Here is a 54191-nt window from a genome sequence, read left to right as displayed (position 1 = left end):
GGCCCCAAGCTGACCTACATGAAGCTCGTGCGCGACGAAATCGCGGCCAACATCAAGTAGCTCCCCCGCGACGCCGGGAGGCTCAAAAACGAAGGCGGCCCGGGAGTGATCCCGGGCCGCCTCGATTTTTCCAGGCCCCGGCGCACGGCACACCGGCGCGCCAAACGCACCAGATATGCCAAGCGCGGCGCGTGCCGGTCAACGCGTCTTCCGCCCGCCCCGCTGCCGCGCGGCGGGCAAGGTCCGTCTGCGCGCCGCTTGGGGCACGGGATGGGAGCCTCCCCTCGCGCAGCGGTGCTGCCTTTTCAGGCTCGGGGGCCTCTAACGCGCCTCGGGGCGCGAGCCGCGCCCGCGGCCCCGGCGGCGGTCGTCGCCAGGGCGACCGACGCCCTCGCCGCCCCGTCCTTCACGCGGGGCGCGGTTGCCGCGCGCGTCGTCGTCGCGGCCACGGCCCGTGGCCGCCTTGGCCGGGTGCTGGCCCCGGGCGTCGGGGCGGCCGTTGCCGTCCTTGGCGCGCCCGGTCCGTCCATCGCGGCCGTCGCGGCCCCCGTATCCGTCGCGGGAATCGGGACGGCCCGCAGTCCGCGCGGCGCGGTTGCCCTCCGTCTCGCGCACGGGCATCCGATTGCCCCGGGCGTCGTCGCGGTGGTCGCGCGCATCGATGCGGTTGCCGCGCGCGTCGTCGTCGCGGCGTCCGGCCGGGGCCGCCGCGCGGTTGCCCCGGGCCTCGCCCCGGGCGCCGCCCTGGCTCTTGCCCAGGGCCGGGAACACGCCGTCGCCGCCCCGGGTGCCCCGGGACGCGCCCTGGGCATTGCCCGCGGCCTTGCCCCGGCCGCCGCGTCCGTCGCGGCCCTTGGGCCGGGCATCGTCGCGGCGCGGATTCTCGCCCCGGGCGCGGCGCGAGGCCCCGGCGTCGGGGTCGTGATAGGTGTCGTCGCGCTCGCTGGCCGCGCCCCAGGCCGGGGCGGCCTGGGCCGCCTTGGGCGCCCGGGCGGGCCGCTGCCCGCCGCGCTGGCCGCCGCGCCGTCCGCGCTCCTGGCCCTCGCGCTCGTCCACGGGGCTGGGCGCACCCTGGGTTTCGCGGTCGTAGTCGAAGCCGTCCAGAGTCACGCGGCGGATCTTGCGGCCCAGCAGGCCCTCCACGCAGCGGACCATGAGCCCGTCCTCGGCGGTGACCAGGCTCAGGGCCTCGCCGCTGCGTTCGGCCCGGCCCGTGCGGCCGATGCGGTGGGTGTAGGTCTCGGCGGTGTCGGGCATGTCGAAGTTGACCACGTGGGTCACCCGCGAGCAGTCGATGCCGCGCGCGGCGATGTCCGTGGCGACCATGATGCGGTAGTCGCCGCTGCGAAAGCCTTCCAGGGCCTTCTGGCGCCGGTTCTGGGACAGGTTGCCCTGCAGGAAGGTCGCCGCCCAGCCCTTGCGTTCGAGCTGCTGGGCCAGGGTCTTGGCGCGGTGCTTGGTGCGCGTGAACACGAGCACGCAGTCGTGCTCCGTGCCGCGCAGGATGGCTTCGAGCAGCGCGGCCTTGAGGTGCTTGCGCACGGGGTAGAGCGCATGGCCGACGCTGGCCGCCGGGGCGGTGTTGGCCACCTCCACGCGCACCGGGTCGCGCAGGATGCCCCGGCACAGGGTGGCGATCTCCTCGGGCATGGTGGCCGAGAAGAGCAGGGTCTGGCGCCGCGTGGGCAGTTTGGCCAGGATGCGCTTGATGTCGGGCAGGAAGCCCATGTCCAGCATGCGGTCGGCCTCGTCCAGGACGAGCACGTCCACCCCGGAAAGATCGGCGTCGCCGCGTTTCATGAGGTCGATGAGCCGCCCGGGGCAGGCAACGGCCACGGTGGACTGGCGCAGGGCCTTGACCTGGGGCACGATGCCCACCCCGCCGAACACGGCGGCGCAGCGGATGCCCGTCTGGGCGCCCAGGGTCACGAAAGTCTCCTGGATCTGCACGGCCAGTTCGCGGGTCGGCGCAAGGACCAGCACGCGCAGCGGCCCGCGTCCGGAAACGCCCGCGTCCAGCAGGCGCTGGAGGATGGGCAGGGCGAAGGCGGCGGTCTTGCCGGTGCCGGTCTGGGCCAGGCCCATGACATCGCGGCCCTGGAGCACGACGGGAATGGCCTGGGTCTGGATGGGCGTGGGCACGGCGTACCCGGCGGCGCGAATGCCCGAGGCGATCCGCGCATCAAAGGCGAAGGAATCGAAAGTCACAAAAATATCCTATGGTTGATGGGAAAAAGGCGATCCTGCGTGACGAGGGTCGCGCGGCCCGTGGGCCGGGGGTACTGGTGGGGCTCCGGGACTCTCAGGGGCGCCCGCCGATGGCTGGGCGCAGGGGCCGCGCGCGGGGAGGCGGGCGGCGGAAGGCTGGTGTCCGGTCACGCTGAGGTGCGTCTTATCTACGCACTTTCCCCGGAATGTAAAGGGGGCATCCTCTCCGGCACGGCGCCGCCGCTCCGGGCCGGGCGGGCCGTCCAAAACGCCCAGGCCCCGCGCCGGGCGGGCACGGGGCCTGGAAAATACGGGCAAAACCAGCGCGCGGCTAGTGCAGCTTGCCGCCGAACATGCTGTTCACGAATTGGTTCTTGTAGAAATCGTTGACCCTTCCGGCCAGTTGCATGCGCGCGGACTCGGCCTCCTCCTCGCTGGGGTAGAAGGCGGCCAGATCGCGGGCCACGCCGTCGCCGGTGTCGCCCAGGGGCTGGTCCAGGTGCACGCGGAAGTACCACTGGTCGCCCTCGTAGGGCTCGTCGGGCAGGGGGAAGGTCTTCTCCACCCAGCCGATGGCCTTGATGTGCGCAATGGGCACCAGGAAGCCCTCGATGGAGGCCAGATACTCGAACTCGGGATATTCGTCGAATTCCTGCATGCGTGTCGTCCTGTTTCCTGGAAATGTCGCGGGGGGCCCGGGTCCGCCCCGGAGCACCTGCGATGTATTGCCCCCGGGCGCGCGTGTCAACACCGGATGCCGGAAAGGCCGCCGCGCGCGAAAAAAAGACGGCACGGAGGCCGGGGACCATGGCCCGGGAACGCCGTGCCCTCAGGCCAGGGGCCGGGCCAGGGCCCACACCGCCAGCCACAGCCACAGCGCCCCGGCCACGCCCAGCCCGGCGGCGCGCAGCAGGCCCATGAGCCGCCGCACCAGGGCCGGAGTCCAGGCGCCGCCCCCGGGGCCCAGGCGCGGTTTGTCCACGGGTCGGCCGAAATACACGGCCGGGCCGCCCATGTCCGCGCCCAGGGCCCAGGCGGCGGCGGCCATGGGCCAGCCCGCGTTGGGGCTGGCCATGCGCGCGGCGTCGCGGCGCACCGCCCCCACGGGCACCCGCCGCCCCCAGGCCAGCCGCGCCGCAGCAATCACCCCCAAGGCCGCCAGCCGCGAGGGCACGAAGGCCAGCACGTCGTCCAGCCGGGCGCAGGCCCAGCCCAGGCCGCGCCAACGCTCGGTGCGGTAGCCCCACATGGAGTCCATGGTGCTCACGGCCTTGTAGGCCCACAGCCCCGGCAGCCCCAGGAGCACGAGATAAAAAAACGGCGCCGTGAACCCGTCGCCCAGATTCTCGGCCAGGGTTTCGGCCAGGGCGCGGCAGACGCCCTCCTCGTCCAGGTGGGCCGTATCGCGGCTGACGAGCATGGCCAGGGCCCGGCGCGCGCCTTCCAGGTCGCCGCCGTCCAACAGGGCCAGCACCGCGCGGCCCTCGGCCAGCAGCGCCCCCAGGGCCAGCCCCGCGTAGGCCAGGTAGAGCCCCGCCAGCCAGCCGACCCAGGGCAGGGCCGTGGCGGCCCAGGCCGCCGCCCCCGCCGCCCCGGCGACGACGAGCACGCACAGCGCGCCGCGCAGCCGCTCGGGCCCCGGGGCGCGCCGGGCCGGGCCCTCCAGGCGGGCCACCAGCGCGCCGATGGCCCGCACGGGGTGCGGCCAGCCCTGGGGGTCGCCCAGGGCGAGGTCCAGCCCCACGGCCAGGGGCGGTAAAAGCAACGATACCAGCGGCATGGCGAGCCCCGGGGAACGGGTTGCACGGCCCGGACGGACCGCAAGGCCCGTGTAGCGCGGCGGCCCTTCGGGTGCAAGCCCGCCGCGCCATGGCGCCCATCCGGCGCCACCCGGGTCCGGAAACGGAAAATGCTCAACTTCCCCTGCGAAGCGGGAGGGATAGGGCTTTTTCTTTACAGGATAATGAAGAACATGTTATGCTCACACTCTCAGAATACTTGCACCGCAGGCGGGCGGAGCGTGACATGACACAGGAGGAACCATCCGGGATTGCAAAGGAAACTGGGACCGAGCGGAGCATGTCGGCCACGGGCCGGACGAACCCTATTTCCATGGCGGTTGCAATGAACAGACTTTCCTTCGGCAAGAAGATCATCATCGGATGCCTGGTCATGGTCACCATCACCGTGGTGACAATGGGCACGGTGGGCTACATCGGCCTGGACGGCACCCTCCGGGAACTGGGCCAGGCCACCCTGCGCACCGTCACCGACGAAGCCGTGGGCACCCTGCGGATGCAGAACGACATCACCCAGGAAAAGGTCAGCGCGGACTTGGTTTCGCTGGAAAAGGAGCTGGCCCGCTTCGGCGCCCTGGCGCTGGACCGCTCCCGGCCCGTGACCATGACCATCACCAACCAGGTGACCAAGCAGACCGAAACCGTGAGCATCCCGACCCTCCTGGCGGGCGGGCAGACGCTCACGGGCGACTTCACGGTGGTCGACGACGTGCAGGCCACCGTGGGCGGCACGGCGACCATCTTCCAGGTGCTGGACGGCAAGCTGCTGCGCGTGTCGACCAACGTGCGCAAGCTCGACGGCAACCGCGCCACGGGCACCTACATCCCCGCCGACAGCCCCGTGTACAAGACCGTCATGAACGGCGAAACCTACCGGGGCAAGGCCTTCGTGGTCAACGACTGGTTCATCACCGCCTACAAACCCCTGCGCGACGCCTCGGGGGCCATCATCGCCGTGGCCTACGTGGGCAGGCAGATCCTGACCTCGCAGCTTTCCGAGTTCCTGGGCAGCGTCAACGTGGCGGGCAAGGGCTACAGCGTGGTCTTCAACAGCCAGGGCGACGTGCTCTTCCACCCGGATCGCGCCATCGTGGGCAAGAACCTCAAGGACTACCCCTTCGGCCAGCTCCTGCTGGACGCCGACTCCACCCTCGTGGACTACGACCTGGGCGGCCTCAAATACGGCTACGTCAAGCGCTTCGAGCCCTGGGACTGGTCGCTCATGGTCACCCTGGCCGGCACGGACCTGCGCCACGGCACCGACCGCCAGCTCGTCAAATACGGGCTCATGAGCGGCGGCGCGGCCCTGGCCGTGGCCCTGGTCCTGGCCTGGTTGTTCACCGTGGCGACCATCCGCCCGGTGCTCGCGGCGGTCAAGGCCGCCGGCCGCGCCTCGGGCGGCGACCTCTCGGCGCGCATCGACGTGCGCTCCCAGGACGAAATCGGCCAGCTCTGCGCCACGTTCAACCAGGTCATGGACCGCATCGAAGAGTCCATGCGCGAGAACTCGGGCTACGTGGAAATGCTCAACGCCGTGCCCGACCCCATCTACGCCCTGGACGACGCCGGGCGCGTGACCATCGCCAACGAGGCCACCGTGCGCATCGCGGGCAAGGGCCGCGAGCGGATCACCGGCCAGCGCTGCTCGGCCGTGTTCGGCGTGCCCGAGGGCTCCTTCCGCACCGCGCGCGAGGCCACGACCGACGCCCAGCGCGTGGTGGAAATCGGCTCCGGCCAGTCGCGGCGCTCCCTGCGCCTGGTGCGCGTGCCCCTGGCGGGCGGCGGCGCCGTGGAGCTGGCCAAGGACATCACCGACATGGTCCTCAAGGAGCGCGAACTGCAAAAGAACCTGGAGCACATCGGCACGGTCAACGCCAACATCCAGGAGGCGGGCATCACCCTGGCCGAAAAGCTCGGCGAGGTCGCCTCGCAGATCGAGCAGGTCCGCTCCGGAGCCGACGTGCAAAGCGCCCGCGCCGCCGAAACCGCCACGGCCATGGAGGAAATGAACTCCACGGTGCTGGAGGTGGCGCGCAACGCCTCGGCGGCGGCGGAAAACGCCTCGGCCGCCAGCAAGACCGCCACCCAGGGCGTGCAGGTCGTAGCCGACGCCGTGACCTCCATCACCGAGGTCCAGACGCGCATCAAGAACCTGCAACAGCGCATGGGCACCCTGGGCACCCAGGCCGAAGGCATCGGCCAGATCATCGGCGTCATCAACGACATCGCCGACCAGACCAACCTGCTGGCGCTGAACGCCGCCATCGAGGCCGCCCGCGCGGGCGACGCCGGGCGCGGCTTCGCCGTGGTCGCCGACGAGGTGCGCAAGCTGGCCGAGAAGACCATGACAGCCACAAAGGAGGTCGAGCAGGCCGTGGGCGCCATCCAGGGCGGGGCCCGCGAGGCCATCGGCGCCACCGAGCAGGCCGTGGACGAAATCGCCCGCTCCACCGAGAAGGCCAACCAGTCCGGTCAGCGCCTGCGCGAAATCCAGAGCATCGTGGACTCCACCGCCGGGCAGGTCCAGTCCATCGCCACGGCGGCCGAGCAGCAGTCGGCCTCCAGCGAGGAGATCACCCAGGCCGTGGACGACATGAGCCGCATCTCCAACGAGACGGCCCAGGGCATGAGCGCCTCGGCCGAGGCCGTGGACGAACTGGAACGCCTGGCCGCGCGGCTGAAGGAGCTGGCCTCCTAGGCATAAAAAAGCGCGCGGGGGGCGCGCGCGACAGAATCGCAGGGAGCGGCGGCCCGGGCACGGGTCGCCGCTTTTTTCATCGTGGGACGGAGCGCAGGGTAAAAGGCGCGGCCCCGGGTCGGGCCGGATCGGCCTCAGTCCGGCAACTGCCCCGTGGCGGCCAGGGCCGTATAAAGCAGCACCCCGGCGGCGGTGGACATGTTCAGGCTGCGCACCGCGCCCCGGATGGGGATGCGCACATGGTCGGGATGGGCCGCGAACAGGGCCTCGGGCAGGCCGCGCGTCTCCGGGCCGAGGACGAGCAGGTCGTCACCCCGGTAGGCGAAGCGGTCGAAGCGCGCCCCGCGCCGGGCGCTGGAGAGCACCAGCCTGCGCCCCGCCGCGTGGGCCGCCAGGGCCTCCCAATGCGGCAGCACGTGTACGTCCACGTGCGGCCAGTAGTCCAGCCCGGCGCGGCGCAGGTGCTTGTCGTCCAGGCAAAACCCCAGGGGTTCCACGAGGTTCAGCCGCACCCCGGCGGCGGCGCACAGTCGCGCCACGTTGCCCGTGTTGGGCGGAATTTCCGGCTCGAACAGCACCAGTTCCACGGCGCGGCGCCTCCCTGCGGCCCGGCGGGCGGCGCGGCGCGCCGCCGGAAAGAAGAGAGGCAAGCCCCGCAAGGCTTGCCTCTCGTGCATTCGGTGGTGGGCGATCCAGGATTTGAACCAGGGACTTCCACCGTGTGAAGATGGCACTCTAACCGCTGAGTTAATCGCCCACTGTGTCGGGTGCTTGTAGCACCCCGCGCCCCGGGCTTCAAGGGGCCGGATGAACCCGGCGCCGATGTGCCCTGCGCGGAGGCAAGCTATTAGCAACCCCGCAGGCGGGAGGCAAGGACTTTTTTCTTCCGGGCCGCAATTTTTTCCCAAGGCCTCGCCGGGGTTTGCCCTGGCCGGATTTTAGGCTACTGTGGCCGGGCCAGCGGGGGGCGGCGCTGCATGCAACCCGTTGAAATCACAGACATCGAGGAACATGCATGCGACTTCTGGTCACCGGCGGGTGCGGCTTCATCGGCACCAACTTCATCTATGAAATGCTCGGCAGGCACGACGATCTCGTGGTGGTCAACTGCGACAAGCTGACCTACGCGGGCAACCGGGCCAACCTCGCGCCGCTGGAGGCGCGCGGCGACGGGCGCTACCACTTCGTGCGCGCCGACATCGCCGACCCCGTGGCCATGGCCGCCGTGCTCAGGCAGTACCATATCGACGCCGTGGTCAACTTCGCCGCCGAGTCCCACGTGGACCGCTCCATCGCCGACCCCGAGCCGTTCATCACCACCAACGTGCGCGGCGCGCAGAACCTCGTGCACTGCGCCATGCAGGCCGGGGTCGAACGCTACGTGCACGTTTCCACCGACGAGGTTTACGGCTCCCTGGGGCCGGACGACCCGGCCTTCACCGAGGCCACGCCCCTGGACCCCAGCAGCCCCTACTCGGCCTCCAAGGCCTCGGCGGACCTCATCGTCGGCGCCTACTGGAAGACCTACGGCTACCCCGCCGTCATCACCCGCTGTTCCAACAACTACGGGCCCTGGCAGTTCCCCGAAAAGCTCATCCCGCTGATGATCGCCCGGGCCCGGCGCGGCGAGCCCCTGCCGCTGTACGGCGACGGCACCAACGTGCGCGACTGGATCTACGTCACCGACCACTGCCGGGGCGTGGAGCTGGCCCTGCTCAAGGGCCGTCCGGGCGCGGTCTACAACTTCGGCGGCGGCGCCGAACTGCCCAATATCGAGGTGGTGCGCACCATCCTGGCCGCCCTGGGCCGGCCGGAATCGCTCATCACCTTCGTCAAGGACCGTCCCGGCCACGACCGGCGCTACGCCATGGACCACTCCCTGGCCGGACGCGAGCTGGGCTTTGCGCCCGAGTACGACTTCGCGCGCGGCATCGGGCGGACCCTGGCGTGGTACGCCGACAACCAGCCCTGGGTGGAGGCCATCCAGAGCGGCGAATACCGCCGCTTCATGGACGCCTGGTACAAGGACAGGTCATGAACGCAAGCGACACGCAGGAACGCCCCACGGCCCTGGTGCTGGGCGGACGGACGGGCCTTTTGGGCATGGCCCTGTGCGCGGCCCTGGAGGCCGCGGGCTGGCGCGCCGAAGCCACCGGGCGCCCCGGCGCCGAGGACTTCGACAAGGAACGTCTGGCCGGACGCATCCAGGCCTGCGGGGCGCGCGCGGTCTTCAACACCTGGGCCCACACCCAGGTGGACAAGGCCGAGGACGAGCCCGACGAGGCCCGGCGGCTGAACGCCGTGCTGCCCGAGATCGTGGGCCGCGCCTGCGCCCAGGCCGGGGCGACCCTGGTCCACTACAGCACCGACTTCGTTTTCGGCGGCAAGGCCGACACCCCGCACGGCGAGGACGACCCCACCGCCCCCGAGAGCGTCTACGGGCGCACCAAGCTCGAAGGCGAAAAGGCCCTGCTGGCCCTGGACCCGCCCGGGCTGATCATCATCCGCACGGCCTGGCTCTTCGGCCCGGGCAAAAAGAATTTCGTGCGCACCATGCTCGACCTGTGCCGCAGGAACAACTGCGTGAGCGTCGTCCACGATCAGGTGGGCTCGCCGACCTTCACGCCGGACCTGGCCAAATACAGCCTGGCCCTGGTGGCCAAGGGCGCCCGCGGCGTCTTCCATGTGGTCAATTCCGGCGAGGCGAGCTGGTGCGAACTGGCCTCCGAGGCGCTGCGCATGGCCGGGGTGCCCTGCGCGGTCACGCCCGTGACCTCGGCGGAGTATCCCCAGCGGGCCAAGCGCCCGGCCTATTCGGCCCTGTCCACCGCGCGCTTCACCCAGGCCACGGGCCTGACGCCCCGGCCCTGGGTCCAGGCCGTGCGCGACTACGTGCTGCGCGAAATGGCCGCCGAGCCGGGGCTGCACCCGGACCACCCGGGCCGCGAAGCCGCAGCGGCCGCCGCCGCGCCGCCCAAGGTTGACACCCCCCGGGGCCGTGATTAGTCACAAGGCCGAACCCCGCACCCCAAACGCCCGGCGGCGCCTGCGGCGCCCATTGCGCAAGGAAGGGCCCGGCCCATGCAGCTTACGCCCAGACAGCACACGGTCCTGACGACCATCGTGGAGGCCTACATCGGCACGGCCCGCCCCGTGGGCTCGCGCGCGGTGTCCGAAGCCAGCGGCCTGAGCCTGTCTTCCGCCAGCATGCGCACGACCATGGCCGAGCTGGCCGAGGCGGGCTATCTGGAGCAGCCGCACACCTCCGCCGGGCGCGTGCCCACCCCCAAGGCCTTTGCCCACTGCTTCACCTGCGCCCCGGCCCCCAGGGTTCTGCCCGACAACGAGCAGCGCGACATCCGCGACGGCCTGGGCAGCGCGGGCGCGGAACTGACGGCCGTGCTGCGCCACTGCTCGCGGCTGCTCTCGGCCCACGCGCGGCAGATGGGCATGGTCCTCGCGCCGGGCGGCAACGACGTGCGCTGGAAAAGCATCGACTTCGTGCTCGTGCGCCAGCGCACGGCCATGGCCGTGCTCGTGCTGGAGGGCGGGGTGGTCCAGAACCGGCTGGTGGAGGTGGACGAGGCCATCACCCGCGACGACCTCACGGCCTACGGCAACTACCTGAACCACCACTACGCGGGGCAGACCCTGTCCCAGGCGCGGGCGCGCATCCTGGCCGAACTGGGCGGCGCCCGCCGCCGCCTGCGCAGCTACACCCGGGCCCTGACCCTGGCCCGCGACGCCTTCGCCGCCGAGGGCGAGCGCGACCTGTTCTGCGACGGCGCCCTGCACCTGCTGGGCCAGCCCGAATTTTCCGACGTGCAGGCCATGCGCGAACTGCTGCGCATGCTCGACGACAAGAAACGCCTGCTGGAGCTGCTGGAACGCACCATGGAGGCCGCGGGCCCGCGCATCGGCTTCACCGCCGCCGAACCCGGCACCGGGGACTATGGGCTGGTCTGCGCGCCCTACGGCGGCTCGGGCGCGGCCCGGGGCGTCATCGGCGTCATCGGCCCCATGCGCATGGACTACGCCAAGGTCGTGCCCGTGGTGGACTTCACCGCGCGCATGCTCACCGAACTGCTCGAAACCCGCTACTGACAAAGGACTCTTTCGCAATGATGAAGGACAGCAGACAGGACCCCGCCGTGGAGGGCCCGGACACCGCCATGGACGAGACCTCCGAAGCCGCAAACGCCGCCGCTCCGATGGAACTGGAGCTCACCGACGACGAATTGCAGGCCCTGTGCCGCGACCGCCTCTGCCCGGCGTGCCCCGTGGGCGCCCAGGCCGAGGACGACCGCCTGCGCGCCCTGGCCGAGCTGGACAACACCCGCAAGCGCCTGGAACGCGAAAAGGAGGAATACCGCAAGTACGCCTCCGAGAAGGTGCTGGCCGACCTGCTGCCCGCCCTGGACAACCTCGACCTGGCCCTGAACCACGCCCCGCAGGACGCGGCGTCCAAGAACTTCGTCCTGGGCGTGGACATGACCCGCAAGGCCCTGCTCGACGCCCTGGCGGGCAACGGGCTCGTGCCTGTGGGCGAGGCCGGGGTCGAGTTCACCCCCGAGCTGCACGAGGCCGTCGGGCAGGACCAGCGCGACGACCTGCCCCCCGGCGTGGTCACCCGCGTGCTCCAGCGCGGCTACAAGCTGAACGGCCGCCTGCTGCGTCCGGCCAAGGTCATGGTCAGCGCCGGGCAATAGCCTGCGCGCGGCCCTCCCCCCGTGCTCCGCAAGGCCGGGCGCCCCGGGCGTCCGGCCTTTTCCGCGCCCGGCTGGCGGGAAGGCCCGTCCCGGGCGCCGTCCCGGGCCACGTTCCGGCCGGAAGAGGTGAAAAAAGTTGCACCCTCCCCTTTACAACCCCGGCCACGGTCTTACTTCCAAGCCAGCACACAGCGGCGCGGCCCCCAGCCGCGCTTTCGATTGACCAAACGATATTTCGCATTCAGGAGGAGCAGCATGGGCAAGATCATCGGCATCGACCTCGGGACCACCAACTCCTGTGTCTACATCATGGAAGGCAAGGACCCGAAGTGCATCACCAACCCCGAAGGCGGCCGCACCACGCCGTCCATCGTGGCGTTCACCGACAAGGAACGCCTGGTGGGCGACCTGGCCAAGCGTCAGGCCGTGACCAACCCGGAAAAAACCGTCTTCGCCATCAAGCGCCTCATGGGCCGCGGCTTCGACGAGCCCGAAATCGCCAAGTGGAAGGGCTCCTGCCCCTACAGGCTGGTCAAGCACTCCAACGGCGAGACCTACGTGGAGATCGCGGGCAAGACCTACAGCCCGGCCGAGATTTCGGCCATGATCCTGCAAAAGCTCAAGGCCGACGCCGAAGCCTACCTGGGCGAGAAGGTCACCGAGGCGGTCATCACCGTTCCGGCGTACTTCAACGACTCCCAGCGCCAGGCCACCAAGGACGCGGGCCGCATCGCGGGCCTGGACGTGAAGCGCATCATCAACGAGCCCACGGCGGCGTCGCTGGCCTACGGCTTCGACAAGAAGGCCAACGAGAAGATCGCCGTGTTCGACCTGGGCGGCGGCACCTTCGACATTTCCATCCTCGAGGTGGGCGACAACGTCGTGGAAGTGCGCGCCACCAACGGCGACACCTTCCTGGGCGGCGAGGACTTCGACCACCGCGTCATCGACTACCTCGTGGGCGAGTTCAAGCGCGAGAACGGCATCGACCTGTCCGCCGACCGCATGGCCCTGCAGCGCCTCAAGGAGGCCGCCGAAAAGGCCAAGAAGGAATTGTCCACCGCGCAGGAGACCGAGGTCAACCTGCCCTTCATCACCGCCGACCAGACCGGCCCCAAGCACATGCTGGTCAAAATCTCGCGCGGCAAGCTGGAGAAGCTGGTCGAGGATCTGGTCGAGCGCACCGTGGCGCCCTGCAAGAAGGCCCTGGCCGACGCCGGGCTCTCGGCGGCGGACATCGACGAGGTCGTGCTCGTGGGCGGCATGACGCGCATGCCCCTGGTGCAGCAGAAGGTGGCCCAGCTCTTCGGCAAGGAGCCCAACCGCTCGGTGAACCCCGACGAGGTGGTGGCCATGGGCGCCTCCATCCAGGGCGGCATCCTGGCCGGCGACGTGAAGGACGTGCTGCTGCTCGACGTGACCCCGCTCTCCCTGGGCATCGAAACCCTGGGCGGCGTGTTCACCAAGCTCATCGACCGCAACACGACCATCCCCACGCGCAAGAGCCAGGTGTTCACCACGGCGGCGGACAACCAGCCCAGCGTGTCCATCCACGTGCTTCAGGGCGAGCGCCCCATGGCTTCGGACAACATGACCCTGGGCCGCTTCGAGCTGACGGGCATCCCCCCGGCGCCGCGCGGCCTGCCGCAGGTCGAGGTCAGCTTCGACATCGACGCCAACGGCATCGTCAACGTCTCGGCCAAGGACATGGGCACCGGCAAGGAGCAATCCATCCGCATCACCGCGTCCTCGGGCCTGTCCGACGCCGACATCCAGCGGCTGGTCAAGGAGGCCGAGGCCCACGCGGACGAGGACAAGAAGAAGCAGAAGCTCATCGAGATTCGCAACCAGGCCGACACGCTGATCTACACCACCGAAAAGTCCATCCGCGACCTGGGCGACAAGCTCGACGCGGCCACCAAGGCCGACATCGAGGCCAAGGTGGAGGCCCTCAAGGGCGTCATGGACAGCGGCGACGCCGAGGCCATCGAGAAGGCCACCGGCGAACTGGCCCAGGCCTCGCACAAGCTGGCCGAGAAGCTCTACCAGCAGCAGGCCCAGCCCGGCGCCGAGCAGCCCGGCGGCCCCGAGCAGCAGGCCGGGCGCAAGAAGGACGACGACGACGTGGTCGACGCCGACTACAAGGAAGTCTAACCCCCGGGCGGCCGGCAAGGCTTGCCTTTGGGCCGGAACATGGATAGCTTGGCCTGTCCGCCTGCGTGGCGGGCAGGCCATTTTGCATCCTCAACCGGGCGGCCCGCCGGCCGCTCGACGTTTCATGAAGCCATGACATCCGAGCCGACCCTCCGGGCCCCGCGCCCTCTGCCTTTCGTCGCCCTGTGCGGCCTGCTGCTGGCCCTGGCGCTGCTGGCGGGCTGCGTGGTCAAGCCGCCCCTGGCCCGCACCCCCGACGCCCAGAGCGGCGTCCCCGTGCGCGACGTGGAAGCCCGCGCCGCCCAGGCCTTCGAGGACGGCGACCACGCCACCAGCGAAAATCTTTATGCCGGCCTGCTGCAACGCGGCGGCCTGGCGCCCGAGGCCGAGGCCGAGGCCTGGCAGCGGCTGGCCGACAGCGCCCTGGCCCAGGGCCACCTGGACACCGCGCGCCAGGCCCTGGACAGCCTCGTGCGCCTGGACGCCCGGGCCCTCGACTCCTGGGACTACAACCGCGCCACCATCGACCTGCTGCTGCGCTCCGGCAAGCCGGATCAGGCCCGGGCGCACCTGGAATCCCTGCTGCACGACCCCGCCCGCCCGTGGGACCTGCGCCTGCGCGCCGGGCTGTCCGTCGCGCGCGACCTGTGGTCCGAGCGGCGCTACGAGCAGGCCATGCGCATCCTGGAGCGGCTGTACGCCGACTCCCCCGAGCCCTCGCCCCTGCCGCGCGGGCAGCTCGAAGCCGGGCTGCTGGCCGAGCTTCAGGCTCTGGACGACGCGACCCTGGCCGATCTGGTGCGCCTGACGCCCGTGGAGTCGCAATGGAACTTCCCCTACACCATCGTGCGCCTGGAGCAGGCCCGGCGCCTGGGCTTGCAGGAAAAGAACTGGCCCACGGCGTGGCACATCCTCTCGGGCATCTCGCGCAAGGGCGAGGTGGCCGACAGAACCCTGGTCGGCGGCGTGCTGACGCCGCTGCGCTCGCGCTTCGGCCTGCCCTCGGGCGGCGTGGCCCTGGCCCTGCCCCTGTCCGGCCCCTTCGCCGAAATCGGCTGGAAGGTCCTGCGCGGGGCGGGCGCGGCCCAGTGGAACATCCTCTCCCAGGGCGGGCAGATGAGCGTGCAGGTGCTGAACACCGACGCCCCCGGCTGGCTGGATGAAGTGGCCGCCCTGCCGGCGGACTGCACGCTCATGGGCGGACCGCTGCAACTGGAGCGCCTGCACGAACTGGAGGGCCGGAACCTTCTGGCCCGCCGCCCGGTGTTCGCCTTCCTGCCGCGCCTGGAAGGCGCCGAGGAAGGCCGGGACGCCTGGCGTTTCTTCAGCAGCGTGGAGGATCAGGCCCGCGCCCTGGTCGGCCTGTCCGCCGGAACCCTGGGCATCCGCAACCATGCGGTGCTCGCGCCCGACGAGGCCTTCGGCCAGCGCTACGCCCAGGTCTTCGCCCAGGAGGCCGCCGCCCGGCAGGCCGAGGTCACGGCCACGGGCTCCTACCCCGGCGACGACCCCACCCGCTGGAGCGCCTCCGTGGCCGGGCTGCTCGGCGTGAACACCCGCGCGCCCAAGGACAAGCGCCTGCCGCCCCGGCCCGCCTTCCAGGCCGTGTTCCTGCCGGACGGCTGGTCCCAGGCGCGGGTGCTGGCGCCGCAATTCTTCTTCTACGACGAAGACCGGCTGCTGTTGCTGGGTCCGGCCCTGTGGGCCCAGGGCCTGGAGCAGGATCCCGGCGTGGAGATGAACTATTTCCGGCTGGCGGTGTTCCCCGGGGCGTGGTGGGCGGCCAACCCGGCCCCCGGCGCCCGGGCGCTGCACGAGGCCATGCGCGCCGACGGCCTGGGCGCGCCCGACCTGTGGGTCGCCCTGGGCTACGACTTCATCCAGTTGGCCCAGGCCGTGACGCCCCTGCCCGCCGCCTGGACCCCGCGCGCGGTCAACGACGCCCTGGCCGCAGCCGCCGACGTGCCCTGGAGCATGGCGCCCATGCACTGGGACGACGCGGGCCGCGGCAGCCAGGAGCTGTTCCTGTTCCAGCCCGCCCCGGGCGGCTTCGAGCCCGTGGACCCCGCCGGGCTGGCCACACGCCTGGAGCGCGTGCGCGTGCGCCACGACGAGCGCGTGGGCTCCCTGCGCCAGAAGAACGAGATCGAGACCCTGCGCCGCATGCAGCAGGCCGACCCCGAGAACCAGGAAGTGAACCAACGCCTGCACGACCTGCTGGAACGGCAGCGCGCGCAGTGATCCAGGCCCGCCGGGCCGCCCCGCCCCGAGGAGAGACCCCCATGAAAGTCAGCCCCCAAGAGGTCGCGCACATCGCCGCCCTGGCGCGCCTGGGCATCGACCAGGACCACCTGGACGCCTTTGCCGCGCAGTTCAACGACATTCTCGACTACATGGCCCTGCTCGGCCAGGTGGACACCACGGGCGTGGAGCCGCTGTATTCCCCCGTGGACGGCCCCACCCGCCTGCGCGAGGACAAGGCCGAAAGCACATACTCCCGCGAAGAGTTGCTGGCCTCGGCCCCGGAAACCGACGGCGCCCACTTCGTCGTCCCCAAGATCGTCTAGCCGCGGGAGCCGCCCATGTCCGACCTGCATACCATGACCCTGGCCGGGGTCCGCGAGGCGTTGGCCGCCGGGAGCGTCAGCGCCGAGGCCGCCACCGCCGCCACCCTGGAACGCATCGCCGCCGTGGAGCCCAAAGTCCACGCCTTCGTCACCGTGGCCGGGGAACAGGCCCTGGCCGAGGCCCGGGCCCTGGACGCCCGGGGCCCCGACCCCGCGCGGCCCCTGTGGGGCGTGCCCGTCGCCGTGAAGGACGTCATTGCCGTCAAGGGCCTGCCGACCACCTGCGGCTCGCGCATCCTCGAACATTTCGAGCCCTGCTACGACGCCTTCGTGGTCCGCAGGCTGCGCGAGGCCGGGGCGGTCATCGTCGGCAAGACGAACATGGACGAGTTCGCCATGGGCTCCAGCACCGAAAAATCGGCCTTCGGCCCCACGGCCAACCCCTGGGACACCACACGCGTGCCCGGCGGCTCCAGCGGCGGCTCGGCGGCGGCCGTGGCCGCGGGCCAGTGCTTCGCCGCCCTGGGCACGGACACCGGCGGCTCCATCCGCCAGCCCGCATCGTTCTGCGGCTGTGTGGGCCTCAAGCCGACCTACGGCCGCGTGTCGCGCTGGGGCTGCGTGGCCTACGGCTCAAGCCTGGACCAGATCGGCCCCATGGCCCGCACGGTGCGGGACACGGCCCTGCTCTTCCAGGCCATTGCCGGGTTCGACGCCCAGGACTCCACCAGCGTGGACACCCCGGTGCCCGACACCCTGGCGGCCATGGCCGCGCGCGGCGACCTCGCCGGGCTGCGCATCGGCGTGCCCCGCGAGTACTGGGGCCAGGGGCTGGCCCCCGAGGTGGAGGCCGCCTGCCGCGCCGCCCTGGACGCCGCCACGGCCCAGGGCGCGACCCTGGTGCCCGTGGACCTGCCGCACACGCCCTACGCCGTGGCGGCCTACTATATCATCGCCATGGCCGAGGCCAGCTCGAACCTCGCGCGCTTCGACGGCGTGCGCTACGGCCTGCGCGACAAGGACGCCCGCGAACTGCTGGACATGTACGTGCGCTCGCGCAGCCGGGGTTTCGGCCAGGAGGTCCAGCGCCGGATCATGGTCGGCACCTATGTGCTCTCGGCGGGCTATTACGACGCCTACTACCGCAAGGCCGCCCAGGTCCGTCGCCTCATCCGCCGCGACTTCGCCGAGGCCCTGAAGCGGTGCGACGTGCTCTGCGGCCCGGTGTCGCCGGTGACGGCGTGGCCCCTGGGCGCCATGGACGCCGACCCCGTGCAGATGTACCTCATGGACATTTTCACCATCAGCCTGAACCTCGCGGGGCTGCCGGGCCTGAGCCTGCCCGTGGGCCTGGGTGCGGACAGCGGCCTGCCCGTGGGCCTGCAATTGCTGGGCCCGGCCTTCGGCGAGGCCGGGCTGCTGGCCGTGGCGGGTGTGCTGGAACGCGCCCTGGGCCCCCTGCCTGCCCCGGCTGGGCTCTAGGGCCGCGCCCGCGAGCGGCGGCGACGCCCCTGCATCGTGTGCCCCTGTTGCAGCCCTTGAAAAACCGGTCTCTTCATCCGCAGAACGCCCGCCGGTGTTCTGCAAACGCGGCCCCCGCGCCGGAGGACGCCCGCCCATGACCATCGCGGTGGCCGTCAGCGGCGGCACGGACAGCACCTTCGCCCTGGCCCTGCTGCGCGAGGCCGGGGAGCGGGTCATGGCCGTGCACGGCCATTTCCTGCCGCCGGACCCGGCGCGTCGGGCCGGGGTGCGCGCCCTGGCCGCCATCTGCCGTGCCCTGGACGTGCCCTTCCACGAGGTGGATCTGACCGACGCCTTCCGGCGCCTCGTGGTCGAGCCTTTCGTGCGCGACCACGCGGCGGGTCTGACGCCCAACCCCTGCGCCCGCTGCAACCCGGCCCTGAAATTCGGCCTGCTGCTGGACGCCGCGCGCGAACGCGGCGCGGACGCCCTGGCCACCGGGCACTACGCCCGCCTGGAGGGCCGGGGCGAGGCCGTGCGCCTGCTGCGCGGGGCCGACCCCGGCAAGGACCAGAGCTACTTCCTGGCCCTGGTGCCCCGGGAGCGCCTGGCCCGGGCCGTGCTGCCCCTGGGCGCCTGGACCAAGGAACGCGTGCGCGCCGGGCTGGCCGCGCGCGGGCTGGCTCCGGCCCAGGCCGCCGAAAGCCAGGACATCTGCTTCATCCCCGGTGACGACCACTGCGCCTTTTTGCCCGAAGCCGCCGCGCGGGCCGGGGTGGCCCTGCCGGGCCCGGGGCCCATTGTCCTTCCCAACGGGCCCTGCGGCCCCGACGGTCCCGGCGGCATCCGCGTGGGGCGCCACCAGGGCCTGTGGCGCTACACCCTGGGCCAGCGGCGCGGCATCGGCGTGGCCCACAGCGAGCCGCTGTACGTCATCGGCAAGGACATGGCCGCCAACACCCTGCTGGTGGGCCCGCGCCCGCTGCTCGAAGCCCGGGGCTGCACCACGCGCGGAGCCAACCTCCTCGTGCCGCCCGGGGCCTGGCCCCAGGCCCTGACGGCCCAAACGCGCTACCGCCAGCGGGCCAAGCCCGTGGCCGTGGAGCACCGGACGGACGGCATGACCCTGACTTTCCTTGAGCCCCAGTCCCTGCCCGCGCCCGGGCAGGTGGCCGTGGTCTACGGGCCGGACGGCGCCGTGCTGGCGGGCGGGGTCATCGCCTGACCATGCCCGCCGAGCGCTTCCACTGCCTGACCCTGGGCTGCCGCATCAATCAGTACGAAACCCAGGCCCTGCGCGAGGCCTGGACCGCCAGGGGCCTGACCGAAACCGACGACCCGGCCCGGGCCGGAGTGATCCTGGTCAACTCCTGCGCGGTGACGGCCAAGGCCGTGGCCGGGCTGCGCGCGGCCCTGCGCAGGCTCGCGCGCCGGAACCCCGCCGCCCGGCTGGTGCTCACGGGCTGCGCGGCCCAGGCCCACGGGCCCGAGCTGGCCCGGGCCTTTCCGGGGCTGGCCGTGGTACCCCAGGCGCGCAAGGCCGAACTGCTGGCCGGGCCGCCCGCCGCGCCGGGAGCCCCCGCTCCGTCGGCCTCCGTCCCGGGTGCCCTCGTCTCCGCCGACCCTGCCGCGCCCGGCGCATGCGGTGCGTCCGGCGTGGCCGAAACCTCCATCCCCCCCGGCCGATTTCTTTCCGCTCCGGCGGGGGCTCCCGCGCCCCTTGCCCCCGGTACGCCCGGCGCCCCCCGGGCCTTCCCGCCCTTTGCCGTGCGCGGGGCCGCACGGGCCCGGGCGGTGGTCATGGTCCAGGACGGCTGCTCCCAGCGCTGCGCGTACTGCATCGTGCCGCTGACGCGCGGCGGGCCCGTGAGCCGCGAGCCCGGGGCCGTGGCGGCCGAGGTGGACGCCCTGTTCGCGGCGGGCTGGCGCGAGGCCGTGCTTTCGGGAGTGAACCTGCGCCAGTACGGCCTGGGCCGGGGCCGCGATTTCTGGGACCTGCTGGCGGAGGTGGACGCCGCCCTGGCCCCGCGCTGGGCAGGGCGCGCGCGGCTGCGCCTGAGTTCGCTGGACCCCGCCCAACTCGGGCCCAAAGCGCTGGACGTGCTCGGCACCGCGCGGCTGGTCTGCCCGCACCTGCACCTGTCCCTGCAAAGCCTCGCCCCGGCGGTGCTGCGGCGCATGGGCCGGGGCCACTACGGCCCCGAGGGCGTAGCCGAAGCCGTGACGGCCCTGGGCGGCATCTGGCCCGTTTTCGGCCTGGGAGCGGACATCCTGACCGGATTTCCCGGCGAAACGGACGCTGAATTCCGCCAGACGCTCGCTGGCTGCGCAAAACTCCCCCTTTCCTACGCACACGTTTTCCCGTATTCTCCGAGGCCGGGAACAGCGGCGGCCACCCTGCCCGGGCAGGTGCCCGGCCCGGAAAAAACCGCCCGGGCAACGGCCCTGCGCGCCGTGGCCCGCGCCGCCGGCCAGGCCTTCGCCCGCCGCGCGGCGGCCCTGCCCGAGGTGGCCGTTGTTCTGGAATACGGCGATCCGCAACGTGGCGTCAGCGAGCATTTCACGCCCTGCCGCCTGGCGTGCCCGGACGGCCACGGGCCGGACGCGGCCCCGCGCGCCCTCGTGCGCGCCCGGCCCGTGGCCGCCCGGGGCGCGGAACTGACCGTGACCCCGGCAGCGGAACCCACCGGCGCCGCCGAGACGACCGGGGCCCGGCCCTGACCCGACACAGCGCACACTCCGCCCGCCCCTGCGGCGGCAAACCACAGGATACCCCATGTTGAAAAGCATGACCGGATTCGGCCGCTTCATCCTTCAGGACAAGGACTGGGCCCAGGACTGGGAAATCAGGAGCGTCAACGGCCGCCACCTGGACATCAAATGGCGCCTGCCCGCCAACGTCCGCTCCCTGGAAACACGCCTGGAGCGCGTGGTGCGCGAGGTCGCCTCGCGCGGGCGGGTCAACATCGGCCTGAACCTGCAAATTTCGCGGCCCGAGCTTTTGGGCATGCAGCTCAACGAGCCCCTGGCCGAGGCCATGCTCGGGCAGGTGGAGCGTCTGGCCCGGCGCATGGAGTATTCCTTCAAGCCCGACTTCTCGCGCCTGCTGGGCCTGGGCTTTTTGTGGGACGACACCAGCGGCGAGCCCGCCCGCGAGCTGACCGAGGGCCTGGAACGCGGCCTGCGCGCCGCCCTGGACGACTGGGACCAGTCGCGCCTGGCCGAGGGCGCCGCCCTGCGCAAGGATCTGGCCCACCGCCTGATCCGCCTGGGCGAATGGCTGGACCAGTTGCGCGAGCGCACCCCGCAGGTGAAGCTGGAACGCTTCGAGGCCGTGGAGGCGCGCATCCAGCAGATGCTCGACCGCTACCGCATCGACCTGGACCAGGACCGTCTGCTCCAGGAAATCGCCGTGCTCTCGGACAAGCTCGACGTGTCCGAGGAACTGACCCGCCTGGGCGCGCACCTGGAAACCCTGGCCTCGGTGCTGGACGAGGGTGCCGACGCGGGCAAGCGCCTGGATTTCGTGCTCCAGGAATGCTTTCGCGAGATCAACACCTGCGGCAACAAGGCGCAGGACACCGCCGTCAGCCGCATCGTGGTCGACTTCAAGGCCGAACTGGAAAAATGCCGCGAACAGGTGCAGAACATCGAATAGCGCCCCGGGCCAGCCCCCCCCACGAGGAACGGACATGAAAAGTTCAGGACTGCTCAACATCGGCTTCGGCAACTTCGTGGTCTCCAGCCGCGTCATCGCCATCGTCAACCCCTCGTCGTCGCCCATGCGCCGCCTGCGCGAGGACGCGCGCCAGGCCGGGCGGCTCATCGACGCCACTCAGGGCCGCAAGACGCGCTCCATCATCGTGTCGGACTCCAACCACGTGGTGCTCTCGGCCATCCAGGCCGAAACCATCGGCCAGCGCTTCAGCCAGGAGGGCGACGATGAGTAGCCGCCTGGGGCTGATGCTGGTCATCTGCGCGCCTTCGGGCACGGGCAAGAGCACGCTGACCGCCCGGCTGCGCGCGGAGTTCCCGCGCCTGGGCTACTCCGTCTCCTGCACCACCCGCAGCCCGCGCCCCGGCGAGGTGGACGGGCGGGACTACCATTTCCTGGAGCACGACGAATTCCAGCGCCGCCGCAAGGCCGGGTTCTTCGCCGAGTGGGCCGAGGTCCACGGCAACTGCTACGGTACCCCGCGCCAGGCCCTGGCCGACATGCTCGCCGCCGGGCAGGACGTGCTCTTCGACATCGACGTGCAGGGCGCGGCGCAGTTGCGCGCCAGCATGGGCGGCTGCCACGTGTTCCTCATGCCGCCGTCCCTGGACGCCCTGCGCGCCCGCCTGCTGGGCCGCGCCAGCGACGACGAGGCCGTCATCCGCAAGCGGCTGGGCAACGCCCCGGGCGAACTGGCCTGCGCGCCGGACTTCGACTACTGGATCGTCAACGACGACCTGGACGCGGCCTACGACCGGCTGCGCGCCGTGTATCTGGCCGAGGGCCTGCGCCCGGCCCTGAACCCCGGGCTGCTGGAGACCGTGCTCCACGGCCCGCGCGGCTGAGGTCCGCCATGGCAGAGCTCGTCGTCGCCCTGGACCTGCCCGACGCCCCCGCCGCCCTGGACATGGCCGCCCGCCTCGCGGGCGCCGTGACCTGGGTCAAGGTCGGCCTGGAGTTGTACACCGCCCAGGGCCCGGCGGTGCTGACGGCCCTCAAGGGCATGGGCTTCAAGGTCTTTCTGGACCTGAAATTCCTGGATATTCCCAACACCGTGCGCGGGGCCGTGAGAAGCGCAGTGGCCGCCGGGGCGGACATGCTCAACGTCCACGCCAGCGGCGGGGCGCGCATGATGCAGGCCGCGCGCCAGGGCCTGGACGAGGCCGCCGCGCCCGGGGCCGCGCCGCTGCTGCTCGCCGTGACCGTGCTGACCAGCATGGACGAGCGCGACCTGCCCCTGGGCCCGGGGCGCACGGTGGCCGACCTGGTGCTCGATCTGGCCCGAGCCACGCGCGAGGCCGGGCTGCACGGGGTGGTCTGCTCGGGTTTCGAGGCCCGGGCGGTGAAGGCCGCCTGCGGGCCGGAGTTCGTCTGCCTGACTCCCGGCATCCGCCCCGCCGGGGCCGACGACGACCAGCGCCGCGTGGTCACCCCGGCCATGGCCGTGGCCGCCGGGGCGGACTATCTGGTCGCCGGACGGCCCATAACCCGCGCCGCCGACCCCCGCGCGGCCGCCCTTTCTCTTCTTGAACAAATGCGTTAATTCGGCATAAACTGGGCGCCATGACAGACGACACAAGCAAGGACACCCCCATCCCCGTGGGCGCGGCTGCCCCGGAGGGCGGCGCCACGCCCGTGGGCGGCCCGACGGGCGGGCCCGCGCCCCGGCGCGCCGAGGCGGGCGGCGAGCACAAGGAGAAAATCTCCGGCGTGTTCTCGACCCAGACCGTGCAGCGCGTAGGCACCGGCACGACCTCGCGCAAAACGGTCAAGAAGTCCTTCTGGTTCGTCAAACAGCTCGACGACGGCAACCTCGAAATCCAGCCCCTGAACCTGAACTACGTGCCCTCCGGCCCCAAACGCCGCGTGCCCACCGAAGACTTTCTGGAAAAATTCTCCCCCGAGCCCGAGTTCTACATCTCCACCGTCTACCCCAAGATGAAGGAGCTGTCGGACACCGTGGCCAAGGGCGAAAAGCACCGCGAAAAGGGCGAGACCTTCAGCGCCGAGATGGAGTTCAACTCCGCCCTGTCCATCGACGAGGAGAACATCCGCGCCAACTTCGGCCTGGGCCTGACCTACCTCGATCGCGGCGACGACACGCGGGCCAACGACATCTTCGAGCGGCTGGTAAAGCTCGACGCGGCCTTCGAGCCCGAGCACAAGCACCTGTTCAACGAGTTCGGCATCAACCTGCGCAAGAACAAGATGTACGAACAGTCCGTGGAATACTACGAGCGGGCCATGGAGCTTTCGGACCGCGACGAGCACCTGCACTACAACGTGGCCCGCGTCTACTACGAAAAGGAACTCTTCGCCCAGGCCTTCAAGAGCCTGACCCGCGCCCTGGAGCTGAACCCGGGCTTCGCCGAGGCCGAGCAGTTCCGCAAGTTCCTGCTGGACAAAAACCTGGTGGACATCCACGGCAACCAGATCAGCGGCGCGACCCTGCCCCAGCCCGCGCCGCGCAAAAAAGCCAAGAAAAGCGCCTCCACCAGCTACGACATGAATTTCTAGCCCGGGCGCCGTCGCAGGCGCCGCCCCGGGCCGAATGTCGGCCCCGCCCGCAGCCTCCGCCCTCCCCCATTGCCCATGGACCAAAACTGGATCACCCGCCCCGCGCCTCCGGAGCCCGCCGACCTCGCCGCCTGGGCCGGGCGTCTGGAAATCAGCCCGCTTATCGCCCGGCTGCTGTGGCGGCGCGGGCTGGACAGCCCCACCGCCATGGACGAATACCTGAGCCCCGGCCTGCGCCACCTGAGCCCGCCCGAAACCCTGCCGGGGCTGGCCGAGGCCGCCGCCGTGCTGGCCGAAGCCCTGGCCGGGGGCCGCACGCCGTGCGTCTGGGGCGACTACGACGTGGACGGCGTGACGGCCACGGCCCTGGTCGCGGATTTCCTGGCCCGGCGGGGTTTTTCGGCCAGCCATTTCCTGCCCCACCGCGTGGACGACGGCTACGGCCTGAACCGCGAGGGCATCGAGACCCTGGCCGCCCAGGGCGTGGACCTGCTGCTGACCGTGGACTGCGGCGTCACCAGCCACGCCGAGATCGCCCGGGCCCGCGAGCTGGGCATGACCGTGGTGGTCACCGACCACCACCTGCCCGGCCCCGAAGGCCCGCCCCCGGCCGACGGCGTGGTCAACCCGCGCCTGGGCCCCTGCCCCTGTCCGGATCTGGCCGGGGTGGGCGTGGCCTTCCTGCTCATGGCCGCCCTGAACCGCCTGCTGCCCGGCCCGCCCGTGGACATGCGCCCCCTGCTGGACCTCGTGGCCCTGGGCACGGTGGCCGACGTGGTGCGCCTGCAGGGGCAGAACCGCATCCTGGTCAAGAACGGGCTGCTGCTCATCGCCAAAGCCCGCCGCCCGGGCATCGCCGCCCTCAAGGAAGCCAGCGGCCACGCCCCGGGCGCGGCCCTGGGCGCCGGGCAGGTGGGCTTCGCCCTGGCCCCGCGCATCAACGCCGCCGGACGCATGGACCACGCCCAGACGGCCCTGGACCTGCTCCTTGCGCCGGACTACGAAACCGCCCGGCCCCTGGCCGCCCGGCTGGACGCCCTGAACAGCAAGCGCCGGGGCCAGGAGGACGCCATCCTCACCGAAGCCCTGACCCAGGCCGGGCAGTTTCAGGACCGCCTGGGCCTCGTGCTCTGCGCGCCGCACTGGCACCCGGGCATCGTGGGCATCGTGGCCTCACGGCTGGTGGAGCGTTACTACAAGCCGACCCTGGTGCTCTGCGAGGAGGACGGCAGGCTCAAGGGTTCGGGGCGCAGCACGCGCGAATTCGACCTGCACCAGGGGCTGGCCGCCTGCGCGGGCCTGCTGGAGCGCTTCGGCGGGCACAAGCAGGCCGCCGGGCTGGCCCTGGCGCCCGGCAACCTGGCCGCCCTGCGCGAAGCGTTCCACGAGGCCGTGGCCGCCCAGTGCGGCCCCGCGCCCCTGACGCCGACCCTGCTGGTAGACGCCGAGCTGCCCTTTGCGGACATCGGCTTCGACCTGCTGAAGGAGCTGGAAATGCTCCAGCCCTTCGGCCCGGCCAACGCGGAGCCCGTGTTCACCTCGCCGCCGGTGAAGGTCCGCGACCTGCGCGTGTTCGGCAAGGACCACGTGAAGCTCTCGCTCATGGACCAGGGCAGCGGCACCATCCTCCAGGCCAAGGCCTGGAGGATGGCCGGGCGCATGCCCCAGAGCCTGCGCGGCCAGACCATCCGCGTGGCCTTCAGCCCCAAGATCGACCGCTACCAGGGCACGGCCAGCATCGAGCTGCTCATCAAGGACTGGCGGACGGCATAGCGCGCAAACTGCGCCACCCGCCCGAGAGCGCGGGCACGGGCGGCGCGGGACGCAAAAAGGGCGGCCAAGGCCGCCCTTTTCGTTTGCCCCGCACGGGGGGAGTGCCCCCTCCGCCGCCGGGCCGCCCGGCATCACTTCTTTGTACGCAGGTCCAGCCCGTGTTCATCCTTCAGGCGCTGGAAGACGCGGGGCAGCACGCGTCCGGCCATGTCCATGCCGACCTTGGCGCCCACCTGCTGGCTGTCGCGCATGACCTGGGGGATGAGCCCCACGGCCTTGCGCATCACCGGACGCTGATAAAGCTCGATCATCTCGCGGACCTCCCCCGCGCTCAGGTAGCGGCCCCAGACCTGGCCGACGGCAACGGCCACCGCCCGCACGAAGGCGCCCTGCTCGCGCTGAAACTCCTCCTGAACCGTGGTGAACACGTAATCCGGCAGGTCGGGATGCTGCTTGCGCAGGGTCACGACCATCTGCTGCTGCATGAGGCCGAACATTTCGGCGGCCATCTGCGTGCCGCCCGAAACTTCCGCCAGACGGACCAGATCCTCCTGGCTGGCGGGGGCGGCCAGGGCCGCGCGCGGCGCCGGGGCCAGGGCCGCCAGGGGCAGGACGGCAAGCAGCGCCAGCGCCGCCCACAGGGGCCGGGCCGGGCGGAAAACACGACAAAGGCGACGGATCATGATGTGGTTCTCCTCGGGTTTCCGGTACCCGTCCGCAGGTGGTGCAAGCGGACGCGCACGCGGGTGGTGCGGAACAACCTAGGCGAAACGTGCCGCGTTGTACGAACTGCGCACGCGCGGGGCGGCGTAGACGTGAGGAATGCCCAGCTCCGCCCCCAGGGCGGCGAAGGCGTCGAACTCCGCCGGGGGCACCCAGCGCACCACCTCGGGATGCGCCGCGCTGGGCCGCATGTACTGGCCGATGGTCACGATGTCCACCCCGGCGGCAGCCATGCGCTCCAGCAGGCGCCGGACCTGGGGGCCGGTTTCGCCCAGGCCGACCATGAGCCCGCTTTTGGACGTGATTCCCGCGGCCTTGACGCGCACAAGCAACTCCACGCTGCGCTCGAACTCGGCCTGGGGCCGGATGGCGGCGTACAGTTCGGGCACGGTCTCCACGTTGTGGTTGATGATTTGCGGTGCGGCGGCGACCACCGTGGCCAGGGCGTCGGCGTCGCCGCGCAGGTCGGGGATGAGCACCTCGACGGTGCAGCACGGCAGCCGGGCGCGCACGGCGGCGATGGTCGCCGCGAAATGCGCGGCCCCGCCGTCGGGCAGGTCGTCGCGGGTCACGGAGGTGATGACCACGTGGCGCAGGCCCAGGCGCACGGCGGCCTCGGCCACGCGGGCGGGCTCGCCGGGGTCCAGGGGCTCCACGCGCCCGGCGCCGATGTTGCAAAAGGCGCACGAGCGCGTGCAGTGGCGACCCATGATGAGGAACGTCGCCACATTGCGCGAGAAGCACTCGTAGATGTTGGGGCACTTGGCGCCCTGGCAGACGGTGTTCAGTTCCAGGTCGCGCAGCAGGCCCCCGGTGCGGGCGAAGGCCGGGTCGCTGGGCAGCTTGACCCTAAGCCACTCGGGAATGCGGCTCGAACACCGCGCGGAACTCCTGGGCGAGGACATGTTTCATCTCCTGCATGTCTGGAAAAACGGTGGCGCCGGGGTCGGCGGGAGCATCGGAGGCGGCCGCCGCCCGGGCGCTCAATTCGGTGTGCACGGACGTGGGCCGCGCGTCGGCCAGCCCGCACAGGGTAATCAGGTCGAACAGGGCCGTGTCGCGGGCCACGTTGAGCGCCAGGCCGTGGTAGGTCACCCAACGTTTCACGGCGATGCCCATAGAACAGATCTTGCCCGAGGTCGTCCAGACCCCGGGGCGGCCCTCCACGCGCCCGGCCGCGACGCCCACCCGCGCCAGGGCGCGGATGACGACTTCCTCCATGTCGTGAAAAAAGCTGCGCACGCCGCCGGGCCGCCGGTCCAGGCGGAACACGGGGTAGGCCACGAGCTGGCCGGGAAAATGGCAGGTGATGTTGCCCCCGCGCGAGACGGGCACGAGTTCGATGCCCCGGGCGGCCAGGAACTCCGGGGCGACGTGCAGGTTCTCCAGCCCCCCGCCCTTGCCCAGGGTGATGACCGGCGGGTGCTCCAGCAGGAACAGCGTGTCCGGCGCCTGTCCGGCCAGCACCCGGGCGTGGCGCTCGAGCTGGCGCTCCTGGGCCTGCCCATAGGGCACAAGGCCCAGATCCACGATCTCCATCACACGGACTCCAGGGATATTCGACCACTAGGGCACAAAGGAAAAGCGCATCCGGCCCACGAACTCCTGCCCGAAAGCCGGGTCGCCCGTCAAGTCCAGGGCGCGCACCCGCGCGGGCAGGGCCTCGGCCCAGGCCCGGGCCTGCGGGTCGGCGAGCAGCAGGCGCGCCCCGGCCAGGGAGGTGTTGCCCACCGCGCGCACCCGGGCGCCCAGCCCGGCGGGCAGGAAGCCCAGGGTCTCCAGGTCGTCCACGGCCACGTGGGCGCCCAGGGCTCCGGCCAGACACAGGGCCTCCAGGGCCCCGGCGCGCAGGCCCGCTTCGGCCAGAAGCCGCGACAGGGCGAGGTTGAAGGCCGCCTTGACCTTGAGCACCTCCTCCACGTCCGCGCCGGACAGGGCCATCCCGTCGAACAGCGTGAAGACGCGCTCGCCGCCGCGCACCTCGATGCGCTCGGCCAGCCGTGCGCCCAGGGGCGTGGCCCCGGGGCGGAACTGGCCCTGGGCGTTGACCAGCCCCAGGCGCACCAGATGCGCCAGCAGGGACAGGTAGGCCGTGCCCGTGAGCCCCGCCGCGCGCGAGGAGGCGGCGCCGTCCAGGGTCCGGGCCTCCAACCCGGCGGGGCTGAAGGCGAAGCGCGTGACGGCGCCCGGCCCGGCGACGTTGCCGTGGGTCAGGCCGATGCCTTCGAGGGCCGGGCCCAGGGGCACGCTGGTGGCCAGCAACCCGCCGTCGGCCAGGGCCAGCAGAAATTCACCGTTGGTGCCCATGTCCGCCAGCAGGAAGGGCGCGGCGGGAGCGGGCCCGGCGGCCCCCAGGGCCAGAGCCGCCAGCCCGGCGGACAAATCGCCGCCCACGAAGGGTGCAAGCTGCGGCGGCACGTAGGCTGCGGGCAGGCCGACCACCAGGGGCTCCTCGCGCCCGCCCGCGTAGTCCAGGCGGTACGGCGCCGTGGCCAGCCCGTCCACGGGCAGGCCCAGCAGGATCAGGGTCATGGCCGGGTTGCCCGCCACGGCCAGGCGCACCACCGGCCCGGGCAGCGCGCGGGCCACCCCGGCCAGCGCGTCGAGCACCAGGGCCCGCAGGCGCGGCGCGGCACCGCCCCGGGCCAGGGCCAGGCGCGACATGACCTCACTGCCCGCGCCCATCTGCGGGTTCAGCAGGGCCCCCTCGGCCACGGGCGCGCCGTCCGGCCCCAGGGCCTGCCAATGGATGGTCGTGGTGCCCAGGTCCACGGCCAGGGCCAGGGCCGGGCTGTCCTGGGGCGGGCAGACGGGGGCGGACGCCGGGGCCGGGCGGCCGGGCGCGGGCAGCAGCACCGCCGCGCCCGGCAGGGCCGCGTGGCGGCAGCCCAGGCGCCAGCCGTCGGCCAGCTCCCGCGCGGTCAGCACCTCGTCCTCGCCGGGCACGGGCGCGGGCGGCGCGGCGAGGAAGCGCACCCGGCAGCGCCCGCAGCGCCCCAGGCCCGAGCACAACGCCGGGGCGGGCCAGTGTCCGCTCAGGTAGGCGGCCTGGGCCAGGGTCAGGGCCGGGTCGGCGGGCAGGGCCAGGGTGCGCCCGGAGGCGTCGGTGACGGCGATGGTTTCAGCGGGGCTCATGGCGTCCTTGGTGCTTCGGGGCAGGGCGAAAAATCAACGCAGATACAGCCGCCCTTTGGCTCCGGCGGCGGGGCGCACGCGCCCGACCACGGCGGCCAGGTCGCCCCCGGCCAGCAGCAAGGCCCGGGCGCGCTCCAACAGGTCCGGCGGCACGGCCAGCACCAGCCCGCCCGAGGTCTGGGCGTCGAACATCAGGTCCGTAAGCACCGGGGGCACGTCCGGCCCGACCTGGACCCGCGAAGAACAGAAATGGCGGTTGGCGTGGCTTCCGGCGGGCACGAGGCCCATGCCCGCCAGCTCCAGGGCCTGGGGCAGCAGGGGCACGGCGGCCACGTCCAGCTCCACGTCCAGCTCCGAGGCGCGGCACATTTCCAGCAGGTGCCCGCCCAGGCCGAAGCCGGTCACATCCGTGGCGCCGCGCAGGCCCAACTCGCGGATCACCGCGCCGCCCACGGCGTTCAGGCGCCCGGCGGTTTCCCATACCAGGCGTTCCAGTTCCTCGGCGCCCTCCCAGCGGCCCTTGACGGCCGTGGCCAGCACGCCCGTGCCCAGGGCCTTGGTCAGCACCAGATGGTCGCCCGGGCGCAGGCCCGCGTTGGTGGCCACGCGGTCGGGATCGATGGTCCCCGACACGGCCAGACCGTACTTGATTTCGGTGCCCTCCACGCTGTGCCCGCCCGCCGGAACGGCCCCGGCCTCCAACACCTTGTCGTAGCCCCCGCGCAAAATTTCCTGAAGGATTTCCAAAGGCATGGTCTTGGCCGGGAAACAGACGATGTTCATGGCCGCCAGGGGCTCGCCGCCCATGGCGTACACGTCCGAAAGGGCATTGGCCGCGGCGATCTGGCCGAACCGGTAGGGATCGTTGACGATGGGCGTAAAGAAGTCCACGGTCTGCACCAGGGCGCGACCGGCGGGGAAACGGACCACTGCGGCGTCTTCACCCACGGCCTGCCCGGCGATGAGCCGGGGGTCGTGGCGCACCGGCAGCGCCGAAAGCACTCGCTCCAGGTCCCCGGGAGCGATCTTGGCGGCTCAACCGGCCGCTTTGACGGTATCCACCAGCCGGGGCGTGTCGCTCATGGCCGGGCTCCTTTGGTTGTCCGTGCGGCGCGAGGGCGCCCGGCCTAGCGGCTCAGGCTGCACTCCTTGCGCAGGAATTCGATGAAATAGCGCATGACCGGGAACTGGTGCCGCCGGGCATGGGAGACGAGGTAGAAATTGCGCTCCATGTCCAGCCCGGACACGCGCACCTCGCGCACCTGCCCGGCTTCCAGCAGGGGCCGGGCGGCCAGGCGCGAGGTGGCCGTGAGCCCCAGGCCCGCGCGCACGCAGGCCAGGGCGGCCTGGGTGCTTTCCACGGTCAGGGCCGTTTTCAGTTCGCGCGGGTCCACGCCCGTGCGCGCCAAGCCCTGCTCGAAGGCCCGGCGCGTGCCCGAGCCGGGCTCGCGCACCACCCAGGGCAGGGCCAGCAGATCCCGGGGCGTGCACTGGGGCGCGGCCGTCGCCGGGCCTTCCACCGGGCCCAGGACCACCAGTTCGTCGCGCAGGATGGGCTCGAACGCGAGGTCCGGATGGTCTCCGGCGGCGCCGACCATGGCCACCAGCTCCTCGCCCTCCAGCAGGCGGCGCACGATGCTCTGGGAATCGCCCACCCGCAGGTCCACGCGCACCTCGGGATGCTGGCGCACGAAGCGCGCCAGCAACGAGGGCAGCACGTAGTGGGCGGGGATGGTGCTGCCGCCCACGGCCAGATCGCCCGCCACGCGCTCCTGGAGGAGCTGTATCTCGGCGCGGGCCGAGGCCACGCGGGCGAAGATGTCCTGGGCATGGCGATAGAGAACCTCGGCGGCCTGGGTGGGCAGGATGCTGCGGCCCAGGCGGTCGAACAGGCGCACCTCGAGTTCGGCTTCCAGGGCCGAGACGTGGGCCGAGATGGTCGGCTGCGAAAGATAGAGCTCCTGCCCGGCCTTGGAGAAGCTGCGCATCTCATAGACCTTGGCGAAGGCTTCCAGGCGTCGTATGTCCATCCGCTCCACCCTGTTTGGTTGGCACCCTGCGTGGCGATCCGCCGCCGGGCGGGATCGCCCGGGCCGACCCTGGCCGCACCTGCCCGGGGCTCTCGGCTCGGCGTGGCGCGCCGGGCAGGCCAGGGCCAACGTCGGGGCCTGCCGCGCAGCCGGAACATGGGGCAAGGCGCAATGCCCGGCAGCCGGGCAGAAAAAAAGACAGGCCTTACGGCCTGTCTTCTTATCGTTTTCCATCGAAAAAGGCTATAGCCTATTCGGCGGCCTTCTCCGCGGCGGCGGGTTCGGCCTCGGCCTTGGGCTCCGCCTTGGCGGGCTTGGGCTCGGCCTTGGCGGCCTTGGCAGGCTTCTCCGCAGCGGCGGGCTGATCGGCCGAGCGCGAGAACTCGATCACGGCCATGGGCGCGCTGTCGCCAACGCGCGGCAGGCCGAGCTTCAGCACGCGGGTGTAGCCGCCGGGAACCCCGGCGAACTGCGGGCCGATCTCGTCGAACAGCTTCTTGACCAACGAATGGTTGCCCAGGACCTTGTAGGCCTCGCGCCGCGCCGGGACATCGTTCTGCAGCGCGTAACGCACCAGCCGCTCCACCACACCGCGCAGTTCCTTGGCCCGCTTCTCGGTGGTGCGGATGCGCCCGTAGACGATCAGCGACTTGGCCATATTGCGGAACATGGCCTTGCGGTGGGAACTGGTGCGGTTGAACTTTCGTCCGCTTTTTCTATGCCTCATCGCTTTCCTTCCTCTTCAGCCAGTCCTCGTAGTGTTCCTGGAAGCCGTCAACGGTCATGCCGAATTCCAGGCCCATGTCGGCCAGGATGCGCTTGATCTCGTCGAGGGACTTGCGCCCGAAGTTCTTGGTCTTGAGCATCTCGCCCTCGGAGCGCTGCACCAGTTCGCCGACGGTGCGGATGTTGGCGCTCTTCAGGCAATTCGTGGCGCGCACGGAGAGTTCCAACTCGTCGATGCCCTTGAACAGGTTCGGGTTGACGCTGTCGCACCCGCCGGGCTGCGAGCGGTCCTCGTCGGAGGTCTGCTCATCGAAGTTGATGAACACCGTGAGCTGGTCCTTGAGGATCTTGGCGCTGTAGGCCACGGCATCCTCGGGCGAAACGGAACCGTCGGTCCACACTTCGAGGACGAGCTTGTCGTAGTTGGTCATCTGGCCCACGCGGGCCTGCTCCACCGTATAGGCGACCTTCTTCACGGGCGAGTAGCTGGCGTCCAGCCGGATGAGGCCGATCTCGTCGGAAACGTCCTCATGCATGTCGGCGGGGACATAGCCCTTGCCCATGCGGATCTCCAGGTCGATGCGCAGCTTCACGTCCTCGGTCAGGGTCGCAATGTGCTGGTCCTTGTTCAGCACGGTCACGCGCTGGTTCTCGCGGATGGCGGCGGCCGTCACCTTGCCCTGCTGGTTGGCCTCCAGCACCAGGCGCTGGGGCTCCTCGGAGCTCATGGCGAAACGCACCATCTTGAGGTTCAGGACCACATCCGTCACATCTTCGAGCACGCCGGGAATGGTGGTGAACTCGTGCTGGACGCCTTCGATCCTGGCGGAAACCGCCGCCGCCCCTTGCAGGGAGGACAGCAGCACGCGCCGCAGCGCGTTGCCGATGGTGGTGCCGAAGCCGCGCTCCAGAGGCTCGCAGGTGAACCTGGCGTAGGTCCCCGTGCTCTTGGAGTCGCGGACAATCTGCTCCGGCTTCACCAGTTCGGACCAGTTGCGCGTGTTGATCAGTTTGTCGCCGTCTTGGATGATCATCTTGGCTCCCTAGCTATTTGGAGTACAACTCGACGATCAGCTGCTCGTTGATGGGGAACTGGATGTCCTCGCGCACCGGGCGGGCCTTGATGGTGCCCTTGAGGTTCGGACCGTCAACTTCGAGCCAATCGGGGCAGCCGCGCCGGGCGATCACTTCCTGAGCCTCCTGGATCACGGGGATCTTGCGGCTCTCCTCGCGGACGGTGATCACGTCGGCCTGGCTCACCTGCATGGAGGGAATGTTGACACGCCGTCCATTGAGCTGGAACACGCCGTGGCGCACGAGCTGGCGGGCCTGGTCGCGCGAGTTGGCGAAGCCCATGCGGTAGATCACGTTGTCCAGGCGCATTTCGAGCAGGGCCAGCAGGTTCGTGCCGGTAACGCCCTTTTGCATGTCGGCCTGCTCGAAGTAGCTGCGGAACTGCTTTTCCAGCACGCCGTACATGCGGCGCACCTTCTGCTTTTCGCGCAACTGGATCGCGTAGTCGCTGATCTTCTTGCGGCCGCGGCCGTGCTGGCCCGGCACGTAGGGACGGCGCTCGTAGGAGCACTTGTCCGTGAAGCAGCGGTCACCCTTAAGGAACAGCTTCTGCCCTTCGCGGCGGCAGATGCGGCATTTCGCGTCGGTATATCTAGCCAAAACAGGTTCCTCCGAAATGTCGGGCGGTTAGACCCGGCGCCGCTTGGGCGGACGGCAGCCGTTGTGCGGGATGGGCGTCACGTCGCGCATGAAGGACACCTTCATGCCAGCGTTGTTGATGGCGCGCATGGCGGCCTCGCGCCCGGCGCCCGGGCCCTTCACGAGCACGCCGACGGTGCGCATGCCGTTTTCCATGGCCTTCTTGGCGGCGGTCTCCGCGGCAACCTGGGCGGCGAAGGGCGTGCTCTTGCGCGAGCCCTTGAAGCCCATGCCGCCAGCGGTGGCCCAGGAGACCACGTTGCCCTTCAGGTCCGTGAAGGTGATGATCGTGTTGTTGAAGGAAGCACGAACGTGGGCGATGCCCACCGGGACGTTCTTCTTTTCCTTCTTCTTGCCGGTACGGCGGGGTCTAGCCATTGTCCTTCATCTCCGTACTATTGAAATGTGTCTGCCGCAGCTACTTTTTCTTCTTGCCCACCACCGAGCGGCGCGGGCCCTTGCGGGTGCGGGCGTTGGTGTGGGTGCGCTGGCCGTGGACCGGCAGGCCGCGCCGATGGCGCAGACCGCGGTAGCAGCCGATGTCCATCAGCCGCTTGATGTTGGCCTGCACGTCGCGGCGCAGGTCGCCCTCGACCTTGTGGTTGTCCTCGATTTCCTTACGGATCTCGTTGGCGGCCTCAGCCGAGAGGTCGTCGGTGTTCTGGTTCCAGTCCACGCCGACCTTGTCCAGGATCTGCAGCGCGGTGGTGCGACCGATGCCGTAGATGTACGTCAGGGCGATGTCCAGACGCTTGTTCCTGGGCAGTTCGATACCAGCAATGCGTGCCACTTTGATTCCCCTTATCCTTAGCCCTGGCGCTGCTTGTGCCGGGGGTTTTCGCAAATCACACGCAAAACGCCCTTGCGGCGAATCACCTTGCACTTGGGGCACATCTTCTTGACCGAGGGTCTGACTTTCATGACCTGTTCTCCACTTGCATTGTAACCGGGCAAAGCGCTCCGGCCTTGAATTCGTTGCCCAGGCACGCGCCCGCGGGCTAGCTCACACTCAGGACGACGGGCCCCTCGTGGGTCACCGCCACCGTATGCTCGAAATGGGCGGACAACTTACGATCTTTCGTTACGGCTGTCCACTTGTCTTCGAGTATCTCCACCTCGCAGGTTCCGGCGCAGACCATGGGCTCGATGGCCAGGACCATGCCCGGCTTGAGCACCGGCCCGGCCATGCCCGAGGGCACGAAGTTCGGCACTTCGGGCTTCTCGTGCAGCTTGCGGCCGATGCCGTGGCCCACAAAGCGCCGGACAACGCTGTACCCGCGCGCCTCGACGAACTCCTGCACGGCGCGGGACACGTCGTACAGGTTGTTGCCGGGCTGGGCCTGGGCGATGCCCCGGTGCAGCGATTCGCGCGTCGCGTCCAGCAGGTCGCGCGCCGCGTCGCTCACCGTGCCCACGGCAAAGGTCCGCGCCGAGTCGCCGTAGAAGCGCTCGTAGACCACGCCCATGTCGAAGCTCACCACGTCGCCCTCGCGCAGGATGCGCTCCCGGGAGGGGAATCCGTGGACGACTTCCTCGTTCACAGAGCAGCACAGCGCATAGGGAAAGCCGCCGTAGCCCTGGAAGGCGGGCTGCACCCCGAACTGCCGACACATGTCCTGGGCGATCTCCTCGAAGCGCATGGTGGGCACACCAGGCGCAACGGCTTCGCCCAGGGCGTCGAGGACCACCGACACGATGCGGTTGGCCTCGCGCATCAGCGCGATTTCCGCACTGTTCTTGATATAGATGCCGCGAACCTTTTTCAAAGCCTAACGCCGCCCCTTGATTCTGCCCTGCTTGCCCATCAGCCCCTCATACTGGCGGCTGATGAGGTAGGACTCAATCTGGGACATGAAATCCATGGACACGCCGACCACGATCAGGAGCGAAGTGCCGCCGAAGTAGAACGGCACGCCGACCTTGCTGATGAGCACCATGGGCAGCACGCACACCGCCGAGATGTACAGCGCGCCCCACAGGGTGATCCGGGCCAGGACCCGGTCGATGTACTCGTGGGTCTTGGCGCCGGGCCGGATGCCGGGGATGAACCCGCCCTGCTTCTTGATGTTCTCGGCGATGTCCTTCGGGTCGAAGATGATCGCCGTGTAGAAGAAGCAGAAGAAGACGATCATCGCCACGAAGCACACGTTGTACAGCAGGCCCGAGGGCGAGAACCACGCGGCGGCTTCCTGCAGCCAGTCCACCTGGGAGAACTGGGCCAGCGTCGCCGGGAACATCAGGATGGACGACGCGAAGATCGGCGGGATGACGCCGGCGGTGTTCACGCGCAGGGGCAGGTGTGTGGTCTGCCCGCCGTACATGCGCCGCCCCACCATCCGCTTGGCGTACTGGATGGGGATGCGCCGTTGCGCGCGCTCCATGTACACGATGCCGCCCAGAACCGCAACCATGAAGGCCACGATGAGCAGCAGCACGAACAGGCTGATTTCACCCGCGCCCATGAGCTGGAAGGTCTTGCCGATGCCGGCGGGCAGCCCGGCGACGATGCCGCCGAAGATGATCAGCGAGATGCCGTTGCCGATGCCGCGCTCGGTCATTTGCTCGCCCAGCCACATGATGAGCACCGTGCCCGCCGTGAGCGTGATGATGGTCGTCAGCCGGAAGCCCCAGCCGGCGTCCAGCACCACGGGCGCGCCCGTGGGGCTGTGCATGTTCTCCAGGCCGATGGCGATGAACAGACCCTGAACCACGGTAATCAGCACGGTGCCGTAGCGGGTGTACTGCGTGATCTTCTTGCGGCCCGCCGCGCCTTCTTCCTTGGCCAGGCGCTTGAGCTCGGGGCTGACCACCGTCAACAACTGGATGATGATGGACGCCGAGATGTACGGCATGATGCCCAGGGCGAAAATGGAGAAGTTGGACAACCCCCCGCCCGAGAACATGTTGAAAATGCCGAACAGCGTGTTGGAAACCTGGGCGAAGAAGTCCTGCAACGCGGCGGTGTCCACCCCAGGGGTGGGAACATGGATGCCGACGCGGTAGAACGCCAGCAGACCGAGCGTCCACAGGAGCCTTTTCTTCAGTTCAGGCAGCCTGGCGAGATTCTCAACCCCGGATAATGCCACGACGCTTACCCTTCCAGTGCCTTAGCGGTTCCGCCGGCGGCAGCGATCTTGTCGGCCGCAGACTTGCTGAAGCGGTGCGCTTCCACGGTGACGGCAGCCTTGATTTCCCCGTCGGCCAACACCTTGACCAGCGCGCCGCGGCGCACCAGGCCCTTGGCGTAGATGTCCTCAAGGGAAACCTCGGCCTGGCCCTCGAAGGCCTCGGCGATGCGGCCCAGAGCCAGCGGCTGGTAGATCACCCGGAACAGGGCGTTCTTGAAGCCGCGTTTGGGCAGGCGCCGGGCCAACGGCATCTGGCCGCCCTCGAAGCGGGCGGGACGGCTGCCGCCGGAGCGGGCGTTCTGGCCCTTGTGGCCCTTGCCGGAGGTGCCGCCCTGGCCGGAGGCGTGGCCGCGGCCAACGCGCTTGCGATCACGGCTCTCTTCCGGATACGGATACAGTTCGTGCAGTCTCATTATTCCACAACCTCGACGAGATGGTTGATTCTCTCGACCATGCCGAGCACGGCGTCGTTCTTGGGCAGTTCCTTCACCTGGCGGATCTTGCGCAGGCCCAGGGCGTGCACGGTGGCGCGCTGCTTGGGGGAACAGCCGATCAGGCTTTTCACCAGCGTAACCTTGATGGTGTCCATGTCGCGTCTCCCCTGCTACTTCCTGGGCGTTTCGACTTTCTTCCCGCGCAACCTGGAGACCTGGTCGGCGCTACGCAGGGAGGTCAGGCCTTCCATGGTCGCCTTGAGGACGTTGTGCGGGTTGTTGGTGCCGATGGCCTTGGTCAGGATGTCGTGGACACCCGCGGCCTCCATGACCGCACGCACCGGGCCGCCGGCGATGATGCCGGTACCCTTGGAAGCGGGCTTGAGCATGACGCGCGCGGCGCCAAAGCGGCCAAGAGTCTCATACGGCAGGGTGCCGTCGAGCAGCGCGACCTTCTTCATGGTCTTCTTGGCCTGCTCGCTGGCCTTGCGGATGGCCTCGGGAACCTCGACGGCCTTGCCCAGGCCGTAGCCCACCGAACCCTTGCCGTCGCCCACCACAACCAGGGCGCTGAAGCTGAAGCGCCGGCCGCCCTTGACGACCTTGGCCACGCGGTTCAGGTAGACGATCTTCTCGATGATGCCGAGGTCTTCCTGGGGCTCTTTGCGAGCCTCCTTCCGGGGACCCTTACGTTCGCGTTCAATAGCCATTTGTCCCTTCCGCAGCTTAGAATTTCAGACCGCCCTCGCGGGCGCCGTCGGCCAAGGCCTTGATACGGCCATGATACAGGTAGCCGTTGCGGTCGAACACCACGGTCTCGACGTTCTTTTCCTTAGCCAGCTTCGCGATCTCGCGGCCCACGGCCTCGGCTCCAGCCTTGTTCGGCTTGACCGCCTGGCCGCTCTTGACGAAGGCCAGGGAGGAGGCGGAGGCGATGGTGGAGCCCGTCAGGTCATCGACGAGCTGCGCATAGATATGCGCATTGGAGCGGAACACGCACAGCCGGGGGCGCTCGGCGCTGCCGTTCACCTTCTTGCGGATGCGAATCTTCCTGCGCAGACGCGCGTCTTTCTTCGAAAGCTTCATGGCCTTACCCTACTTCTTGGCGCCGGATTTGCCGGCCTTGCGACGGATGGTCTCATCCGCGTACTTGATGCCCTTGCCCTTGAAAGGCTCCGGCGGACGCACGCGACGAATCTGCGCGGCAACCTCGCCCACGGCCTGCTTGTCGATGCCGGTCAGGGTGAGCTTGTTGCCCTCGGCCTTGGCCTCGACGCCCGCAGGCAGGGGGAACTCCACCGGGTGCGAGAAGCCCACGGTGAGCACCACGTTCTTGCCCTGGACCTGGACCTTGTAGCCCACGCCCACGACTTCGAGCACCTTCTCGAAGCCCTTGGTCACGCCCAGCACGCAGTTGGACAGCAGCGTGCGGCGCAGGCCGTGCTGGGCCCGGGCGGTCCGGCTGTCGTCGGCGCGGGTGAGCACCAGGTGGTCGCCCTCCTTGGCCACGAGAATCTTCTCGTGGGCCGGGGTTCCCAGGGCGCCCTTGGGGCCTTTCACATTGATCATATCTTTGCCGATCGTCACTTCCACCCCGGAAGGGATGGCGATGGGCTGCTTTCCGATTCTGGACATGACTCTTCCTCGTTACCAGACTTCAAACAGCAGTTCGCCGCCCACGTTCTGCGCCTTGGCCCGCTCGCCGTCCAGGACACCCTGGGACGTGGACAGAACACAGATGCCCAGACCGTTTTGCACGCGGGGGATGTCCGACGCGGCAACGTAGACGCGCCGTCCGGGCTTGCTGATCTTCTTCATGCCGTTGATCAGCGGGCGCCCGCCCTCGTACTTGAGCGCGATCTTCAGAGCGCGCTCGTCCTCGTTGAAGTCGGCGATATAGCCCTCTTCCTTGAGAATGCCCGCAATGGCGGACTTCACCTTGGATCGGGGAATGGCCACCTCGCCGTGCAGGGCCTGGTGGGCGTTGCGAATGCGCGTCAGCATATCCGCAATGGGATCAACCACTGCCATGATGGAACTCCTTGGAGATTACCAGCTCGATTTACGGACACCCGGCAGTTCGCCAGCCAGCGCCTTGTTGCGGAAGCAGATGCGGCAGATGCCGAACCGACGCAGGAACGCGCGGGGGCGTCCGCAGATCGGACACCGATTGTACGCGCGGCTCGAAAACTTGGGTTTGCCCTGGGACTTGTTCAAAAGCGCTTTACGGGACAAGGCGGACTCCTCCTTACTTCTTGAAGGGCATGCCCAAAAGATCGAGCAGCACCTTCCCTTCCTTGTCGGTCGGGGCCGTGGTGACGATGGTCACGTTCATACCCTTGACCTGATCGACGCGGTCGATATTCAGCTCGGGGAAGATCGTGTGCTCCTTGATACCCATGGTGAAGTTGCCACGCCCGTCGAAACCGCGGTCCGGAACGCCGCGGAAGTCGCGCACGCGGGGCAGGGCGAAGTTCATGAGCTTGTCGAGGAAGTCCCACATGCGGTCGCCGCGCAGGGTCACCCGGCAGCCGATGGGCATGCCTTCGCGCAGCTTGAAGTTCGCGATGGACTTCTTGGCGCGGGTGGTGACCGCACGCTGCCCCGCAATGGCGGTCATTTCCGCCACGGCGTCCTCAAGCAGCTTGTTGTTGTTGCCCGCCTCGCCCAGCCCCATGTTCAGGCTGACGCACTTGATCTTCGGGAGCTGCATCGGGCTCTTGTACCCGAACTCCTTCTGCAGGGCGGGGGCGACCTTCTCTTGGTAGATATTCTCAAGACGTGTCATACTCGTCACCCTAGTCGATCACTTCGTTGCATTTCTTGCAGAAACGAACCTTCTTGCCGTCGGTCGTTTCCTTGTACCCCACCCGGGTGGGCTTGGTGCAGGCGTCGCACATCAGCGCGACGTTGGAGATATGGATGGGGGCTTCCTTCTCCACGATGCCACCGGGCTGCTGGGCGTAGGGGTTGGCCTTGGTATGGCGCTTGACCATATTCACCTTCTCGACCAGGACCCGATCCTTCTTGCGCAGGATCTTGAGCACCTTGCCGACCTTCCCCTTGTCCTTGCCGGAGATGACCATCACTTTGTCATCTTTGCGGATCTTGTAATTCTGCATGGTCAGCTCCTACAGCACTTCCGGCGCCAGGGAAACGATCTTCATGAAGTTCTTCGCGCGGAGCTCACGGGCCACGGGGCCGAAAATACGCGTGCCCACGGGCTCCATCTGCTTGTTCAGCAGCACTGCGGAGTTGTTGTCGAACTTGATGTAGGTGCCATCGGGGCGGCCCACTTCCTTGGTGGTGCGCACGACAACGGCCTTCATCACGTCGCCCTTCTTCACCTTGGCGTGGGGCATGGCCTCCTTGACGGACACCACGATGATGTCACCCACACTCGCATAGCGCCGACGGCTGCCGCCCAGCACCTTGATGCAGGCCACCCGTTTGGCGCCGGAGTTGTCGGCGACGTCGAGATTGGATTCAACCTGGATCATTGGTCACTCCTAGACGGCTTTTTCCAAAATGGTCTTCAGGTGCCACCGCTTGCGGCTGCTCAGGGGCCGGTGCTCGATGATCTGCACCTTGTCGCCCACGCCGCACGCATTCTCGGGATCGTGGGCCATGAACTTGCCGCGACGGCGGATGTACTTCTTGAGCAGGGGGTGCTTGATCAGGGTCTCGACGCGCACGACGATGGTCTTGTCGCCCTTGTCGCTGACCACGATGCCGGTCAGCACCCGCTTGTTCGCGCTCTGTGCCTGTTGTTCCATGGCTTACGCTCCAACTTCCTTCGTCCGGAGAACGGTCAGAATCCGGGCGATGTTCTTTTTCACTGCGGGAATCCGCTGGGTGTTCTCCAGCTGGGCCGTCGCGTGCTGAAAGCGGAGGTTGAACAGCTCCTGACGGTAGGCGCTGAGCTTCTCGTTCAACTGCTCGACGGAAAGCTCACGCATGTCCTTGGCTTTCATCCTACAGGCCCTCCCTCATGACGATGGCGGTCTTCACCGACAGCTTGTGCGCGGCGCGGGTCAGCGCCTCGCGGGCGAGCTCCATGCTCACGCCCTTGATCTCGTAGAGCACGTGGCCGGGCTTGACCGGGGCATAGTAGCCCGCGGGAGCGCCCTTGCCCTTGCCCTGACGGACTTCGGCGGGCTTGGAGGTGTAGACCTGGTCGGGGAAGATGCGGATCCAGACCTGACCGCCGCGCTTGATGTGGCGCATCATGGCGATACGGGCGGCCTCGATCTCCTGGCTGGTCAGCTTCCCGTGCTCCAGGGTCTTGATGCCGATATCTCCGAAGGCAACCGTGTTGCCCCGGGTGGCCATCCCGCGCAGGCGCCCTTTCATGCGCTTGCGGAATTTGGTTCTTCTGGGGGTCAGCATTTACTTCTCCACCTCTTGGTCTAAGATCTCACCCTTGAAAATCCAGACCTTGACGCCGATGACGCCGTAGGTCGTGCGCGCGGTGGCCAGACCGTAGTCCAGGTCGGCGCGCAGGGTGTGCAGCGGCACGCGACCGTCGCGGTACCACTCGGAGCGGGCGATCTCGGCCCCGGCCAGACGGCCCGAGCAGAAGACCTTGATGCCTTCGGCGCCGAACTTGCGGGCCATGCCCACCGTGCGCTTCATGGCGCGGCGGAAGGCCACGCGGCGCTCAAGCTGCTGGGCGATGTTCTCGGCCACCAGTTGGGCGTCGGTCTCGGGGCGGCGCACCTCGTTCACCTCGATGGAGAACTCCTGGCCGAACTTGTGGCGCAGGTCGGCGCGGATCTTCTCGATCTCCGCACCCTTGCGGCCGATGACGATGCCCGGACGCGCGGTGTGGATGATCAGGCGGATCTTGCCGCCGGCGCGCTCGATCTCCAGGCGGGAGATACCGGCCTGGAAGAGCTTCTCCTTGACGAACTTGCGGATCTGGTGATCGGCGAAGACGTTGGCCGCGTAGTCCTTTCCGGCAAACCAGCGCGAGGTCCAGTTCTTGTTGTACCCCAGCCGAAAGCCGTACGGATGTACTTTCTGTCCCACGGTTGCCTCCTAGGACTCTTCCACAACCACGGTGATGTGGGCGGTGCGTTTGAGGATGCGGTTGGCGCGGCCCATGGCGCGGGGCATGATGCGCTTCATGGTCGGCCCCTCGTCGATCACCACCTGCTTGACCACCAGGCTGTCCACGTCCACACCGGGCAGTTGCTCGGCGTTGGCCACCGCGGAGTGCAGCACCTTGCCGATCATCTCGGCGGCCTTCTTGGGCGTGAAACGCAAGATATTCATGGCGTCCTCGACCGGCAGGCCCTTGATGTTGCGGGCCACCAGGCGCGCCTTTTGCGGCGACAGGCGGACGTATTTGGCGATTGCTCTCGTTTCCATGACGGGCACCTATCCTTTAGCGTTTGGCCTTGCTCTTCTTGTCGGCGGCGTGGCCGAAGTAGGTGCGCGTGGGCGCGAACTCGCCCAGCTTGTGCCCCACCATGTTCTCGGTCACGAACACCGGGATGAACTTCCGGCCGTTGTGCACGGCGAAGGTCATGCCCACCATCTCGGGGATGATCGTGGAGCGGCGCGACCACGTCTTGATGACACGGCGATCCCCGCTCTCGGTGGCCTTGTCCACCTTGCGGACGAGGTGCCCGTCGACGAACGGACCTTTCTTAAGCGACCTGGGCATTGGCTACTCCTACTTCTGACCGCGTCGCTTGATGATGAGCCGGGACGACGCTTTCTTCTTGTTGCGGGTCTTGTAGCCCTTGGTGGGCATACCCCAGGGGGACACGGGGTGACGACCGCCGGAGCTGCGGCCCTCGCCGCCGCCCAGGGGGTGGTCCACCGGGTTCATGGCGACGCCGCGAACCTCGGGGCGCTTGCCCATCCAGCGGGCGCGACCGGCCTTGCCGATGCTGATGTTCTCGTGGTGGATGTTGCCCACCTGACCCACCGTGGCGGTGCAGGTCGCCAGCACGTTGCGCACTTCGCCCGAAGGCATGCGCAAGAGGGCGTACTTGCCTTCCTTGGCCACGAGCTGGGCGTAGGTGCCCGCCGCGCGGCAGAACTGGCCGCCGCGGCCCGGATGCAGCTCCACGTTGTGAACCACGGTACCCACCGGGATACGCGCCAGGGCCAGCGCGTTGCCGGGCTTGATGTCCGCCTTGTCGCCGGCCAGGATCTGGTCGCCGACACTCACCCCGAGCGGAGCCAGGATGTAGCGCTTCTCGCCGTCGGCGTAGTGCAGAAGCGCGATGCGGGCGCTGCGGTTGGGGTCGTATTCAATGGTCGCGACGGTGGCCGCGATGTCCACCTTGTCGCGCTTGAAATCGATGATCCGGTACAGCCGCTTGTGGCCGCCGCCGCGACGCCGCGCGGTGACGCGCCCGAAGCTGTTGCGGCCGCTCTTCTTGCGCAGCCCCTCGGTGAGGGACTTCTCGGGCGTGGTCGCGGTGATCTCCTCGAAGGTGGAGATGGTCTGGAAGCGACGGCCAGCCGAAGTGGGTTTCAGTTTACGCGTGGCCATGCCTAGACTCCTTCGAACAGTTCGATCTTTTCGCCTTCGGCCAGCGTGACGTACGCCTTCTTGAAGCCGGACATGGTGCCGACCGTGCGACCGAAGCGGGTGCGGGCGCGGGGGCGGCGCTTGACCACGTTGACGCCCTCGACCTTGACGCCGAATGCCTTCTCCACCGCCTTGCGAATCTCGATCTTGTTGGCATCGGGATGCACGTAGAAGGCGATCTGGTTGGCCGCTTCCTTCATGGAAGTGGCCTTCTCGGAGATCAGCGGCTTGATGAGTATCTGCGTGTAGTCCATTACTTCAACCTCTCTTCCACGGCCCTGGCGGCATCCTGGAACAGCACCAGTTGGGGGTAGCGCAGAACGTCGTACACGTTGAGCATGTCCTGGCGCAGCACCTTGATGCCGGGGATATTCCGCGCAGAAAGACTGAGGACGCTATCGTCTTCAGGCAGAACAATCAAGGCTTTTGTCAGCCCGAGGGTCTTGGCCACCAGGGCGAAGTCCTTGGTCTTCACGGCTTCGAGCTTGATGCGGTCGACCACCGTGAGGCTGGACTCCAGCATCCGCGAGGACAGGGCCATCTTCAGAGCGAGCTTGCGCACCTTCTTGTTGACCTTGAACTCGTAGCTGCGCGGCTGAGGGCCGAAGATCGTACCGCCGCCGGGCCACAGGGGCGAGCGGTTGGAACCCGCGCGCGCCCGGCCGGTGCCCTTCTGGCGCCAGGGCTTGGCCCCGCCGCCGGACACCAGACCCTTGGTCTTGGTGGCATGGGTGCCCGCGCGGAGCTTGGCCCGCTGGGCGCGCACCACGAGGTTCAGAATCTCGGGCCTGACCTCGACCTCGAAGATCTCCGGGGCCAGCGTCAGCTCGCCCACTTCCTTCTTCGCCTGATCATACACTTTCACGACTGCCATCGTGCTAACCTCGATTCTGCTTGCGGACGAGGACCAGTCCGTTCTTGGGGCCGGGCACCTGGCCCTTGAGGATCAGCAGGTTGTCCTCGGGGCGCACGTCGAGAATCTCGACGTTCAGGCAGGTCACCTTGCGGTTGCCCATCTGTCCGGCCATCTTCTTGCCCTTGAAGACCTTGGACGGCCAGGCGCACATGCCCACGCTGCCCGGGGAGCGGTGGATCTTCTCGTGCCCGTGCGAAGCCGGGGCGCCGCGGAAGTTCCAGCGCTTCATGACGCCCTGGAAGCCCTTGCCCTTGGAAGTGCCGGTGACCTTGACCTTCTCGCCGGGGGCGAACATGTCCACCGTCAGATCCTGGCCGAGCTCGTACCCCTCCACGGAGTCCATGCGCAGCTCCTTGAGGAAGCGGTAGTAGTCGCGGCCGGCCTTGGCCTGGTGGCCCTTCTCGGGCTTGTTGATCTTCTTCTCGTCGATTTCGTCGAAACCGATCTGCAGGGCCGTATATTTGTCTTTCGTGGTCGCAGCGTCCTTCACCTGAAGGACGGGGCACGGACCAGCGGCAATGACGGTGCAGGGAATGGCGGTACCGTCGTCACCGAAGATGCGGGTCATGCCCAGCTTGCGTCCCATGATGCCAAGCGTGTCAGCCATCATGCATTCCTCGTTCTAGAGTTTGATCTCAACGTCCACGCCCGCGGGCAGCGAAAGCTTGCCCAAGGCATCGACGGTCTGCTGGGTGGGCTCCAGGATGTCGAGCAGGCGCTTGTGCACGCGCATCTCGAACTGCTCCCGGGACTTCTTATCCACGTGCACCGACTTCTGGACGGTGTACTTGTGGATATTGGTCGGCAGGGGGATCGGCCCCGCGATGCTCGCACCCGTGTTGCGGGCCGTGTCCACGATCTCGGAGACGGCCTTGTCCAGAATGCGATAGTCGTACGCTTTCAGCTTGATCCTGATGCGATCGCTCTGCATGGAAACCATGATTAACTCCTCTACTCCACGATCTCGGAGACGACGCCCGCGCCCACGGTGCGGCCACCCTCACGGATGGCGAAGCGCAGGCCGAGCTCCATGGCGATGGGAGCGATCAGCTCGACGTTGAACGTCGCGTTGTCGCCGGGCATGACCATCTCGACGCCCTCTTCCAGGGTCACCACGCCGGTCACGTCGGTGGTGCGGAAGTAGAACTGCGGACGGTACCCGCTGAAGAACGGGGTGTGACGGCCGCCCTCGTCCTTGGAGAGCACGTACACCTCGGCCTTGAACTTCGTGTGCGGGGTGATCGACCCGGGGGCCGCAAGCACCTGCCCGCGCTCCACCTCGTCGCGCTTCACGCCGCGAAGCAGGGCGCCGATGTTGTCGCCGGCCTGGCCCTGGTCCAGCAGCTTGCGGAACATTTCCACGCCCGTGCAGGTCGTCTTCACCGTCGGGTGGATGCCGATGATCGCCACTTCGTCGCCGACCTTGATGATGCCGCGCTCCACGCGACCGGTCACCACGGTGCCGCGCCCGGAGATGGAGAACACGTCCTCGATGGGCATCAGGAACGGCCTGTCGATGTCGCGCTGCGGCTCGGGAATGTAGGAATCGCAGGCGTCCAGCAGCTCCAGGATCGGCTTGACCGCGGGGTCGTCCACCGTGTCGGCCTCAAGGGCCTTCAGCGCAGAGCCCAGGACCACCGGAATCTCGTCGCCCGGGAAGTCGTACTTGGACAAAAGCTCGCGGACCTCGAGCTCCACCAGCTCCAGCAGCTCCGCGTCGTCCACCATGTCGCACTTGTTCAGGAACACGACCATGGACGGCACGCCCACCTGACGGGCGAGCAGGATGTGCTCGCGGGTCTGCGGCATCGGGCCGTCGGTGGCCGCCACGACCAGGATGGCGCCGTCCATCTGGGCCGCGCCGGTGATCATGTTCTTGATATAGTCGGCGTGACCGGGGCAGTCCACGTGCGCGTAGTGACGCTTGTCCGTCTCGTACTCCACGTGCGCCGTGGCGATGGTGATGCCGCGCTCCTTCTCCTCGGGGGCCTTGTCGATCTCGTCGAAGGCCACGAAGGCGCCGCCGCCACGCATGGCGGCGATCTTGGTGATCGCGGCGGTCAGGGTGGTCTTGCCGTGGTCGATGTGACCAATGGTCCCCACGTTGACGTGGGGCTTCTTGCGTTCGAATTTGGCTTTGCCCATTATGGCACCCCCTAATTCTTCTTCATGATTTCTTCAGCCAAGCCCGCCGGAACCCGCTCGTAGTGGTCGAACTGCATGGTGAACGTCGCCCGGCCCTGGGTCTTGGACCGCAGGTCGGTGGCGTAGCCAAACATTTCGGAGAGCGGCACGTTGGCGCGGACAACCTGGGCCCCGGCGCGGGCTTCCATGTTGGAAACACGGCCCCGGCGGGAGTTCAGGTCGCCCATGACATCGCCCAGGTAGTCGTCGGGCGTGACGACTTCGACGGACATGATCGGTTCCAGCAGCACGGGGGAAGCGCCTCTGAGGGCCTCTTTGACGGCCATGGAGCCGGCGATCTTGAACGCCTGCTCCGAGGAGTCCACCTCATGGTAGGAACCGAAAACCAGGGAGACCTTCACGTCCACCACGGGATAGCCCGCCATGGTGCCCGAAGTCAGGGCCTCCTGGATACCTTTATCGACAGCCGGGATGTATTCCTTGGGAATGACACCGCCGGTGATGGCGTTGACGAACTCGTACCCCTTGGCCGGGTTCGGCTCGACCTCGATGACCACGTGGCCGTACTGGCCGCGGCCGCCCGACTGCTTGGCGTACTTGTGGTCCACCTTGTTGGGCTTGGTCAGCGTTTCGCGGTAGGCCACGCGCGGGGCGCCCACGTTGGCGTTCACCGAGAACTCGCGCAGCAGGCGGTCCACGATGATCTCCAGGTGCAGCTCGCCCATGCCGGCGATGAGCGTCTGGCCGGTTTCCTCGTCGCCCTTGACGCGGAAGCTCGGGTCCTCTTTGGCCAGTTTGGCCAGGGCGTCGGACAGGGTGTCGCGGTCCGCCTTGGTCTTGGGCTCGATGGCCACTTCGATGACCGGCTCGGGGATGTCCAGGGACTCCAGGATCACCGAAGAGTTCAGGGCGCACAGGGTGTCGCCGGTGGAGGCGTATTTCAGGCCCACGGCGGCGACGATGTCGCCCGCACCCGCCCACTTGATCTCCTCGCGCTTGTTGGCGTGCATCTTGAGCAGGCGCCCGATGCGCTCCTTCTTGCCCGAGGCGGCGTTGACCACGGTCATGCCGGACTCGACGAAGCCGGAGTAGATGCGCAGGAAGGTCAGGTGACCGACGTAGGGGTCGGAGAACAGCTTGAAGGCCAGGGCGGCCAGGGGCTTGGAGTCGTTGCACTCGCACACGACCTCTTCCCCGTTGTCGGGGTTGACGCCGCGCATGGCCGGGATGTCCACCGGCGAGGGCAGGTAGTCCACCACGGCGTCGAGCAGGGGCTGCACGCCCTTGTTCTTGAACGCCGAGCCGCACAGCACGGGCACGATGACCAGATTGGTGGTCGCCTTGCGCACGCCGGCGATAAGCTCCTCCTCGGTCAGCTCTTCGCCGCCGAGGTACTTCTCCATGAGCACCTCGTCCTCCTCGGCGATGGCGTCCACCATTTCCTGGTGCATCGTCTCGTAGAGGTCGAGCATGTCCTCGGGGATGTCCACGAAGCTGTAGCTGGCGCCCATGGACTGATCGTCGAAGAGAGTCGCCTTGCCGCGGATGAGGTCCACCACGCCGCGGAACTCGTCCTCGGAGCCGATGGGAATCTGCAGCGGCACGGGCTTGGCGCCCAGGCGGGTCTTGATCATGTCGCAGCAACGGAAGAAGTCCGCGCCCACGCGGTCCATCTTGTTGACGAAGCAGACACGGGGGACCTTGTAGCGGTCGGCCTGGCGCCACACAGTCTCGGACTGCGGCTCCACACCGGCCACGGCGTCGAACACCGCGACGGCACCGTCGAGCACGCGCAGGGAACGCTCGACTTCCATGGTAAAGTCGACGTGCCCGGGGGTGTCGATGATGTTGACCCGGTGCTCACGCCAGAAGCAGGTGGTGGCGGCGGAGGTGATGGTGATGCCGCGCTCCTGTTCCTGCTCCATCCAGTCCATGGTGGCCTGGCCGTCGTGGACTTCACCGATCTTGTGGGAAACACCGGTATAGAAGAGAATACGCTCGGTGGTCGTGGTCTTGCCCGCATCGATGTGGGCCATGATACCGATGTTTCTCTGTTTCGGAATGGGGACAACTCGTGCCACAGGTAACTCCAAGCCCTACCAGCGGTAGTGCGCGAACGCCTTGTTGGCGTCGGCCATGCGGTGGGTGTCTTCCTTCTTTTTCACGGCGCCGCCGCGGTTGCCGTAGGCCTCAAGCAGCTCGCCGGACAAGCGGGCGACCATGCCCTTCTCGCCGCGGGAGCGGGCGTAGGTGATCAGCCAGCGGATGGCCAGGGCCACACCGCGCTCGGGGCGCACTTCCACCGGAACCTGGTAGGTGGCGCCGCCCACGCGACGGGACTTGACCTCGACGTGCGGCTTGACGTTGTCCAGCGCCTTTTCGAAGGCACGGATGGGATCCTCCTGGGCCTTCTCGCCGAGGATGGACAGCGACTTGTAGAAAATCGTCTCGGCCGTGCTCTTCTTGCCGTCGAACATGAGCCGATTGATGAACCGAGCCGCCAGCACGCTGTGATAGATCGGATCGGGCAGGACTTCCCTCTTGGGAACGGGACCTTTTCTGGGCATTGATCGCTACTCCCTTCGTTACTTCGGACGCTTGGCGCCGTACTTGGAACGGCTCTTGCGACGGTCGGCGACACCGGAGGTATCCAGAGTGCCGCGGATGATGTGGTAACGCACGCCGGGCAGGTCCTTGACGCGGCCGCCGCGGATCATGACCACGGAGTGCTCCTGCAGGTTGTGGCCCTCGCCCGGAATGTACGAGGTCACCTCGATGCCGTTGGTCAGGCGCACGCGGGCGACCTTACGCAGAGCCGAGTTCGGCTTCTTCGGGGTCGTGGTGTACACACGGGTGCACACGCCACGGCGCTGGGGGCATTCCTGCAGGGCAGGAGTCTTCTTTCTCTTGAGCTGCAAATTCCGCTTCTTGCGGACCAACTGGTTGATGGTCGGCATCAAGCTCCTCCATCCTGATTTACGGCCCGGGCGGCACGCTTGCGCGCCCGTCGCCCCTCGGATTGGCGTCTCTCTGGTCCCGGCACTTCCGGCCATTCGACGCCAGCCTCAAAAACTTGAAAAGAGCAGGGGGAAGAATCCCCCTGCTCTCTATGGCAAGGATATCTTCCACTCCCAGAGGATCCCCGCGGGGATCGATGAGCAGCGGACGTCCGCCCCCGGCGGGAGCGGTATGTTCCAACTCGCAGACGCGTATCCATAGGGGAGACGCCCGGCCTTGTCAAGGAATACCCGAATTTTTTTTCACGCGCCGGGTCGCCCGCTCCAGGTTCCCCGTTCCGATGGATGCGACAAGGTTTCTCGCCCGCTCTCCCGCTCCCCTCGCCTGCTGCCCGCCGGGTCGTCGGTTCACCCCGCCCGGGCAACATCCGGACCGGATTCCCCGCCCGGCCCGCCCCGCCCGCGCCCGGCGGCGACGCATACGGGCGACAAAAAAGCGGGGGGCCGAAGCCCCCCGCTGTGGTTCGCATTGCGCCCGCAGGGCCTAGAATCCGCCGTCGATGAGCAACGGGCTGTCCTCCAGGTCCTCCAGGAACTTGTCGGGCTTCTCGGGCTGCTCGGGCACGGCAATGTCGCAATCCATGTAGCGGCGGTAGCCGGTACCGGCGGGAATCAGCCGACCGACGATGACGTTCTCCTTCAGGCCGCGCAGGCTGTCGGCCTTGCCCATGAGCGAGGCTTCGGTCAGCACCTTGGTGGTCTCCTGGAAGGAGGCTGCGGAGATGAAGGAATCCGTGGTCAGCGAGGCCTGGGTGATGCCCAGCACCAGCGGCTCGGCCACGGCGGGCTTCATGCCCATCTTGAGCACCTTGCGGTTCTCTTCGCCGAAGCGGTACTTGTCCACGTGCTCGCCGGCCAGGAAGCTGCTGTCGCCCGGGTCGAGGATGTTCACCTTGCGCAGCATCTGGCGCACGATGATCTCGATGTGCTTGTCGTTGATGGTCACGCCCTGGAAGCGGTACACGTCCTGGATTTCCTCCACCAGATAGTTGGCGAGGTGCTTCTCGCCCTTGATGGCCAGGATGTCGTGCAGCTCGGGGTGGCCTTCGGTCAGCAGTTCGCCCGCCTCCACGAAGTCGCCCTCGGTGACGGTGATGTGCTTGCCCTTGGGGATGAGGTATTCGCGCGGGTCGCCGACCTCGGGCGCGACTATGATCTTGCGCTTGCCCTTGCTCTCCGGGCCGTAGGACACGATGCCGTCGATCTCGGAGACCACGGCCAGGTCCTTGGGCTTGCGGACTTCGAACAGCTCGGCCACGCGGGGCAGACCGCCGACGATGTCCTTGGTCTTGGAGGTTTCGCGCGGCTTGCGGGCGATGATGTCGCCCGCGCCGATGGCGTCGCCGTCCTGAACCATGAGGATGGCGCCCACGGGCAGCGGATAGTGAGCCTTGGTGCCCTGGGAACCGGGGCGCAGCTTCACCTCGCCCTTCTCGTCCACGATGGCGATGCTGGGTTTGAAGTTGGTGGTACGGTACTCCATGATGGTCAGGCTGGTGCGCATGGTGGCGTCGTCCAGGTTCTCCTGGACGGTCTTGCCTTCCACGATGTCGTTGAAGCGCACGGTGCCTTCCACGTCGGAGACGAAGGGCTCGTTGAAGGGGTCCCACTCGGCCAGCACGGTGCCCTTGCGGATCTCCTGCCCGGCCTCCACGTGGAGCACGGCGCCCGAAGGCAGCACGTACTTCTCGCGCTCGCGGCCCTCGTCGTCCACCACGCCGACCTGACCGGACTTGCCCATGACCATGGCCCGGCCGTCCTTGTTCTTGACGATCTTCACGCGCGACAGGATGACCCGGCCGCTGTGCTGGGCGATGTGCGAGGACTGCTCGACTTCCTTGGAGGCCGTGCCGCCGATGTGGAAGGTGCGCATGGTCAACTGGGTGCCGGGCTCGCCGATGGACTGGGCGGCGATGATGCCCACGGTTTCGCCGACGTTGACCACGTGGCCCCGGGCCAGATCGCGGCCGTAGCAGGTGGCGCACACGCCGTGCTGGCTGCGGCAGGTCAGGCCCGAGCGGATGGTCACCGAGCTGACGCCCGCCTTCTCGATTTCCTGAGCCAGGGTTTCGTCGATGAGCCCCCCGGCGGGCACGATGACCTCGCCGGTCTCGGGGTTGGTCACGGGATGCAGGGCCGTGCGGCCCAGCACGCGCGCCGAGAGCTTCATCTTGATGTCGCCGGCCTTGATGAGGTCGCCGACCTCCAGGCCGTCCACGGTGCCGCAGTCGATCTCGGAGACGATCACGTCCTGGGCCACGTCCACCAGACGGCGGGTCAGGTAGCCGGAGTTGGCCGTCTTGAGGGCCGTGTCGGCCAAGCCCTTTCGGGCGCCGTGGGTGGAGATGAAGTACTGGAGCACCGAGAGGCCTTCGCGGAAGCTCGACGTGATGGGCGTCTCGATGATCTCGCCCGAAGGCTTGGCCATCAGGCCGCGCATGCCCGCGAGCTGACGCATCTGGTCCACGTTGCCTCGCGCGCCGGAGTTGGCCATCATGAAGATCGGGTTGAAGCTGGAGTTCTTCTCCACCTTGCCGCTCTTCTCGTCGGTGATCAGATCGACGGACATCTCCTGCATCATCTCGCGCGACACGTCGTTGGTCGCCTTGGTCCACACGTCGATGACCTTGTTGTACTTCTCCGTGCGGGTGATGATGCCGTCGCGGTACTGGGATTCGATGGTGTCCACCTCGTCGGTGGAGTCCTTGAGAATCGTGTACTTGCTGTCGGGGATGCGCAGGTCCTTGACGCCGACGGTGACGCCCGCGCGGGTGGCGTACTCGTAGCCCAGGTCCTTCAGCCGGTCGCAGAGGATGACCGTGGCCTTGGTGCCCGCGACGCGGTAGGTCTCGCCCACCAGCCGCCGGATGTTGCCCTTGTCCAGCAGGCAGTTGACCATCTCGAAGGGCACCTCGTCGGGCAGCAGCTCGGAGACGATCATCCGCCCGGGGGTGGTGCGCACCAGGCGCCCGTCCAGGCGCACTTCCACGCGCGAGTGCAGCTCGACCACCCCGGCGTCCAGGGCGGCGATGACTTCCCACTTGTCGGAGAAGCTCTTGCCCTCGCCCTTTTCAAAGGAACGCTCGGCGGTGAGGTAATACAGGCCGAGCACGATGTCCTGGCTGGGCACGATGATGGGCGAGCCGTTGGCCGGGGACAGGATGTTGTTGGTGCTCATGAGCAGCACGCGGCACTCGATCTGGGCCTCCACGGACAGAGGCACGTGCACGGCCATCTGGTCGCCGTCGAAGTCGGCGTTGTAGGCCGAGCAGACCAGCGGATGCAACTGGATGGCCTTGCCCTCCACCAGGGTCGGCTCGAAGGCCTGGATGCCCAGGCGGTGCAGGGTCGGGGCGCGGTTCAGCAGGATGGGGTACTCGCGCACCACTTCCTCGAGAATGTCCCAGACCACCAGATCCTCGCGCTCGACCATCTTCTTGGCGCTCTTGATGGTCGTGGCCAGTCCCCGGTCCTCCAGCTTGGAGTAGATGAAGGGCTTGAACAGCTCCAGGGCCATTTTCTTGGGCAGGCCGCACTGGTGCAGCTTGAGCTTGGGGCCGACCACGATGACCGAACGGCCGGAGTAGTCCACGCGCTTGCCGAGCAGGTTCTGGCGGAAGCGGCCCTGCTTGCCCTTGATCATGTCGGACAGGGACTTCAGCGGGCGGCCGTTGGTGCCGGTGATGGCCCGGCCCCGGCGGCCGTTGTCGAACAGGGCGTCCACGGCCTCCTGAAGCATGCGCTTTTCGTTGCGGATGATGATGTCCGGCGCGCCCAGCTCCAGCAGCCGTTTCAGGCGGTTGTTGCGGTTGATGACGCGGCGGTAGAGGTCGTTCAGGTCCGAGGTGGCGAAGCGTCCGCCGTCCAGGGGCACCAGGGGCCGCAGCTCGGGCGGAATGACCGGCACGACCTCGAGGATCATCCACTCGGGCTTGTTGCCCGACTCCAGGAAGGCCTCGACGATCTTCAGGCGCTTGGTCAGCTTCTTCTTCTTGGTCTGCGAGCGGGTGGCCAGGGACTCTTCGCGCAGTTCCACGCGCAGGGCCTCCAGGTTCAACTCCTCCAGCAGG

General features: G+C 68.7%; 62 protein-coding genes and 1 tRNA gene (2 of these 63 cut by a window edge). 18 read left to right on the top strand and 45 right to left on the bottom strand.

What is annotated here, in order from left to right; all coding sequences use genetic code 11:
- A protein-coding gene (locus ACZ5KV_RS13740) for a carboxymuconolactone decarboxylase family protein (protein WP_464239858.1) crosses the window boundary here: on the top strand, positions 1-60 show its 3' end. 270 nt of this gene lie to the left of the window's left edge; 60 of the gene's 330 nt are visible here — the last part of the coding sequence; its start codon lies beyond the left edge, outside the window; it ends in the stop codon at positions 58-60.
- A gap of 261 nt (positions 61-321) precedes the next feature.
- On the opposite strand, the gene ACZ5KV_RS13735 is transcribed toward ACZ5KV_RS13740, so the two are convergent.
- The 3 genes from ACZ5KV_RS13735 to cbiB all read right to left on the bottom strand — a co-directional run bounded on the left by ACZ5KV_RS13735 (position 322) and on the right by cbiB (position 3988).
- Entirely contained in the window at positions 322-2208 is a 1887-nt protein-coding gene (locus ACZ5KV_RS13735) for a DEAD/DEAH box helicase (protein ID WP_464239857.1), read from the bottom strand.
- A gap of 331 nt (positions 2209-2539) precedes the next feature.
- Positions 2540-2866: a hypothetical protein gene (locus ACZ5KV_RS13730; protein WP_464239856.1), complete on the bottom strand. Its 327-nt coding sequence runs from the start codon at positions 2864-2866 to the stop codon at positions 2540-2542.
- Between the two features lie 171 nt (positions 2867-3037).
- Positions 3038-3988, bottom strand: coding sequence for an adenosylcobinamide-phosphate synthase CbiB (gene cbiB / locus ACZ5KV_RS13725; protein ID WP_464239855.1), 951 nt, complete (start codon positions 3986-3988; stop codon positions 3038-3040).
- A 344-nt stretch (positions 3989-4332) separates the two neighbouring features.
- Here cbiB and ACZ5KV_RS13720 point away from each other — a divergent pair, with 344 nt between their 5' ends.
- A complete protein-coding gene (locus tag ACZ5KV_RS13720) occupies positions 4333-6705 on the top strand; it encodes a methyl-accepting chemotaxis protein (protein ID WP_464239854.1) in 2373 nt (790 codons plus the stop codon).
- 134 nt (positions 6706-6839) lie between these two features.
- Here the strand turns inward: ACZ5KV_RS13720 and ACZ5KV_RS13715 are convergent, their stop codons facing one another.
- Positions 6840-7292 carry a tRNA (cytidine(34)-2'-O)-methyltransferase gene (locus tag ACZ5KV_RS13715; RefSeq protein WP_464239853.1) on the bottom strand — a complete coding sequence of 151 codons (453 nt, stop codon included), beginning with the start codon at positions 7290-7292 and terminating at the stop codon, positions 6840-6842.
- A gap of 94 nt (positions 7293-7386) precedes the next feature.
- Positions 7387-7462: transfer RNA gene (locus tag ACZ5KV_RS13710), tRNA-Val, on the bottom strand.
- Positions 7463-7720: 258 nt separating this feature from the next.
- Between ACZ5KV_RS13710 and rfbB the strand changes: the two genes are divergently transcribed.
- From rfbB to recJ, 16 genes are all read left to right on the top strand, one after another.
- On the top strand, positions 7721-8743 hold the full coding sequence (gene rfbB / locus ACZ5KV_RS13705; protein ID WP_464239852.1) for a dTDP-glucose 4,6-dehydratase: 1023 nt from the start codon (positions 7721-7723) through the stop codon (positions 8741-8743).
- The gene (gene rfbD, locus ACZ5KV_RS13700) at positions 8740-9711 is read left to right on the top strand and encodes a dTDP-4-dehydrorhamnose reductase (RefSeq protein WP_464239851.1); all 972 of its coding nucleotides are present in this window, start codon (positions 8740-8742) and stop codon (positions 9709-9711) included. Before rfbB ends, rfbD begins: the two co-directional genes overlap by 4 nt.
- Positions 9712-9786: 75 nt before the next feature.
- Entirely contained in the window at positions 9787-10809 is a 1023-nt protein-coding gene (gene hrcA / locus ACZ5KV_RS13695) for a heat-inducible transcriptional repressor HrcA (protein ID WP_464239850.1), read from the top strand.
- 17 nt (positions 10810-10826) lie between these two features.
- Positions 10827-11414: a nucleotide exchange factor GrpE gene (locus tag ACZ5KV_RS13690; protein WP_464239849.1), complete on the top strand. Its 588-nt coding sequence runs from the start codon at positions 10827-10829 to the stop codon at positions 11412-11414.
- 255 nt (positions 11415-11669) lie between these two features.
- A complete protein-coding gene (dnaK, locus tag ACZ5KV_RS13685; protein WP_464239848.1) occupies positions 11670-13568 on the top strand; it encodes a molecular chaperone DnaK in 1899 nt (632 codons plus the stop codon).
- Between the two features lie 132 nt (positions 13569-13700).
- Positions 13701-15809 (top strand): penicillin-binding protein activator, encoded by a 2109-nt coding sequence (locus tag ACZ5KV_RS13680; RefSeq protein ID WP_464239847.1) that lies wholly within the window; start codon positions 13701-13703, stop codon positions 15807-15809.
- A 41-nt stretch (positions 15810-15850) separates the two neighbouring features.
- On the top strand, positions 15851-16135 hold the full coding sequence (gene gatC, locus ACZ5KV_RS13675; protein ID WP_464239846.1) for an Asp-tRNA(Asn)/Glu-tRNA(Gln) amidotransferase subunit GatC: 285 nt from the start codon (positions 15851-15853) through the stop codon (positions 16133-16135).
- Positions 16136-16150: 15 nt separating this feature from the next.
- Entirely contained in the window at positions 16151-17617 is a 1467-nt protein-coding gene (gene gatA, locus ACZ5KV_RS13670) for an Asp-tRNA(Asn)/Glu-tRNA(Gln) amidotransferase subunit GatA (protein WP_464239845.1), read from the top strand.
- 136 nt (positions 17618-17753) lie between these two features.
- On the top strand, positions 17754-18824 hold the full coding sequence (gene mnmA, locus ACZ5KV_RS13665; protein WP_464239844.1) for a tRNA 2-thiouridine(34) synthase MnmA: 1071 nt from the start codon (positions 17754-17756) through the stop codon (positions 18822-18824).
- Between the two features lie 2 nt (positions 18825-18826).
- Positions 18827-20320: a radical SAM protein gene (locus ACZ5KV_RS13660; protein ID WP_464239843.1), complete on the top strand. Its 1494-nt coding sequence runs from the start codon at positions 18827-18829 to the stop codon at positions 20318-20320.
- 55 nt (positions 20321-20375) lie between these two features.
- A complete protein-coding gene (locus tag ACZ5KV_RS13655) occupies positions 20376-21257 on the top strand; it encodes a YicC/YloC family endoribonuclease (RefSeq protein WP_464239842.1) in 882 nt (293 codons plus the stop codon).
- Between the two features lie 34 nt (positions 21258-21291).
- A complete protein-coding gene (locus ACZ5KV_RS13650) occupies positions 21292-21549 on the top strand; it encodes a DUF370 domain-containing protein (protein ID WP_464239841.1) in 258 nt (85 codons plus the stop codon).
- Entirely contained in the window at positions 21542-22159 is a 618-nt protein-coding gene (gene gmk / locus ACZ5KV_RS13645) for a guanylate kinase (RefSeq protein WP_464239840.1), read from the top strand. Before ACZ5KV_RS13650 ends, gmk begins: the two co-directional genes overlap by 8 nt.
- A gap of 8 nt (positions 22160-22167) precedes the next feature.
- Complete coding sequence (gene pyrF, locus ACZ5KV_RS13640; RefSeq protein WP_464239839.1) at positions 22168-22857, top strand: orotidine-5'-phosphate decarboxylase; 690 nt, start codon at positions 22168-22170, stop codon at positions 22855-22857.
- A 20-nt stretch (positions 22858-22877) separates the two neighbouring features.
- A complete protein-coding gene (locus ACZ5KV_RS13635; protein ID WP_464239838.1) occupies positions 22878-23831 on the top strand; it encodes a tetratricopeptide repeat protein in 954 nt (317 codons plus the stop codon).
- A 75-nt stretch (positions 23832-23906) separates the two neighbouring features.
- Positions 23907-25604, top strand: a complete 1698-nt coding sequence (gene recJ, locus ACZ5KV_RS13630) for a single-stranded-DNA-specific exonuclease RecJ (protein ID WP_464239837.1) — start codon at positions 23907-23909, stop codon at positions 25602-25604.
- Positions 25605-25735: 131 nt separating this feature from the next.
- On the opposite strand, the gene ACZ5KV_RS13625 is transcribed toward recJ, so the two are convergent.
- From ACZ5KV_RS13625 to rpoC, 40 genes are all read right to left on the bottom strand, one after another.
- Positions 25736-26287, bottom strand: a complete 552-nt coding sequence (locus ACZ5KV_RS13625; RefSeq protein WP_464239836.1) for a DUF2059 domain-containing protein — start codon at positions 26285-26287, stop codon at positions 25736-25738.
- Positions 26288-26365: 78 nt separating this feature from the next.
- A complete protein-coding gene (lipA, locus tag ACZ5KV_RS13620; RefSeq protein WP_464239835.1) occupies positions 26366-27232 on the bottom strand; it encodes a lipoyl synthase in 867 nt (288 codons plus the stop codon).
- Complete coding sequence (gene lipB, locus ACZ5KV_RS13615; RefSeq protein ID WP_464239834.1) at positions 27177-27866, bottom strand: lipoyl(octanoyl) transferase LipB; 690 nt, start codon at positions 27864-27866, stop codon at positions 27177-27179. Before lipB ends, lipA begins: the two co-directional genes overlap by 56 nt.
- 27 nt (positions 27867-27893) lie before the next feature.
- The gene (locus tag ACZ5KV_RS13610; protein WP_464239833.1) at positions 27894-29462 is read right to left on the bottom strand and encodes an ASKHA domain-containing protein; all 1569 of its coding nucleotides are present in this window, start codon (positions 29460-29462) and stop codon (positions 27894-27896) included.
- Between the two features lie 33 nt (positions 29463-29495).
- Entirely contained in the window at positions 29496-30545 is a 1050-nt protein-coding gene (gene selD, locus ACZ5KV_RS13605) for a selenide, water dikinase SelD (RefSeq protein ID WP_464239832.1), read from the bottom strand.
- Between the two features lie 44 nt (positions 30546-30589).
- Positions 30590-31492: a selenium metabolism-associated LysR family transcriptional regulator gene (locus ACZ5KV_RS13600; RefSeq protein ID WP_464239831.1), complete on the bottom strand. Its 903-nt coding sequence runs from the start codon at positions 31490-31492 to the stop codon at positions 30590-30592.
- 250 nt (positions 31493-31742) lie between these two features.
- Positions 31743-32219, bottom strand: coding sequence for a 50S ribosomal protein L17 (gene rplQ, locus ACZ5KV_RS13595; protein WP_464239830.1), 477 nt, complete (start codon positions 32217-32219; stop codon positions 31743-31745).
- Positions 32209-33252 (bottom strand): DNA-directed RNA polymerase subunit alpha, encoded by a 1044-nt coding sequence (locus tag ACZ5KV_RS13590; RefSeq protein ID WP_464239829.1) that lies wholly within the window; start codon positions 33250-33252, stop codon positions 32209-32211. The genes rplQ and ACZ5KV_RS13590 overlap by 11 nt, the downstream gene beginning before the upstream one ends.
- Positions 33253-33265: 13 nt before the next feature.
- Positions 33266-33892: a 30S ribosomal protein S4 gene (rpsD, locus tag ACZ5KV_RS13585; protein ID WP_464239828.1), complete on the bottom strand. Its 627-nt coding sequence runs from the start codon at positions 33890-33892 to the stop codon at positions 33266-33268.
- 27 nt (positions 33893-33919) lie between these two features.
- A complete protein-coding gene (gene rpsK, locus ACZ5KV_RS13580) occupies positions 33920-34309 on the bottom strand; it encodes a 30S ribosomal protein S11 (protein ID WP_291497084.1) in 390 nt (129 codons plus the stop codon).
- Positions 34310-34349: 40 nt separating this feature from the next.
- The gene (gene rpsM / locus ACZ5KV_RS13575) at positions 34350-34721 is read right to left on the bottom strand and encodes a 30S ribosomal protein S13 (protein WP_464239827.1); all 372 of its coding nucleotides are present in this window, start codon (positions 34719-34721) and stop codon (positions 34350-34352) included.
- Positions 34722-34738: 17 nt separating this feature from the next.
- Complete coding sequence (rpmJ, locus tag ACZ5KV_RS13570; protein WP_028587340.1) at positions 34739-34852, bottom strand: 50S ribosomal protein L36; 114 nt, start codon at positions 34850-34852, stop codon at positions 34739-34741.
- Between the two features lie 77 nt (positions 34853-34929).
- Positions 34930-35697 (bottom strand): type I methionyl aminopeptidase, encoded by a 768-nt coding sequence (gene map / locus ACZ5KV_RS13565; protein WP_464239826.1) that lies wholly within the window; start codon positions 35695-35697, stop codon positions 34930-34932.
- Positions 35698-35700: 3 nt separating this feature from the next.
- On the bottom strand, positions 35701-37017 hold the full coding sequence (gene secY / locus ACZ5KV_RS13560; RefSeq protein ID WP_464239825.1) for a preprotein translocase subunit SecY: 1317 nt from the start codon (positions 37015-37017) through the stop codon (positions 35701-35703).
- Between the two features lie 5 nt (positions 37018-37022).
- A complete protein-coding gene (gene rplO, locus ACZ5KV_RS13555; protein WP_464239824.1) occupies positions 37023-37472 on the bottom strand; it encodes a 50S ribosomal protein L15 in 450 nt (149 codons plus the stop codon).
- A complete protein-coding gene (gene rpmD, locus ACZ5KV_RS13550) occupies positions 37472-37648 on the bottom strand; it encodes a 50S ribosomal protein L30 (protein WP_291497072.1) in 177 nt (58 codons plus the stop codon). Before rpmD ends, rplO begins: the two co-directional genes overlap by 1 nt.
- A gap of 15 nt (positions 37649-37663) precedes the next feature.
- The gene (gene rpsE / locus ACZ5KV_RS13545; protein WP_291497070.1) at positions 37664-38203 is read right to left on the bottom strand and encodes a 30S ribosomal protein S5; all 540 of its coding nucleotides are present in this window, start codon (positions 38201-38203) and stop codon (positions 37664-37666) included.
- Between the two features lie 16 nt (positions 38204-38219).
- Positions 38220-38579 (bottom strand): 50S ribosomal protein L18, encoded by a 360-nt coding sequence (gene rplR, locus ACZ5KV_RS13540; protein WP_464239823.1) that lies wholly within the window; start codon positions 38577-38579, stop codon positions 38220-38222.
- Between the two features lie 9 nt (positions 38580-38588).
- Positions 38589-39128, bottom strand: coding sequence for a 50S ribosomal protein L6 (rplF, locus tag ACZ5KV_RS13535; protein WP_464239822.1), 540 nt, complete (start codon positions 39126-39128; stop codon positions 38589-38591).
- Between the two features lie 12 nt (positions 39129-39140).
- The gene (rpsH, locus tag ACZ5KV_RS13530) at positions 39141-39524 is read right to left on the bottom strand and encodes a 30S ribosomal protein S8 (RefSeq protein WP_464239821.1); all 384 of its coding nucleotides are present in this window, start codon (positions 39522-39524) and stop codon (positions 39141-39143) included.
- An 18-nt stretch (positions 39525-39542) separates the two neighbouring features.
- Positions 39543-39728 carry a type Z 30S ribosomal protein S14 gene (locus ACZ5KV_RS13525; protein ID WP_291497062.1) on the bottom strand — a complete coding sequence of 62 codons (186 nt, stop codon included), beginning with the start codon at positions 39726-39728 and terminating at the stop codon, positions 39543-39545.
- A gap of 13 nt (positions 39729-39741) precedes the next feature.
- On the bottom strand, positions 39742-40281 hold the full coding sequence (rplE, locus tag ACZ5KV_RS13520; RefSeq protein WP_464239820.1) for a 50S ribosomal protein L5: 540 nt from the start codon (positions 40279-40281) through the stop codon (positions 39742-39744).
- Positions 40282-40291: 10 nt separating this feature from the next.
- Complete coding sequence (gene rplX, locus ACZ5KV_RS13515; RefSeq protein ID WP_464239819.1) at positions 40292-40615, bottom strand: 50S ribosomal protein L24; 324 nt, start codon at positions 40613-40615, stop codon at positions 40292-40294.
- Between the two features lie 9 nt (positions 40616-40624).
- Positions 40625-40993 carry a 50S ribosomal protein L14 gene (rplN, locus tag ACZ5KV_RS13510; protein ID WP_028587351.1) on the bottom strand — a complete coding sequence of 123 codons (369 nt, stop codon included), beginning with the start codon at positions 40991-40993 and terminating at the stop codon, positions 40625-40627.
- Between the two features lie 9 nt (positions 40994-41002).
- The gene (gene rpsQ, locus ACZ5KV_RS13505) at positions 41003-41269 is read right to left on the bottom strand and encodes a 30S ribosomal protein S17 (RefSeq protein WP_291497054.1); all 267 of its coding nucleotides are present in this window, start codon (positions 41267-41269) and stop codon (positions 41003-41005) included.
- Positions 41270-41272: 3 nt separating this feature from the next.
- A complete protein-coding gene (gene rpmC, locus ACZ5KV_RS13500) occupies positions 41273-41467 on the bottom strand; it encodes a 50S ribosomal protein L29 (RefSeq protein WP_291497052.1) in 195 nt (64 codons plus the stop codon).
- Position 41468: 1 nt separating this feature from the next.
- Positions 41469-41882 (bottom strand): 50S ribosomal protein L16, encoded by a 414-nt coding sequence (gene rplP / locus ACZ5KV_RS13495; RefSeq protein ID WP_291497050.1) that lies wholly within the window; start codon positions 41880-41882, stop codon positions 41469-41471.
- The gene (gene rpsC / locus ACZ5KV_RS13490) at positions 41883-42524 is read right to left on the bottom strand and encodes a 30S ribosomal protein S3 (RefSeq protein WP_464239818.1); all 642 of its coding nucleotides are present in this window, start codon (positions 42522-42524) and stop codon (positions 41883-41885) included.
- A 9-nt stretch (positions 42525-42533) separates the two neighbouring features.
- Entirely contained in the window at positions 42534-42866 is a 333-nt protein-coding gene (gene rplV, locus ACZ5KV_RS13485; protein ID WP_464239817.1) for a 50S ribosomal protein L22, read from the bottom strand.
- 16 nt (positions 42867-42882) lie between these two features.
- Complete coding sequence (gene rpsS, locus ACZ5KV_RS13480; protein WP_291497044.1) at positions 42883-43164, bottom strand: 30S ribosomal protein S19; 282 nt, start codon at positions 43162-43164, stop codon at positions 42883-42885.
- Positions 43165-43173: 9 nt separating this feature from the next.
- Positions 43174-44004: a 50S ribosomal protein L2 gene (gene rplB, locus ACZ5KV_RS13475; protein ID WP_464239816.1), complete on the bottom strand. Its 831-nt coding sequence runs from the start codon at positions 44002-44004 to the stop codon at positions 43174-43176.
- A 2-nt stretch (positions 44005-44006) separates the two neighbouring features.
- Positions 44007-44297 (bottom strand): 50S ribosomal protein L23, encoded by a 291-nt coding sequence (gene rplW / locus ACZ5KV_RS13470; protein ID WP_464239815.1) that lies wholly within the window; start codon positions 44295-44297, stop codon positions 44007-44009.
- The gene (rplD, locus tag ACZ5KV_RS13465) at positions 44297-44917 is read right to left on the bottom strand and encodes a 50S ribosomal protein L4 (RefSeq protein WP_464239814.1); all 621 of its coding nucleotides are present in this window, start codon (positions 44915-44917) and stop codon (positions 44297-44299) included. Before rplD ends, rplW begins: the two co-directional genes overlap by 1 nt.
- A 4-nt stretch (positions 44918-44921) precedes the next feature.
- Positions 44922-45566, bottom strand: a complete 645-nt coding sequence (gene rplC, locus ACZ5KV_RS13460) for a 50S ribosomal protein L3 (RefSeq protein ID WP_464239813.1) — start codon at positions 45564-45566, stop codon at positions 44922-44924.
- A 15-nt stretch (positions 45567-45581) separates the two neighbouring features.
- Complete coding sequence (gene rpsJ / locus ACZ5KV_RS13455) at positions 45582-45899, bottom strand: 30S ribosomal protein S10 (RefSeq protein WP_028587362.1); 318 nt, start codon at positions 45897-45899, stop codon at positions 45582-45584.
- Between the two features lie 11 nt (positions 45900-45910).
- Positions 45911-47104 (bottom strand): elongation factor Tu, encoded by a 1194-nt coding sequence (tuf, locus tag ACZ5KV_RS13450; protein ID WP_464239802.1) that lies wholly within the window; start codon positions 47102-47104, stop codon positions 45911-45913.
- Between the two features lie 11 nt (positions 47105-47115).
- A complete protein-coding gene (fusA, locus tag ACZ5KV_RS13445) occupies positions 47116-49185 on the bottom strand; it encodes an elongation factor G (protein WP_464239812.1) in 2070 nt (689 codons plus the stop codon).
- Between the two features lie 15 nt (positions 49186-49200).
- On the bottom strand, positions 49201-49671 hold the full coding sequence (gene rpsG, locus ACZ5KV_RS13440; RefSeq protein WP_464239811.1) for a 30S ribosomal protein S7: 471 nt from the start codon (positions 49669-49671) through the stop codon (positions 49201-49203).
- A gap of 18 nt (positions 49672-49689) precedes the next feature.
- The gene (gene rpsL / locus ACZ5KV_RS13435) at positions 49690-50061 is read right to left on the bottom strand and encodes a 30S ribosomal protein S12 (protein WP_028588271.1); all 372 of its coding nucleotides are present in this window, start codon (positions 50059-50061) and stop codon (positions 49690-49692) included.
- 544 nt (positions 50062-50605) lie between these two features.
- Positions 50606-54191, bottom strand: partial view of a DNA-directed RNA polymerase subunit beta' gene (gene rpoC, locus ACZ5KV_RS13430; RefSeq protein ID WP_464239810.1) — the 3' portion only. Its footprint extends 578 nt past the window's final position; 3586 of the gene's 4164 nt are visible here — the last part of the coding sequence; its start codon lies off the right edge, out of view; the stop codon is at positions 50606-50608.

This window comes from Desulfocurvus thunnarius (assembly GCF_055390965.1).
The sequence above is the reverse complement of the archived record's forward strand: the minus strand, read 5'-3'. Positions and strand labels throughout refer to the sequence as shown.

What these genes read in the sequence shown, in the direction of transcription:
- rpmC (WP_291497052.1), bottom strand. Translation starts at nt 41,467, where the DNA reads ATGAAAGCCAAGGACATGCGTGAGCTTTCCGTCGAGCAGTTGAACGAG.
- lipB (WP_464239834.1), bottom strand. Translation starts at nt 27,866, where the DNA reads ATGGAGATCGTGGATCTGGGCCTTGTGCCCTATGGGCAGGCCCAGGAG.
- rplP (WP_291497050.1), bottom strand. Translation starts at nt 41,882, where the DNA reads ATGCTGACCCCCAGAAGAACCAAATTCCGCAAGCGCATGAAAGGGCGC.
- rpsQ (WP_291497054.1), bottom strand. Translation starts at nt 41,269, where the DNA reads ATGGAACAACAGGCACAGAGCGCGAACAAGCGGGTGCTGACCGGCATC.
- lipA (WP_464239835.1), bottom strand. Translation starts at nt 27,232, where the DNA reads ATGTCCTCGCCCAGGAGTTCCGCGCGGTGTTCGAGCCGCATTCCCGAG.
- tuf (WP_464239802.1), bottom strand. Translation starts at nt 47,104, where the DNA reads ATGGGCAAAGCCAAATTCGAACGCAAGAAGCCCCACGTCAACGTGGGG.
- rpsG (WP_464239811.1), bottom strand. Translation starts at nt 49,671, where the DNA reads ATGCCCAGAAAAGGTCCCGTTCCCAAGAGGGAAGTCCTGCCCGATCCG.
- rplW (WP_464239815.1), bottom strand. Translation starts at nt 44,297, where the DNA reads ATGGACTACACGCAGATACTCATCAAGCCGCTGATCTCCGAGAAGGCC.
- rfbD (WP_464239851.1), top strand. Translation starts at nt 8,740, where the DNA reads ATGAACGCAAGCGACACGCAGGAACGCCCCACGGCCCTGGTGCTGGGC.
- ACZ5KV_RS13610 (WP_464239833.1), bottom strand. Translation starts at nt 29,462, where the DNA reads ATGAGCCCCGCTGAAACCATCGCCGTCACCGACGCCTCCGGGCGCACC.
- hrcA (WP_464239850.1), top strand. Translation starts at nt 9,787, where the DNA reads ATGCAGCTTACGCCCAGACAGCACACGGTCCTGACGACCATCGTGGAG.
- gatC (WP_464239846.1), top strand. Translation starts at nt 15,851, where the DNA reads ATGAAAGTCAGCCCCCAAGAGGTCGCGCACATCGCCGCCCTGGCGCGC.
- rplO (WP_464239824.1), bottom strand. Translation starts at nt 37,472, where the DNA reads ATGAGACTGCACGAACTGTATCCGTATCCGGAAGAGAGCCGTGATCGC.
- ACZ5KV_RS13625 (WP_464239836.1), bottom strand. Translation starts at nt 26,287, where the DNA reads ATGATCCGTCGCCTTTGTCGTGTTTTCCGCCCGGCCCGGCCCCTGTGG.
- gmk (WP_464239840.1), top strand. Translation starts at nt 21,542, where the DNA reads ATGAGTAGCCGCCTGGGGCTGATGCTGGTCATCTGCGCGCCTTCGGGC.
- rpsK (WP_291497084.1), bottom strand. Translation starts at nt 34,309, where the DNA reads ATGGCTAGACCCCGCCGTACCGGCAAGAAGAAGGAAAAGAAGAACGTC.
- pyrF (WP_464239839.1), top strand. Translation starts at nt 22,168, where the DNA reads ATGGCAGAGCTCGTCGTCGCCCTGGACCTGCCCGACGCCCCCGCCGCC.
- ACZ5KV_RS13635 (WP_464239838.1), top strand. Translation starts at nt 22,878, where the DNA reads ATGACAGACGACACAAGCAAGGACACCCCCATCCCCGTGGGCGCGGCT.
- rpsE (WP_291497070.1), bottom strand. Translation starts at nt 38,203, where the DNA reads ATGGCTATTGAACGCGAACGTAAGGGTCCCCGGAAGGAGGCTCGCAAA.
- rplX (WP_464239819.1), bottom strand. Translation starts at nt 40,615, where the DNA reads ATGCAGAATTACAAGATCCGCAAAGATGACAAAGTGATGGTCATCTCC.
- ACZ5KV_RS13660 (WP_464239843.1), top strand. Translation starts at nt 18,827, where the DNA reads ATGCCCGCCGAGCGCTTCCACTGCCTGACCCTGGGCTGCCGCATCAAT.
- rpsH (WP_464239821.1), bottom strand. Translation starts at nt 39,524, where the DNA reads ATGGCAGTGGTTGATCCCATTGCGGATATGCTGACGCGCATTCGCAAC.
- rfbB (WP_464239852.1), top strand. Translation starts at nt 7,721, where the DNA reads ATGCGACTTCTGGTCACCGGCGGGTGCGGCTTCATCGGCACCAACTTC.
- ACZ5KV_RS13680 (WP_464239847.1), top strand. Translation starts at nt 13,701, where the DNA reads ATGACATCCGAGCCGACCCTCCGGGCCCCGCGCCCTCTGCCTTTCGTC.
- ACZ5KV_RS13690 (WP_464239849.1), top strand. Translation starts at nt 10,827, where the DNA reads ATGATGAAGGACAGCAGACAGGACCCCGCCGTGGAGGGCCCGGACACC.
- rplC (WP_464239813.1), bottom strand. Translation starts at nt 45,566, where the DNA reads ATGGCTGACACGCTTGGCATCATGGGACGCAAGCTGGGCATGACCCGC.
- cbiB (WP_464239855.1), bottom strand. Translation starts at nt 3,988, where the DNA reads ATGCCGCTGGTATCGTTGCTTTTACCGCCCCTGGCCGTGGGGCTGGAC.
- recJ (WP_464239837.1), top strand. Translation starts at nt 23,907, where the DNA reads ATGGACCAAAACTGGATCACCCGCCCCGCGCCTCCGGAGCCCGCCGAC.
- rplV (WP_464239817.1), bottom strand. Translation starts at nt 42,866, where the DNA reads ATGGAAACGAGAGCAATCGCCAAATACGTCCGCCTGTCGCCGCAAAAG.
- rplQ (WP_464239830.1), bottom strand. Translation starts at nt 32,219, where the DNA reads ATGAGGCATAGAAAAAGCGGACGAAAGTTCAACCGCACCAGTTCCCAC.
- ACZ5KV_RS13590 (WP_464239829.1), bottom strand. Translation starts at nt 33,252, where the DNA reads ATGATCATCCAAGACGGCGACAAACTGATCAACACGCGCAACTGGTCC.
- ACZ5KV_RS13600 (WP_464239831.1), bottom strand. Translation starts at nt 31,492, where the DNA reads ATGGACATACGACGCCTGGAAGCCTTCGCCAAGGTCTATGAGATGCGC.
- ACZ5KV_RS13720 (WP_464239854.1), top strand. Translation starts at nt 4,333, where the DNA reads ATGAACAGACTTTCCTTCGGCAAGAAGATCATCATCGGATGCCTGGTC.
- mnmA (WP_464239844.1), top strand. Translation starts at nt 17,754, where the DNA reads ATGACCATCGCGGTGGCCGTCAGCGGCGGCACGGACAGCACCTTCGCC.
- rplD (WP_464239814.1), bottom strand. Translation starts at nt 44,917, where the DNA reads ATGGCAGTCGTGAAAGTGTATGATCAGGCGAAGAAGGAAGTGGGCGAG.
- rpmJ (WP_028587340.1), bottom strand. Translation starts at nt 34,852, where the DNA reads ATGAAAGTCAGACCCTCGGTCAAGAAGATGTGCCCCAAGTGCAAGGTG.
- ACZ5KV_RS13650 (WP_464239841.1), top strand. Translation starts at nt 21,292, where the DNA reads ATGAAAAGTTCAGGACTGCTCAACATCGGCTTCGGCAACTTCGTGGTC.
- dnaK (WP_464239848.1), top strand. Translation starts at nt 11,670, where the DNA reads ATGGGCAAGATCATCGGCATCGACCTCGGGACCACCAACTCCTGTGTC.
- gatA (WP_464239845.1), top strand. Translation starts at nt 16,151, where the DNA reads ATGTCCGACCTGCATACCATGACCCTGGCCGGGGTCCGCGAGGCGTTG.
- ACZ5KV_RS13730 (WP_464239856.1), bottom strand. Translation starts at nt 2,866, where the DNA reads ATGCAGGAATTCGACGAATATCCCGAGTTCGAGTATCTGGCCTCCATC.
- rplR (WP_464239823.1), bottom strand. Translation starts at nt 38,579, where the DNA reads ATGAAGCTTTCGAAGAAAGACGCGCGTCTGCGCAGGAAGATTCGCATC.
- rpsJ (WP_028587362.1), bottom strand. Translation starts at nt 45,899, where the DNA reads ATGGTTTCCATGCAGAGCGATCGCATCAGGATCAAGCTGAAAGCGTAC.
- rplN (WP_028587351.1), bottom strand. Translation starts at nt 40,993, where the DNA reads ATGATCCAGGTTGAATCCAATCTCGACGTCGCCGACAACTCCGGCGCC.
- rplB (WP_464239816.1), bottom strand. Translation starts at nt 44,004, where the DNA reads ATGGCCACGCGTAAACTGAAACCCACTTCGGCTGGCCGTCGCTTCCAG.
- ACZ5KV_RS13655 (WP_464239842.1), top strand. Translation starts at nt 20,376, where the DNA reads ATGTTGAAAAGCATGACCGGATTCGGCCGCTTCATCCTTCAGGACAAG.
- rplF (WP_464239822.1), bottom strand. Translation starts at nt 39,128, where the DNA reads ATGTCCAGAATCGGAAAGCAGCCCATCGCCATCCCTTCCGGGGTGGAA.
- rpsS (WP_291497044.1), bottom strand. Translation starts at nt 43,164, where the DNA reads ATGCCCAGGTCGCTTAAGAAAGGTCCGTTCGTCGACGGGCACCTCGTC.
- rplE (WP_464239820.1), bottom strand. Translation starts at nt 40,281, where the DNA reads ATGACACGTCTTGAGAATATCTACCAAGAGAAGGTCGCCCCCGCCCTG.
- rpsL (WP_028588271.1), bottom strand. Translation starts at nt 50,061, where the DNA reads ATGCCGACCATCAACCAGTTGGTCCGCAAGAAGCGGAATTTGCAGCTC.
- rpmD (WP_291497072.1), bottom strand. Translation starts at nt 37,648, where the DNA reads ATGGACACCATCAAGGTTACGCTGGTGAAAAGCCTGATCGGCTGTTCC.